This is a genomic window from Lichenibacterium ramalinae, from assembly GCF_004137085.1.
In the GTDB taxonomy this organism is placed as follows: domain Bacteria; phylum Pseudomonadota; class Alphaproteobacteria; order Rhizobiales; family Beijerinckiaceae; genus Lichenihabitans; species Lichenihabitans ramalinae.
Genome location: NZ_QYBC01000004.1, coordinates 1 through 56,104 on the forward strand (window position 1 = coordinate 1; position 56,104 = coordinate 56,104).

The following is a 56,104-nucleotide window of genomic DNA, read 5'->3' on the forward strand; positions in this document are numbered from 1 at the left end:
CTCAAGGGCGACAGGCTTGTCGAGGTCGTCATGGGTCATTGGTCCGTGACGGCGAAGGGCGAGAAGGAGGCCCTGAAATGGTCCTGATGAGCGTTCGGGCACCCCGAACGATCAGCCCAAAACGTTCGGGGCGTTCGGGCCCGAACACAGCCCCGAACGACTCGCCCTTAAATCGTTGAAATTGCAAGCGTTCTGGCCCGAACGCACCCCGAACGAAAGCCCCATATCGTTCGGGTGTTCGGCCTCTCTCCTCTCTTAGGAGAGGGCCGACCCCGAACGGGCCGAACAGATTGCCGAACGGAGAGCCCGAATGACCACGTCCAACATCGCCACTGCCATCAACGCCGCGCACGACAAGGTCGAGACCGCCAAGCGCGAAGGGACCAAGTACGCCATGGAAGCCGGCCGCCTTCTCGTCGAGGCGAAGGCCACGGTCGCCCATGGCGCATGGGATGACTGGCTTAAGGCGAACGTCAGGTTCAGCCCAAGGACGGCGCAGCTCTACATGAAGCTGGCTCGTGTCGCGGAAGGCGATCCGGCAAAAGCGCAACGCGTTGCGGATTTGAGCCTGAGGGAAGCGACTCGGTCCGTCGCGGAAAGCAGGAAACCTAAGCAGGGCCTCACCGCCGACGGGCGGCACAAGGCCAACCTTCTCATCGAGGCGTGGCGCGAGGCTGGAGCCGATACCAAGCGTGAGATCGTCCAAGAGATCCACGACCGTGGCGACATCGATCTCAGTCAGTACAAGGGTCTCATTCAGGCCGTCGATGAAGAGAGCGCGGCTCAGCGGGTTGTCGGTTGGATCCACGATAAGTGCGGGATGGAAGGGATTCGTCGTTTCGACGCGGCACTAAAGGTCGGCTGCACGCCGCGCATGATCGCCTTGGCCATGAAGGCCGAACTGGCGAAGCGCAAGGCTTAGCTGCCCGTGTTCGTTATGTCGTCGCTGCGCGAATTGCGCGTTCTGCGCGTCTTGCGCGCGACCTTCACGCCCTCAACGACCGGGCGCATCGTCCGGGTATGGACACCTCGCTCACCCCCCACAACCCCGGCCCCGCTCTCGCCCGCATCGAGCCAACACGGACCGGCTACGTGATCGACTGCCGCGGCCCGCACGGCGCCCGGCATTACGACCTCGCTTCGGTGGCTGAGGCCGCCGAGTTCGCCAGGATTCTCCGGGACCAGGGCGGCTGGGCACTCCGGTTCGGCCCTCGTGCCGGTGAGGTTCGTGACCTGGTCGAGGAGCTGGACCTTGCCGGCGTGTAGCCCGTCAGAAGGCCCGGGGAAGGCCATGCGTCACGCCTTCGTCGGGATGCCTCTCTCAAAGGAATGCCTGTCAGCGTCCGCTGGAGGGCCAGGATGGGGCGTTCTGCGGGGTGGCTCGACGGGTTCAGGGTCCTTCCCCAGGGGGCCGGCGACTGCGGGTACGAAAGCACGCAATGGGTCACCAGTTGCAGACCGATTTAGGAGCCTTGACCCGGCCCGCTCCTTGACCGCCGAGCCCGTTCGTCAAACCGAACGGGATCCCCTTTCTCCCTCTACGAACCCCCACTCCGAACCCAGTCCGACGAGCCCCCTGCACAGCGCCGACGACTTGACCGAAGCCTTGACTGTAGGCCTTGACCAGGAGGTCGCGTGATCCTCGAAAGCAAAAGCGATTTCGCCCGCCGGCTCGGCGTCTCGAAGCAGTGCGTCAGCGACTACGTTTCCCGCCGGAAGCTCGACGGCGCCGCCCTCGTCACCCAGGGCAAGGCGGTCCTGGTCGACGTCGAAGTCGCCCTCGGCCAGCTCAAGCGCCGCCTCGATCCCGACCAGCGGATCTCCGGGAATGCCAAAGCAAATCTCCGCCCTCCGGCCGCCCCCGCTCCAGTCGCCACCGGCGACCAGCTGTGGGCGGTTCTCTATCAGGTCCCCGGCATCGCGGCCTGGGATGCCGCTGCCGCCGGCGGCGACCTCCAGCGGTGCTTCGACGCCGCCGCCAACCTTCGGCTCAACATCACCGGTGAGCTGCACCTCCGGTTCGGCGCGGTGCTGCCCGGCGACTTCGAGCACATCGACTGGCCCGGTCTCGCCGAAGACTACGAGATGGCCTTCGTCGATCCGCTCGAGATGCTCGCCGACTGGAACCGCCGGCGTCTCGCCCCCTCTGACCTCTGATCCCGGAGCCCACATGCCCAAGCCCGCCGAACAGCCTCCCGAACCCCGCACCTCCTCCACCGTCGCGGCCGAAATCACCGCCCAGGCGGACGCCCGCCGGGCCGCTGAGGCCGAACTCGACCGCCTCACCGCCGCCCGCCCGGCCATGCTCCTCGACCTCTCGGCGAAGGGTGACGCCGCCCTCGACGCCCATGACATCGCGACTGGCCGCCAGCGCCGGGTGATCGAGCGTTCCGACGCCGTCGTGACCGTCCTCGAGACCGAGCTGGCGCAGTTCCGAGTCGACGAGGACCAGGCCGCCCGGGTCGCGCTCTACGCTGAGGGCCAGGCCGCCGCGTCCGAGGTCGCCGACCTCGTGCTGAACGACTATCCCGACGCGGCCCGGGCCGTGGTCGACGTGCTGATGCGGATCGCCGAGGCAGGGTCCACCGTGGCGCAGGCCAACGCCAACCTCCCGGCCGGCGCCGTCCCCCTGAGGCCGGAAAGCTTCCGGAACAACAAGTCATGGGTCGCCGATCTCCCCGCCCTCGCGGCGAGTGTGGTGCTCCCGGCGGCGCGCGCCTCCGAGGCCTCGATCTGGCCCATGGTCAGCCGCTCGGTGCCTTACGACCCGGGTGCGGCTCGACGCCAGCGGGAGTGGGAGCGCGACGAGCGTGAACGGCAGACCAACGCCGTACCGGTCACGGAGCCCGTCCCGAAGATGATCACGACCGTCCTGGCCACCGACGCATTTGACCGCCCGGACATCACCGTCTCCCACCCCGACCTCGACGCCTGGCACCGCGAGCGTGACGCCCGCGAAGAGCGCAAGGAGCGCGAGCGCCGGTCCCGAACCTTTTCCAACGTCTAGAGGCCGCCCCATGAGCAAATTCGCCACTCGCCCCCGCCCCGTCCTGATGATGCCGACGGGTGCCCCGCCCGTCCCGGCCGCCGCCCCCGCAGCGCCCGTCTCCCTCGGCCCGACCGATCTCGACGGCGCCATGGCCTCCCTCGACGCCTTCCATCGCGCCAACGGCCTCCCGCCCATCGCGGCCCGGAACGCGAAGGCACCCCCGATCCGCGTCCCCGCGCCGATGCCGGTCAACGGGTCGACGGTTGGGATCCCCAGCCTGACCTACGAGCAGCAGATGCAGGCCGGCGCCGAAGCCGCTCGCCGCCATCTCCACCCCGAGGCCATGACCATCGAGCAGCAGGCCCTGAGGGCCCAGGCTGTCCGGGCCGAGCGGGTGCAGGAGGAGGACCGGCGCGCCACGAAGGCGAAGGCCGAGCGCCAGGCCGGCGCAGAGGCGGCCCGTAGCCTTCTGGGCAGGTAGCCCAATCGAATTCGGCGGCTTCGGCCGCCGTCCATGATGCGGGGCAACTCCAGAGGGCGACGCCGGCCCGTCCGACAGCAGAAAGGCGACCTCCGTGCCCCGTGATCGCATGTACGGACAAGGTCGTCGCGGCCGGCAACTTCAACTGAGGACTCGATGAAAACTGTCGTTCTCCCCATCACCATCCACGCCCCGAGCGCCGCCTACACGCCCAACCGCTACGGCTTCGGCGGCCTGGAGGAGCGCGGCACCTTGGACGTCACCGAGCACCCCGCCGGCTCGCCCGTCACCCTGGACGACGTCGAGGCCGAGCGCGCCCTGGCCCGGTTCGGCGGCGAGGAGATCGACCCTGACACGGGCGCCATCATTCGCACCGTCCACCCGCCCCAGACCGCCGAGGACGCATCCCGCGCGGCGCACATCCCGAGCCGCTGAAAGGTCTCCAGACAATGCCCGAAGCCGCTACATCCTGTTCGTCATCGGTGCCGGCGCGCTCTTCCACCTGCTCGCCCCGGGCGCCCTCGACGAGCAGGTGCCCCCGAAGCGCTGGGTCAAGATCGGGGCGTGGGTCGGCATCGGCGTGCTGCTGGCGATCACGCTGACCGAGCTGCACGACATCGAGGCTCTCGTGCACCGACTGGCACCGCCCCATGACCGGCAGGCAGCTCCGACGAGGTTCGACGACCTGTGAGGCTGGATGCAGCAGGGCGAGCAGCGACCGATATCGGTGCTGCTCGCTCTCCGTCGCTCACCGTGTTTCTCGTAATCTGAGATTGCGTCCGGTTGATTACGATAGCAAGTTGCTCTGGCTTCACAGGAGCTTCATCGTGGTCATCACCTATCCTCTGCTGCTCATCCTCAGCATGGCGCTCGTATCCATGGTCGCCGCCACCGCTGTCGGAAGTCTTGCCGTTAGGGCGGGCTTCCCATTGCCGATGAGCGATAAGAGGATCGGTTGCGTGGATGGCCTGAGAGGCTATCTCGCCCTCGCCGTCCTAGTCCATCACTTCGTGATCTGGATGCAGGTCACTCGATATGGCGGGGATTGGGCAGCTCCGACAATCAACGTACTCAACAACTTTGGCGCTGGTGGCGTCGCGCTGTTTTTCATGACGACAGGCTTGGTGTTTTATCCGAGAATATTGGCGGGCTTTCGAAGAACGTCTTGGTTTGCGACATATACGACCCGTATATTTCGGATTATCCCACTCGTGATAGTGTCCGTCGCGCTTGTAACCTTCATCATTGTGGGGCGGACTGGATCCCATCCTGGCATAGACTTCATAAAAGATGCTTTTGCTTGGGTTTCCAGCTGGAGGCAGGTCCCCCTATTGGGGTATCAAGATAGTGGTCGGATCGACGCGTACGTTCTCTGGTCGCTGTGGTTCGAGTGGGTCTTCTACATCCTCGTGCTGCCTGCTTGCGCCCTGGTCATGGACATCATCCGAGATCGGGCGCCAAGCTGGATCGTCCCTGTCTCGTTGCTCGTCATCAGTGTATCGATCCGACAGACTCACTTCATGAGGGACTTGCCGCAGTACCTGCCTCTTTTCGCCGTTGCTATGATTGCATATGAAGCTCAGCAACGCGCGTGGTTGAGACGCGCCCTGCAAACCCCGGCTGCTGCAGTGTTCGCCTGTTTCGCCCTCGTCTTGGGGCTGACGACGTCGCCAGCTCCCTACGGCATCCCACAGATGGCCTGCATAGGCTTCTTCTTTACGGTTGTCGCATGCGGAAATGGGTTCGCCGGTATCCTGCGGACCCGAGGCGCCCTTGCACTCGGCGAATGCTCTTACGGGATCTATCTACTCCACGGTATAATGCTGAGTCTTTTGTTCGTGGACGGTTCCTGGTTGATACATAGCGTATCAGTTGAGACCGATTTCTTCCTGATGCCGCTGGCCGCACTAACGATTTCGGTCCTGACACCGTTGACCTTCGTTCTCGTGGAGAGGCCCATGATCCGGATGGGCTCTCGCCTCGCTCGGCTGGCAACCGGACGCTATGTGCGGCCGTCGGCACCACAAGTGGAAGTGGCACCCTAGCATCGATGAGACTGCTCTCGATTCGAGAGCTAACGCGAATATGCCGAAGGCGAAAGCTCTCTACGTCTCGCCCAGCCGTGAGCAACGGTTCCTCCGGGCAAGAATTCAAAAGACCGCAGTCGTGGCAACGACCTTTCGGAAAAACCCTGCGGCCGAGCGCCCATTTATATGGGATCTGTATTTGATCAACATCGTCGCTCGGCCGTTGGGCAGCACTGCTGCCAGCACGAACAGCGTGGCCAGGCCTAGCTTGTTCTTGGCCTTTAGGCGCTCGTCGGTGAGCCGCACGAGGAGCGACACGAGGCAGGACAGCGACGGGCGGCGGCCCGAGACGACGTCGAGGTAGAATTTTCGCTCACGCGTCACGAAGACGTCGTGCGGGTCGAAGAGGTCACCCTCCCAGCCCAGGCGACGCGCGACGACCTTGAGGTGCTCCATACGCTTGATGAAGCGCTCGACGTTGTTGCGGATGCCGACGGCGTCGGACTTATGGACCGTGTTGGCGACATTGCGCCCGTGCACGCGGTAGCAGCCGAGCTCCTCCGACACGCTCACGACGTCGCCTGTGAAGGGCGCGGCATAGAGGAGCACGCCGTCGACGGAACGCTCGTAGTCGATCTCCCGGATAAGGTCGGCGACGTCCCGCCGGAACACGTTGCCGGACGTCGGCGGGCTCCGGTACACCCCGGTCTTGGCGACGCGGTCGGCGAGCGCCTCCCGTTCCCGGTAGTCGTCGAGGGCCGGCACAGCCCCGCTGATCCATTCGCCTCGGGCATCGATGCGGGTCAGGGCGAACTGGAGCTTGGCGACCTCCGGGTCGAGCCGCGACAGGATCGCATCGAGGGCTCCGGGCTTCAGCTTGTCGTCGGCGTCGAGAAACAGCACGTGCGGTGCGGTCGTGAGGTCGAGCCCGGCGACACAGGCGCCGATCGCGCCGCCGTTGGACATCCTCACGGCGCGCACGCCGGCGTCGCTGATGACGCCCCAGGACCCGTCCGTCGAGCCGTCGTCGATGACGATAAGCTCGCAGTCGTCGCGCAGTTGCGAGGTCACGCTGGCTATCGCCTCGCCGACATAGTCCCCATAGTTGTAGCATGGGACAATGATGGCGAGCTTAATGGTTTGGGTCATCAAAATTACTCGGCTCTCGTGAACGCGCTCTCAGACATTAATTATTTTTTGAATTATGCAGCTCGGCCTATGTTTGGCAAGCGTCCCGCTGATCAGCTGAACGACTGGCAGGCGTTCAGAACGCTTCGGGTTGCTGCGGAATGCTGCGGAATGCTGCGGTTTGTTGCGCTCATACTTGTGCACCCGCAGTACGGTTACAGCTTCGATCCCCGTCTTCAGCCCTCGTCGACCTTCTCCCCCCCCAAACGGGGGGGGGTCCCCACCGTTTAGCAAGGGGTCTTTGCGGTGAGGCTGGGATCGAAGGCCGATCGGTTTTTCAGCATGGCGCAACGTCCGACAGCCTGGACGGCCCGTCAATGTGACTGGGCGACCGCACCAGCCTTCCGAGCCCGCCGGCCCCGGGCCGCGCGGGTTTTCGTGGATGCATCTTGACGCTCCGAAGCCCGGCCTGCCTCGCGCAGCGCCGGGCTTTTCGCGTTTCAGCCGACCCGGCCGGCAGTCATGCCCTGTGGCGTCTTCCTTTCGTCACAGGGCTCGCACATAGGGACGACGTGCCTTCGGGCGCACGCCCACATGGGCGTTTCCTCCCAAGACTTGGGCCGCCCTCCGGGCGGCTTTTTTGTTTTAATCGACGCCCGAGAGCGTGACCTACCTCTCCCCCAACCGCCTCGTCACCTGCTCCGGCCGCGTCGCCTTGTCCTCGGCCGTCGCGATGTCCTGCACTGCCCGGGCCGCCATCTGGACGACCTCGCCGACCACCGGGGAGCCGGCGTCGCGCGCCTTCCAGACCAGCCCGCGGAGGGCTACGACGAACTGCTGCCCTGGAACTGGAAGGCCAGCCGACCCGACGCAGCCCTGGCTCAGGCGGCCTGACGGGGCACCCACGAGCTCCTAAAGGCCGACATCACGCGGCAGCCCTGACCTGCGGTGCTGGCCGGATGCTTACGTACTTAGCTTCCTCAATGACGGCGAAAGCCTCAGGACGACCCCCAATCCCAAGCATGTGATGGCCGTCGGATGCGCGCCGCAGAACCGCGACGGAGGTTTGTACGCTATCAGCCAGAAAGGCCAGCGCGCCCAGCGACAATATCAGCAGCATCGACCACGTGACCTCCATGTGATGGATCGGCGCTTCAACGACGCTCAACAGGCCAAATCCAATCATAGACGCGCAGTTTTCATATATGTTGTAGAACATGACCGGTCTCCGGCATTCAGGGCAACCTGTCAGTTGGGCATGCTGTACGACTGGTGCCGGAGTCTGATGGCGGTATATCTTTTCATACAAGTAGGTAGGCGGGCCAGGGCAACGCGACGCGATATGACCCAATCGTCGAACGTGGCCACGAGACACAGGAATTTGAACAGCAGCGCTCCAACGAGAGCTACCATGTACATCGTAGCGAGAAGCGTGAGTGCCGCAGTCACGGAAAGCAGCCCCAAACCTGGTATTGGTCGAGGCGTATCTGTGTCAGTCTGAGGCGATTTCGAAACGAAGCGTTGCATGGTGAACCAAACCTTAAGGAGATCACCGAACCCTGCAACGTGAGTGCCGATGGGTTTGGGGGTCCGCTCTGAACGGTCTGTACGTTCGTCCGGCCCGAGCTTACTCGGCCATCACCGCCATGGTCCGAGATCACGCCGCCGGCTTGACGCGAATCGACGCCGACCCGATCGACCCCGCCCAGATCGACAACCGCCACCATCATAGCGGTCAGACGCGAGTGTCGGCTCGATGTGGCCATAGGACGAAGCTTGGGATCCGGGCGGGGCCATGGCGGTCGCGAGAATGTTCCGACCGTTGATGGCCGGTGTGCTGGAACAGAAAGAGATGCTGGCGCGGTTGTACGATCCGGACGTGCTGCCGATGCCTAAGGTGGATGGGCAGGGGTGAAACAGCCCGCAGGCGCCGCGGGAACGGACAGCAGGGCGGGGAGCGCGGAGGCGGCTTGAGCCGACCTCCATGTTATCACCGCCGATGGCTCGTTTAGCTTTGAAAGGTGCGCTTCGTTATTTCGATAATGGCTCGCCCTCTACCCTTCTGCACCTCTCGCGGCAGTAGCAGAATGTCTCCATAAGCCGCTCTGATAGCGCCGTTCGGATCTGGGAGCTGTAAGAGCCATTGTGGTTCGACGGCCGCCAGCCAAGTAATGAAGATGCCGCAGAAGTCAGAGTCAAAGCTAAGTGTTCTGGCGTTCATGCAGGCTCTAAATAGGAAAAATACGTTCTGATCGTCAGTGAAATAAATGGATTGGTGAGCATTGGACGAATGTTTAAAATGATTGTAAGGCTCTCGGATTTTATTCCTGATCTCTTCCCAGAATTCGGGCTTGATGTGGTTTCTAAATGCCGCCCACATCGACTCCTGACCTGCAGCCGTACAACAGCCATCCAGTGCCTCGCCGGCAGCGTTCGCCAATGTGTGGACTGAAATCGGGTCTTTGTCCTCGAAATACAACCAGATGGCTGTTTCGAGCTGCGCTATGGCAGCATGCTCCTTGGACACCATCATTCCAGAGACTTTCGCTTTGCGTAAGAAAGCCCGGCCAATACCTCAGAGAACCAAGGCCGGTGTGAAGGTACCCTGATTTTCATGTCAGCGAGCGCGCTGTCCTGCAGCCTCGGAGTGAGCCGAAGTATGAGGTTGGAAAAGCGCTCGAACTCTTCTCGCTCGGCCTTGCTGGCCGGATCTTTCCTCTCCTCCGGCGTCTGCCGCTTGTAGTTTACAATAGTCGGAGTTAACGCCCCGATCAGCTCGTCGACGTACCGCTCCGTTCTTCCCCCGAAGAAGGTTTTCAGACGGACCAAGTTGTATCGCGTCATTCCCAGTGGCGCATGGTGGCCGTCATGCTGCTGGATTACCTCGTTGAGGTCATGGAGCACGACATCCAAGATCTTGTCACGCCGCTCATAGAGGTCGAGCTTTAGCTTTTCACTGGCTGTGACCCACTGGCGGCGGGCAAGCCAAAAGGCGCCGATACCCAGGAACACAGTGGCGCCGAACTGTGCGACGGGAAGCCAGACTGCGGGGCCGTGAGCCACTTTCTCGAAATCCTTCTACGTGTCGCCCTGCATGGAGCAGCTTACTAAGTTCTTTTCTTTTTTCCTCTTCCGCCTGATCGCAAGGACTGCTCGACCACGCCAGGAGCTGCTGTCACAAACGTTTCAGCTTTGACGTTAGGTAATTTGTGCAGCAGACTGGTGACGGTTACACCTTTCTCTCTGGCTTCTAACATCAAATTGCTGAGTAGATCTCCTGAGATGGTTGCGCCTTCATCGGCCATGATCATTGTGCTCAGATGGAACGAGGCTTCGTCTTCGTTTTGAACTGGTATCCCGTACTGAATAACTGACGGCAATGCATCATCATTTAGATAATCACCCATGCCTGGAGTAGAGTAGCGCAACTTGACTAAATTCGGATTTGCCCTTGATGCCTCCAGCATGACTATGTCGTGGTCGCTCAGCGTAATATGGAAATCGTTAAACCTTATGAAGGCTTGGTGATTAACTCGCATCTTAAAGTGGTAGTGCGGAAGACGCGAGCTTTCCTCGGCGCTGGGATGTCCCATGTAGTCGCCCTCGCCGCAAGAGAACGACCAATCATATCCTTTGTGGCGGATCGTCACTTCGACGAGCTTGCCCGACCCCTCATCTGATATGTCGTTTACGTTGGCAATGAATACTTCCTGATTTGCTACTGCCCTGAGCCAGGACTGAATATGCAGCATACCAAAACGCTCAGTGATTGCTGGGAAATCCCATTTAGTGAAACCAACAGGTCGAAGAAGCCAATGAATGCAAGGTTCGTCTCGCACGAATGTGGTCAGAGGCGCGCCGCATAAGGAGCAAATACCTTGAGCGTATGCCTCCAGGAAATGCTGGTTCTCTCGATCTGACTCTGCAAATTCCTGTGCATTAGCCTCCGCACGGGTCTCTTCGGACGCCTCGGCCACAAACTTGGCTAGCTCGCGTCCTCGCTCTCGAGCTTCCTCACCTGCCATTGTCAGTTCGCCCCCTCGGGATCTTCTCGATGCGCCAGGTAGCCAAGGCCGGCGAGCCAATTGCGGAACGGCCGATCAAGAAGCGCCCGCACCGCCCCCGCCCCCGCCCCCGCCCCCGCCAGCCGCGCCCCCGTCGACGCCTGCGGTCAAGCCTGAATAACCGCCGGTAGCCAAGCCGGTCGGCCCTCTTACCTCGGTTGGGGTCGGCTCGCCGCTGACGACCGTGGGGGCGTCGCGGAACATCCGCCATGCGAACATGGCGATGCAAACGACGACGAAGGCAACTCCGGTGAGGACGTAGCTCATGGCGCGGTGTTCTCGCTTCAGCCGGTCCCGTCGATGTGGTCGGGCGAGTCGGCGCTGGCTGGGAGGTAGCCCTTGGCGCGGAGGTGGTCGACGAGGGCGAGGCGGATGGCCTCAGGGCGGGAAGGGCTAAGCATCAGGACTGATCCTCGCGGAACCGAGGGCCGTCGGCCACGATCTCGACACCGGCCAGCTCGAGTGCTCGCCGGATCGAAGCTTCTTGTTCGTCAGTCAGCCAAGCCGGACCATCACTGCTCTCGATGGCCGTGACCAAGTCCTCTGTGAGGTGAACATTACGGCTGAATTTCGTCCGGCCCCATCCGAGAACTGTTCGGGCTTTGCGGACCTGGAGGCCGGTGAGCATCAGACCTCACTCCTCCGCAGCCTGACCCCATCCGGCCCGAACTCGACGCCGAGCGCTTCAAGAGTCTCTCGGATCGTTCTCATGTGCGCGTCGGCGATGGGCTGCTTCATGTTCGCAGCTTCCGCTCGTTTGACAGTGGCCGGTCTCAGGATCCCGGTCATCGTCGCTAGTTGGCTGGGCGACAGTCCCAAGAGGCTACGGGCCTCTTTGATCTGGCGACCGGTGAGCATGTCAGGACCTGGCTGCCGGCTGAGTGAAGGATCGGATACCCTCCAGCCTCACATGCTGCTCGAACACGTCATAGGCCTCCTGTGCCGTGGCGAACGTGCTGTCCCAGCACGTCGATCCGCCAAGGTGGTCCTCAATCTCCAGCGTCCAACGCAGATCTTCGGACGGTACGCGATAGATTAGCACCCGAACCGTCACTCCCGTCCGCGTCACCTGCCGGCCGAGCGGCGAGTACTCGATTTCCGGGAGATCTTCGAAGCCGGGCAGGTCCATGTTAGTTCGCCATCACCAGGGCCACAGCGAGGACGCCCAGCACTCCACCGAGCACCATGTAGGCGCCCAGCAACATGGCGATGCGGCTGTCGTCACGCGCGTGCTGCCGGCGTGCGGCCGCTTCAGCCTCGCGGCGTTCGACGTCCTGGGCGCGCCAGGTCTCGTACCAATCGTGGAAGGGCCCCCGCAGTGGAGCGTCCTGATGCGTCATGACGGATCGCTGACAGCCGGCAGATAGCCCTTAGCCCGGAGGTGGTCGGCCAGGGCGCGCCGGACGGCTTCGGGCCTTCGCGGTTCGGGCATGTCTTCCGCCGCCGCCCAGGCATCAAGAGCTTCGATCACGGGCCGCTCGACACGAGCCCGCAGCTGTTCGCTGTCGACCGACGGCCGACCACGCGAAGATTTTTTAGGCTCATGAATTGACATGAGGAAATTATAGGCTCATTTAAAGCGGGCCGCAACGGTGTGTCACCACCGAAACGGCCCTGACCACCCCGGAACGTGAGAATTCCGCAATGGCTATCCACGCCCATAGCACACCCGTGCCCGCGCCACAGCGGGGCTTATTACGGGCCACCCTCGTCGCCCAGCCTTGGCCCCTGGCCGCTCCCGAGAACACCGCCGCCCAGCCCTGCAACTCCAGTGACTTGGCACCGGAAGAGGCCCTGGCGAGCATCGACGTCGCGGCCTTATTACCCGCGCCTCTCCCGTCCCTGACCTCGGCCTTCTCGCGGCGCCGGGCGATCTTCGGGGCTGTGGTCCTCGCGGCGGCTCCGGTGGCTCTCCCGGCGGCTCAGGCTGCATCCATCCTGTCGGCGAATGATCGTCGCCTCGTCGACCTGGCCGATGCCATGTGGGCCATCCACGATGCCGCCGAGGCTCACATTGTCGAACACTTCGAGCGCGAGACGGATAAGAGCGAGGCCGAGTTTTCTGCCCTGACGAGCAGCTACAGCCCTGTGGAGGACGAGCTTGCGGCGACGCCGGCCGCCTCGATGCAGGGCGCACTGGCCAAAGCCAGGGCCTGCCAGGTCCCGACGCTGCGCGACGTCGACGGAGGTCCTGTCGCGCTGTCGCTGGCCGATGACCTATATCGCCTGCACGCTGTGGGGAGGCTCACCCATGGCTGATCGTCGCTCGTTCCTGCGGGGTCTCGTACTCCTGCCGCTGATCGGCGGCTCCATCGCCATCCTCGGCCAGCCCACGGCCGCGGCCGTGCCGGCGGACTTCGACCCGGCGGCCTTCCTCTCCGACCTCAGAGCGGCCGGTTACGACGTCACAGCCTGCCGGGGCGTGCCACGTGGAGGCGGAGCGGCTCCGTCGCCGAGCTACTTCATCACGCCGACGGGGGGCAGTGGGTTCGGTGAGGTCTACCTAGCTGTCATGGTGAAGTGGACCGCCGCCATGAATGCCTGTCCCGACCATGTCGAGCGCGTGGTGGCCCATGTGTTCGAAGACAACCAGGTGGCGGCCGAGAGGAGGCGCTTATGACCGCCCTCCAGCGCCTCACCCACGCGGCCACGTTGATCTGGTGGCTCCCCGCCATCGTCCTCCTGTTCGCCCGGCCCGCGGCGTTCCAGGTGGGCCATACCTATCGCGTCCGTCGGGCCTGTCGGTTGATGGAGGCGGGACGGCTCGACGAGGCCGACCGGCTGATCGCGCGGTTGCGGGAGGATGCGGAGCGGTATCGGCGGCGGGTCGCGGCGAGTCTGTGATGCGGCCGGGGTGCCCGTCGTACCGTTGCGCACCCCAGCCTTGAGACGGGCGTCGAACTCCGGCTCATGGCGAGGATAGCGTGATTCGGCTGTTCCGCCCGGGCGGCGTTGCGGCCTTGAAGCCAGCACCCTGGATCGGGGTTCGACGGTCTTCTGAGCGGGAAAGGGGAGAAAGCGGGTAGGGCCCTGCTGCTTCCCATGTGCTTCCCAAACCGAAAAGGCTGGGAAGCAGAAGCCTTGGCGAATGAGCGCTAAGTGCTTGTTTTCGTGATGGTGGGCGCACAAGGGCTCGAACCTTGGACCCGCTGATTAAGAGTCAGCTGCTCTACCAACTGAGCTATGCGCCCATCACGCTCGGCCGGTGCGTGCCCGGCCGATGGGTGGTGTATAGTCAGGCCGCCCGAGGCTGTAAAGCCCTTTCGTGACGGGAGGCCTGCCGCGCCGGCGGGCCGGTCCGGGCTCAGCCGAGCTTCATGGCACTCTGGGCCGAGCCGCGCTGGGCCCAGGCCTGCAGCTTGTTGAGCGCGCCGAGATAGGCGCGGGCGCAGGCCACCAGCGTGTCGGGGTCGGCGCCGCGGCCGGTGAAGGCGCGGCCCTCCACGCCGAGCCGTACCGTCACCTCCGCCTGCGCGTCGGTGCCCTCCGTCACGGCGTGGATCTGGAACAGCTCCAGTTCGGCCTCGTGCGGCTCGCAGGCCCGGATGGCGTTGAAGATCGCGTCCACGGGGCCGTTACCCGTGGCCTGTGTGGTGCGGTGCGTGCCGTCCACCGCCACCGTCAGGGTCGCCGATTGCGGCCCGGCGGTGCCCGCCACCACGATGAGGGCTTCGAGCATCACGCGCTCGTTGGCGCTGCCGATCTCCTCGTCCACGATGGCGACGATGTCCTCGTCGTAGACGTGCTTCTTGCGGTCCGCGAGGTCCTTGAAGCGCTTGAAGGCGTCCTGCAGGGCGTTGTCGCCCAAGGCGTAGCCGAGCTCGCGCAGCTTGTCCTTGAAGGCGGCACGGCCCGAATGCTTGCCCATCACCAGCGAGGTCTTGGACACGCCGACGCTTCCGGGCGTCATGATCTCGTAGGTCTCGGCATTCTTCAACATGCCGTCCTGGTGGATGCCGCTCTCGTGCGCGAAGGCGTTCCGGCCCACGATCGCCTTGTTGTACTGCACCGGGAACGACGTCACGGCCGACAGGCGCTTGGACGCCCGCGTCAGCATGGTGGCGTCGATGCCGGTCGTGTAGGGCAGCACGTCGCGGCGGGTGCGGATCGCCATGACCACCTCCTCGAGGGCGGCGTTGCCGGCGCGCTCGCCGATGCCGTTAATGGTGCATTCGACCTGGCGGGCGCCGCCTTCGATGCCGGCCAGGGTGTTGGCGACCGCGAGGCCGAGGTCGTCGTGGCAGTGGACCGAGAACACCGCCCTGTCGGCGCCCGGGACCCGCTCGCGGACGTCGCGGAACATCGCCATGTATTCGGCCGGGGTGGCGTAGCCCACCGTGTCGGGCAGGTTGATCGTGGTGGCGCCGGCCTTGATGGCGGCCTCGACGCAGCGGCACAGGTAGTCGAGGGGCGTGCGGGTGGCGTCCATCGCCGACCACTCGACGTCCTCGACGAGGCCGCGCGCCTGCGTGACAGTGCGGGCGATGATCTCCAGCACCTCGTCCTCGGACTTGCGCATCTGGTGCGCCAGGTGGATCGGCGAGGTCGACACGAAGGTGTGGATGCGCGGGCGCTTGGCGTGGCGCACGGCGGCACCGGCGCGGGCGATGTCGCCCTCGATGGCCCGGGCCAAGCCCGCCACGGTGGCGCGCGACACGCGCCGGGCGATCTCCGACACGGCCTCGAAGTCGCCTTCCGACGCGATGGGGAACCCGGCCTCGATGATGTCGACACCCATCTCGTCGAGCAGGCCGGCGACCTCGACCTTGTCCTCGAAGGTCATGGTGGCGCCGGGGCATTGCTCGCCGTCGCGCAACGTCGTGTCGAAGATCAGGACGCGGTCGGCCTGGGACGGAACTTGGGTCATGGGGGGAGTCCTGGATGGGAGGCGCTGGTCGCGCGGCGTCGCCGAGAGGGGAGAGATGAAGCACGATCCCCTGAGCGCCCAGGCCCGAAGCCCGGCCGGCCCTCAGGGGCGGCTAAGGAGAAGCAGGGCGAGCGAAAGGGCGGCAGCGCCGCGCGCACCGTGGGGTCGGGTCAGCTTGTGAGCGGAATCCGCCACGCCGTTCCTCGATCGATCCCGGACCCGCATATCGACAGGGCCCATGGCGCCTGGATAGGCCGCACGGCGGCGAAGATCAAGCCCACGATCGCGACGGTCGAGGCGCGGCCGCCCCTGCGACGGTGGCGGCAACGGAAAAGCCCGGGCGCGAGGCCCGGGCTCTGTCTTCAAGATCGCCGTGGGACGGCGGTGCCGCTCAGGCGGCTTCCTCGACGTCGCCTTCTTCGGCATCCGCCTCGGCATCGGCCTCGGCTTCCGCCTTGGAGCGGCGCGGGCTCTTCTGCAGCTGCGTCTCGATCAGCTTGGCGACTTCGGAATCGGTCAGCTTCTGCACGGCCGCGATCTCGCGGGCCAGCCGGTCCAGCGCCGCCTCGTAGAGCTGCCGCTCGGAGTAGGACTGCTCGGGCTGGGCGTCCGAGCGGTACAGGTCGCGCACCACCTCGGCGACGGCGATGAGGTCGCCCGAGTTGATCTTGGCCTCGTATTCCTGGGCGCGGCGGGACCACATGGTGCGCTTGACGCGCGCCCGGCCGGCGAGCGTGTCGAGGCCCTTCTGCACCGCCTCCGGGTCGCTGAGCTTGCGCATGCCGACGGCCGCCACCTTGGGCAGCGGCACCTTGAGCTTCATCTTGTCCTTGGCGAAGGAGATGACGAAGAGCTCGAGCTTGAAGCCCGCCACCTCTTCCTCCTCGATGGCCACGATCTCGCCGACCCCGTGGGCCGGATAGACGATGAACTCGCCGGCCTTGAAGCCCTGGCGCGAGCCGGGCACCTTGGCCACCGATTTGCCGGAATCAGCTTTCACCTGTTGCCCAGCGGGCGCGGGACGGATCGACTTCGACGGGAACCCCGGGCGCGAACCCGGCGCACCGAAGGAGGACCGCGCACGAGGGGTGACCTTCTCGGCGGAAGCCGGGGCCACGTCCGCTTCGGCGGGGGAAGAAGCTGATTTCTGAGTCACGATGATCCGTTCGCTGTTGCAGGCCTGGTGCCGTCGGGCATGTCGAGATATGCGGGTCGAGCCGGGGCCGTTTTTTGGGGTCGTCAGATCCATGCACGCCAGTCGCCCGAGGTGGGCGGCTCACGCGAGTTCAGCGTTGAAGAAGCGGAAACGACCGGTTAAAGACACCACTCGAAAGCAGCTTGGATCGACGCTGCGAAGCGGATGTGTCCACCGGATCGCAACTGCTCGCGCACATCGCCGATCGCCCGTGACCGTAACAGCACAGTGCTGAAAAATCAATGGTGAAGTGGCGCTCGGCCGCGGAACCAGCGGCGAACCGGGGTTTTCGCGGTCGGCGCCGTGCCCGCCTCAGGGCGACGGCCGGCCGTCCGCGGGTGAGGCGGCCTGCGCCCACAGCACGAGTTGCCGCCGCAGTGCCGCCGGGTCGGTGACGCGGTTCGGGAAGGCGAGGCGCAGGGTCGCGTCGCCGCAGCCGAGGTCGATGCCGTCGGGGTCGAGCGAGACGACGCGCCAGTCCCCGTCCGGCGCGCCGCCGAGCGTCGTGGCGTAGAGCCGCAAGGCGTCGCGGTGGTCGGTGTTCATGTGCTCGGCCGCGCGCGTCTCCGCCGCCACGAGCGCTTCGGCGCCGGACAGGTCCGTCGTCAGGTCGCACGCCGCCAGGGTGTCGATGCGCCCGAAGCCGCCGATGATGCGGGCTTCCCCCATCTCGAGGCGCCAGAAGGCGAAGTCGCCGAAGTCGACGTAGATCTCGGCCCGGGGATGGCGGCGCAGGAACCGCGCCCGCCAGGCGTCGCGTTCGGCCGGCGTCGCCTGCACGGCACGTCCCGTCAGGGTGAGCCGCGGATGGGTCAGCGGGTCGCCCCGGCCGGCGCTGTCGAGCAACAGGGAGCAGCGCGGGTCGGCCAGAAGGTGCCGGGTGTGGACCGCGAGGGTCGAGAGCGGCAGCACGGGGCTGCCGTCCGGCAGGCTCGCCACCGACACGAGGCTGGCATAGGGCGCGCCCTCGGGCGTCAGCGTGGCCAGCGCGCCCGAACGCACCGTCCGCAGCAGCCGTCGCGCGGCGTCCCGCGCGCCGTAGGGGCTTTCGGGGGCCGGCGGCGCGGCCGCCGGGGGAGAGGCTTCGTCGTCGCTCATGCCCTCAGGCGGTAGCATGACGGGCGATGAAAGTCTTGAACCGGTCCGAGCCGCCGGTGCCGAAGACGTCCGCCGGCGGGCCGTCGCAGTCGACGAGGCCGTTCTGCAGGAACACGACCCGGTCCGACACGTCGCGGGCGAAGCCGATCTCGTGCGTCACGACCAGCATGGTGCGCCCTTCGGACGCCAGCGTCCGCATCACCCGCAGCACTTCGCCCACGAGTTCCGGGTCGAGCGCCGAGGTCGGCTCGTCGAAGAGCATCACGTCGGGCCGCATCGCCAGCGCCCGGGCAATGGCGGCGCGCTGCTGCTGGCCGCCCGACAGGTGCGCCGGATATTGGTGGCGCTTGTCGGCGATGCCGACCTTGGCGAGCAGCGCCTCGGCCTCGGCGACGCACTCCGCCTTGGGGCGCCCGAGCACGTGGACCGGCGCCTCGATGACGTTCTGCAGGATGGTCATATGGGACCAGAGGTTGAAGTTCTGGAACACCATGCCGAGGCGGGCGCGGAGGCGGTCGACCTGGCGCCGGTCGGCGGCGCCCGACCGGCCGTCACGGCCCTTGCGCATGCGGATCACCTCGTCGCCGAGCCTCACCTCGCCGCTGTCGGGCGTCTCGAGCAGGTTGATGCAGCGCAGGAAGGTGCTCTTGCCCGAGCCGCTGGCGCCCAGGATGGAGATGACGTCGCCCTGGCGGGCGTCGAGCGAGATGCCCTTGAGCACTTCGAGAGCCCCGAAGGTCTTGCGCAGGTCCTTGACCGAGAGGGCGACGGGAATCATCAGGCGGTACCGAGTTCGAGGGGGGTGTCGAGGCCGGGCAGGGCGTCCGGCGCCCGGCGGAGGTGGGGCGACAGGCGCCATTCGAGCAGCGCGACCGCGCGGGCGATGGCGATGTTCAGCACGAGATAGATGGCGCCGGCGCACAGGAAGACCTCGATGGCCCGGTAGGTCTCCGAGTTCAGCTTGGCGGCGACGAACATGGTCTCCTTCAGCGTGACGATGCTGGCCAGGGCGGTGGCCTTGGTCATCAGGATGATCTCGGTAGCGTAGCTCGGCAAGGCCTGGCGCAGTGCGATCGGCAGCACGACCCGGCGCAGCAGCGTCAGCCGCGGCATGCCGCAGGCGCGTGCCGCCTCGACCTGCCCGGTCGGCACAGCCGCCAGCGCCCCGCGGAAGATCTCGCTCGTATAGGCGCCGGTGTTGAGCGCCAGGGCCAGCACCGCGCACCAGAACGGGTCGCGCAGCACGGGCCAGGCCACACTGTGGCGCACCTCCGGGAACTGGCTGAGCCCGTAGTAGATGAGGAAGAGCTGCACCAGCAGGGGCGTGCCGCGGAACACGAAGACATAGGCGGCGGCGAGGGCCGAAAGGCCCGGCACCCGGCCGGCCCGCATCCAGGCGAGCAGCGCCGCCAGCACGCCGCCGGCCAGCACTGAAGTGACGAAGAGTTCCAGCGTCAGCGGCAGGCCGCTCAGCAGCGCCACCGTGGTCTGCGCCATGAAGCCGAAGTCCATGCCGGCGCGCCTCCGCTACAGGCGCCGCAGCGAGCGCGACATGCGCCACTCGGCCCGGCCGAACAGCAGCGTCGAACCCGTGGTGAGCACCAGGTAGAGCGCCCCCGCCGCGACGTAGAAGGCGAAGGGCTGGTGGGTCGAGCCCGCACCGATCTGGCTCTGGCGCAGCAGTTCGACGAGGCCCGTCACCGACACCAGCGCCGATTCCTTCAATGCCAGCTGCCACACGTTGCCGAGGCCGGGCAGCGCGATGGCGACGATCTGCGGCGCCAGGATGCGCCTGAACCGCAGGCCGCCGTCCATGCCGAGCGCCCGCGCCGCCTCCACCTGCCCGCGCGGAACGGCCAGGGCGGCGCCGCGGAACACCTCGGCCTGGTAGGCGCCGGAAACCAGGCCGCAGGCCAAGGCCCCGGCGAGGAAGGACGGCAGGCCGAGGAAGCCTTCCGCCCCCATGGCCTGGCCGAGCCGGGTCACGATGGCGCTGCCGCCGAAATAGACGAGGTAGATGACGAGGAGGTCCGGCACGCCGCGCAGCACCGTGGTGTAGGCGTCGCCCGCCGCCCGCAGCGCCCGGCTTCCCGAAAGCTTCGTCGCCGCCACCACCGCGCCCAGCACGGCGCCGATGGCGAAGGCCGACACGGCGACCCCCAGCGTCACCAGCGTGGCGCGCAACAGCGCCGCGCCCCAACCGGCCGGGCCGAAGCCGAACAGCGCGAGATCCGTCACCGACGCCGTCCCGGACGGATCAGCTCGGCGGCATCATGTCGAGCTTGAACCACTTGTCCTGCAGCGCCTTCAGGGTGCCGTCGGCCCTCGCGGAGGCGATGGCCTTGTCGAACATGGCCTTGAGGTCGGTGTCGCCCTTGCGCAGGCCGACGCCCACGCCGCGACCGAACACGTCGCCGCCGCGGAACTCGGCTCCCGCCAGCGTCAGGTCCTTGGCGTCTGGCTTCGACAGCGTGGTGAGAAAATAGGCATCGTCGGCGAAAGCGGCGTCGATCCGCCCGGCCATCAGGTCGAGATCGTGCTGCTCGGTCGTCTTGTATTCCTGGATGGTGGCGACGTCCTTGAAGTACTTGTCGACGAAGTTGGCGTGGATCGTCGCCACCTGCACGCCGATCGTCTTGCCCTTCAGCATCGCCCGCATCCTGTCGATGACCTCCTTGTTGTGGGGGTCGTCCTTCGACAGGTTCAGGATCTCGCCGGTGCCGGGCAGCTTGGCGAGGTCGCTGGACTTCGGCACCATGAGGCCGGCCGGCCCGGCCGCGTAGGCGTTGGAGAAGTCGATCACCTCGAGGCGCTTCGGCGTGATGTTCATGCCCGCCATGATGCCGTCGAACTTGCCGGCGTTGAGGGCCGGGATCATGCCGTCCCAGTCGTTCTGCACGACGGCACATTCCACCTTCATGCGCGTGCAGAGGTCGTGGGCGAGGTCGACCTCGAAGCCCGCGAGCTTGCCGTCCGGCAGCACGTAGTTCCAGGGCTCGTAGGCGCCTTCCGTGGCGATCGTGACCTTGGTCCAGTCCTTGGCCTGCACCGGGCCGAGGCCGAGGACGGCGGACAGGGCGACGACGGCGGCGATGGCGTGGCGGTTCATTCCCGGCCTCCCGAGGGTCGGGCGCTCGGGCGCCCGTTCCCCCGCATGGTGTTATGGTTCCATGACGGAAAGCAAGGGTCGGGCCGCGTCAGGGACCCACCTCGATCGGTGCTGCGATTCACCCCCCCCTGCCAAGGGACGGGTCCGGAAGAGCGGAGCACCGATCGCCGTGGGAGCCCTCACTCCCCAGCGGCGAGCGGGAGCTTTCCGGCGCGGCGGGACCGCCGGAACGGCCAGCGCAGCCGCTGCAGCCGCGCCATGCCGAGATATATGATGGGCGTCGTGTAGAGCGTCAGCGCCTGGCTGAGGATCAGGCCGCCCATGATGGTGACGCCGAGCGGCCGTCGAAGCTCGGCACCGACGCCCTCGCCGAAGGCGATCGGCATGGCGCCGAACAGCGCCGCCAGCGTCGTCATCAGGATGGGGCGGAAGCGTTCGAGACAGGCGGCGTAGATGGCGTCGCGCGGGCTCATGCCGTCGTCCCGCTCGGCATGGATGGCGAAATCGACCAGCATGATGCCGTTCTTCTTCACGATGCCGATGAGCAGGATGATGCCGATGAAGGCGATCACCGTCAGCTCCATGCCGACCAGCCGCAGCGCCAGGAGGGCGCCGAGTCCGGCCGAGGGCAGGGTGGAAAGGATCGTCAGCGGATGGGTCAGGCTCTCGTAGAGCACGCCGAGGATGATGTAGATCGAGCCGAGCGCCGCCAGCACGAGCAGGCCCTGGCCGCCAGCGCCCTGCTGGAACACGAGGGCGTCGCCGGCGAATTCGGCATGGAGCCCGTCCGGCAGGTGCATTTCGGCGACCGCCTGCCGGATGGCGTCGCTGGTGGTTTCCAGGCTGGCGCCGTCGACGAGGTTGTAGCTCAGCGTCACGGACGGGAAGGCGCCCTGGTGGTTGACCACGAGGGCGGCGTTGCGGCGCTTGACGGTGGCGAAGGCGGCGAGCGGCACCTGGGTGCCGTTGGCGCCGGGCACGTAGATGCGGGTCAGGTCGGACGGGTCGCGCTGGTCCCGCGGGGCCACTTCCAACACGACGCGGTACTGGTTGCGCTGCGTGTAGATCGTCGAGATCTGACGCTCGCCGAAGGCGTCGCTGAGGGCGTCGTCGATCGACTGGATGGCGACGCCGAGCCGGGACGCGGTCGGGCGATCGATGACGACCTCCGCCTCGAGCCCGCCCTGTTCGCGGTCCGTCGACATGTCGACGACGCCCGGCACCGCCTTCAGCCGGGCGAGCACGCGGGGCTGCCAGGTCTGGAGTTCGTCGAGGTCCGCGTCCCACAGCGAGAACTGGTAGGCGCCCTTGCCGCCCCGCCCGCCGGCCCGCAGGTCCTGCACCGGGATCATGAAGAGGCGGATCCCCGGCGTGTGGGCCAGCTTGCGGCGCAGCCGGTCGATGACCTTGGCGGCCGTCGGGCGCTGTCCCTCCGGCTTGAGTCCGATGAAGAGCGAGCCCGAGTTGACGGCTCCCCCGCCGGGCCCGCCTCCGATGAAGGAGCCCACGCCGTCGACCGCAGGGTCCTTCAGGATGACGTCGGCGAGCCCCTGCTGCAGGGTCGCCATGGCCGGGAAGGACGTGTCGGCGGCGGCCTCGGTCATCCCCATGATGAGGCCGGTGTCGTCCTCCGGCACGAAGCCCTTGGGCGTGGTCTTGAACAGCTCCACGGTGAGGCCGACCGTGAGCACCATGACGAGCACCATGAGCCAGGGATGGCGCAACGCCACCCTGAGGCTCGTCGCATAGCCGCCGACCAGCCGGGAGAGCCCCCCCTCCACCAGCCGGTCGAGGACGCCCGGCGGGCGATGGTCGTGCGGCTTCATGAAATGGGCGCAGAGCATCGGGGTCAGCGTCAGCGACACCAGCGTCGACACCACGACGGCGAAGGTGAGGGTGAGCGAGAACTCCCGGAAGAAGGCGCCGATGATGCCGCTCATGAAGATCAGCGGCACGAAGGCCGCCACCAGCGACAGGCTGATCGACACGACCGTGAAGCCGATCTGCCGCGAGCCCAGGAGGGCGGCGGCGACCGGCTTCATGCCGCGCTCGATGTTGCGCGACACGTTCTCGATCATCACGATGGCGTCGTCGACCACGAAGCCGACCGAGATGGTGATGGCCATCAGGCTGAGGTTGTCGAGGCTGAACCCCGCCACCCACATGCAGGCGACCGTGCCGGCGAGCGACAGCGGCACGGCGACGCCCGCCGCCAGCGTCGGCGTGGCCCGCCGAAGGAAGGCCAGCACCACGCCCATCACCAGCGCCACCGTGATGAGCAGCGTGATCTGGATGTCGTCGACGGCGGCGCGGATCGTCACGGTGCGATCGGTGAAGATGGAGATATCGACGCCCGCCGGCACCCAGCGGCGCAGTTCGGGCAGCAGCGCCTTCACGCGGTCCACCGTGTCGATGACGTTGGCCTTGGGCTGCTTGGTGACGATGAGCAGTACTGAGGGGCGCTTGTTGTACCAGCCGGCGGAGCGGCGGCTCTTGTTGCCGCGCTCGACCGTGGCGACGTCGCCGAGCTTGACCACCGTGCCGTGCTGCGCCCGCACCACGATGGCGGCGAAGTCTTCCGGGGTCGACAGCCGGTCAGAGGTCGCCAGCGTCTCGGTGAGCTCCGGCCCGTCGAAGGAGCCGATGGCCTGTCCGACGTTGGCGTTGCCGATGGCGGTGCGGATCGTGTCGACCGACAGGCCCATGGCGGCCAGGCGCTGCGGGTCGATCCTGACCCGGATGGCGGGCTGCGCGGCGCCGTTGACGGTGACCTCGGCGACGCCGTCCACCTGGCTGATCTTCTGGGCGATGACGGTGTCGGCGGCGTCGTAGAGCGCCGTGACGGGCAGCGTGTCCGAGGTCAGCGCCAGGATGATGACGGGGAAGGCGGCGGAATTGGCCTTGCGGTAGGTCGGCAGGGTGGGCAGATCGCCCGGCAGGTCGGCGGCGGCGGCGTTGAGCGCCGCCTGGACGTCGCGCGCCGCGTCGTCGACGTTGCGGCCGAGGTCGAACTGCAGCGAGATGGAGGAGGAGCCGAGGGTGGAGTTGGACGTGAGTTCGTTCAGCCCCGAGATCTCGCCGAGCCGCCGCTCCAGCGGCGCCGCGACCGTCGCCGCCATGATGGCGGGGTCGGCGCCCGGCCGGGACGCGTTGACCCGGATCGCCGGGAAGTCGACGGCCGGCAGGCTCGCCACGGGCAGTTGGAAGTAGGCGACGGCGCCCACGAGGAACAGGCCCACGGCGAGCAGCGTCGTGCCGATGGGGCGGCGGATGAAGGGGGCCGAGATGTTCACGGGGCGAGCGGCCCGAGGAGGGCGACGCCGCAGGTGCGGGCGGCGGCCGCGAGGGCGCGGTCGAGCGTGGCGAGGGGCACGCCCGCGCCGAGCGCCACATCGAGGTAGGCCGCATCGTAGGCCGTCAAGGCGTGAGTGCGGGCCATTGCGAGTACGACGACATCGCTCGATATGGCGACACTGACCAGGGAAAGCTGTCTCAGCTTGCCCATGGCTGATTCTGCCGCTCCTGGCGCGCTCCGCCCACGTCGCTCGACCTTGAGCAGAATGTTCCGGATCTCGTGCCAGGACAAATCCGGCACCACGCCGCCGTCCTTCTCAACGAAGTCCAGCACGGTATCCGAGGCATCGTTCCTTTCGTCAGGGATCAACCAAGCCGCTGCCATCGATGCGTCCACGACGCAGGTCATCAACGCCGGCCTTCGTCTCGCCAAGCGATGATTTCGTCGATCGTCGTCGGCGCGAAATCCTTGCGGCCCGCCCGGATGGCAGCGACGGCAGCCTCGACGCCTTTCCGATCAGGCTGCTCGGGCTCCCGGGTCAGACGGGCGAGGGGTTTCGCGTCGCGTGCGATGACGAACTCGTGCCCGGCTTCTACCTCGGCGAGCAGTTCCGGCAGCTTCGTGGCGAGATCGCTCACGTCAAAGGTCAAGGTCATCATGCCCTCCAATTCGAGCGCTGTTGTATCATGCGGCGGCGCCGCGGCCTCATTCCGCCGCCCTCCGGATCTCCGGCGCCGCCTCGGCCTCGACGTCCGGGATGGCCGCCGTCCCCATGCCGAAGCGGCGGCCCAGCGCCTCCATCTGCAGGTAGATCACCGGCGTGGTGTAGAGCGTCAGCAATTGGCTGAGCAGCAGCCCGCCGATGATGGTGATGCCGAGCGGCACGCGCAGTTCCGCGCCGGACCCGTGCGCCAGCGCCAGCGGGATGGCGCCGAACAGCGCCGCCAGCGTCGTCATCATGATGGGGCGGAACCGCAGCCGGCAGGCGCGCTCGATGGCGTCGAAGGGCGACAGCCCCTCCTCGCGCTCGGCCGCGGTGGCGAAGTCGATCATCATGATGGCGTTCTTCTTCACGATGCCCATCAGCAGGATGATGCCGATCAGCGCCACGATCGACAGCTCCTGGCCCGTCGCCATCAGGGCCAGCAGCGCGCCGACGCCCGCCGACGGCAGGGTCGACAGGATGGTCAGCGGGTGGATGAAGCTTTCGTAGAGCACGCCCAGCACGAGGTAGATGGTGACGACGGCGGCCAGCACCAGCCAGGGTTCGCCGGCGAGGGACTTCTGGAACTCCGCCGCGTCGGCCCCGAAGGCCCCGACGAGGGAGGCCGGCATGCCGATATCCCGTTCCGCCTCCGCGATGCCCTCCACGGCCTCGCCGAGCGAGGCCCCCGCGGCGAGGTCGAACGAGATGGCGGCGGCGGGGAATTGTTCGAGATGCGCCACCGCCAGCGGTGCCGTGGTGCGCTTCAGCGTGGCAAAGGACACGAGCGGCACCTGCGCGCCCGGGGTCGCCGCCGTGGTGGTGGCGGCCGTGGTGACGCCGCCCGTCGACACCTGGGCCGTGGTGGAGCCGCTGGTCACCCCCACGTAGAGCTTGTCGAGGATGCGGGGGTCGTCGGCCGAGCCCGGTGCCGCCTCCAGGATCACCCGGTATTGGTTCGATTGGCCGTAGATGGTCGAGATCTGCCGCTGGCCGAAGGCGTCGTTCAGCGTGTCGTCGATCATCTGCGCCGTCACGCCGAGGCGGCCGGCCTTCTGCCGGTCGATGTCGACGAAGGCGCGCAGCCCTCCGTCCTGCACCTCGGCGGCGACATGGGCGAAGAGCGCGTCCCCGCGCAGCCGCTCGACCAGCCTGTTCGACCAGAGCGTGACGGCGGCGCCGTCCGTGCCGGTCAACGTATACTGGTATTGCGAGCGGCTCGCCGTCGTGGCGATCTGGATGTCCTGCACGGGTTTGACATAGGCGGTGACGCCCGGGATGCCGGCGAGCTCCGCGCGGACCCGCTCGGCGATGCGCTGCGCGTTCTCCCGGCGGGCGTCGGAGGGCGTCAGCGTCAGCTGCAGGTGGGCGACGTTGGAGGTCGGGTTCAGCGTGCCGACGCCCAGCACCGCCACCACGCCCGTCACGGCCGGGTCGTGCCGCAGCGCTTCCGTGGCCTCCCCCTGCAGCCGGCTCATCTCGGCGAAGGAGGCGGTGGGCGACCCTTCGAGCACCACGTCGACGAGGCCGGTGTCCTGAGCCGGAAGGAAGCCCTTCGGAACAATGACATAGAGGTAGACGGTGAGGCCCAGCGTGAACAGCGTGACAAGCAGCATGAGCCCCTGGCGGCGGAGCGCCCAGCCGAGCGTCGCCTCGTAGCCCCGCGCCATCCAGGCGATCGGCGCCTCGGCCGCCCGCATCAGCCAGGGCTCGCCGGCCCCGTGCCGCGGCGCCCGGAGGAGCCGGCCGCACATCATGGGCGTCAGCGTCAGCGACACGACGGCCGAGACCACGACCGCGAAGGTCAGCGTCAGGGCGAACTCCCGGAACATGCGGCCCACGATGCCGGTCATGAACAGCAGCGGGATGAAGACCGCGATCAGCGACAGCGTCAGCGACACGACGGTGAAGCCGATCTCGCGCGCGCCCTTGAGCGCCGCCTGGAGCGGGGTCTCGCCCTCCTCGATCTGGCGCACGACGTTCTCGATCATCACGATGGCGTCGTCGACCACGAAGCCGGTGCCGATCGTCAGGGCCATCAGCGACAGGTTGTCGAGGCTGAAGCCCGCCGCCCACATGACGGCGAAGGTGGCGATGATGGAGAGCGGCAGCGCCACGGCGGCGATGATGGTGGCGCGCACGGTGCGCAGGAACAGCAGCACGACCAGCACCACCAGGGCGCCGCTGAGCACCAGCGTGAACTCCACGTCGCGGATCGAGGCGCGGATCGTGTCGGTGGAATCGTGCACGACCTTCAGCGTGGCGCCGGCGCTGAGCGAGTGCTGCAGGCGCGGCAGCTCCGCCAGCACCCTGTCGACCGTCTCTACGACGTTGGCGCCGGGCTGGCGCTGCACGTCGATGATGACGGCGGGTTCGCCGCCGTACCAGCCGCCGACGCGGCTGTTCTCGAGCCCCTCCACCACCCGCGCGACGTCGCGCAGCAGCACCGGGGCGTTGTTGCGGTAGGCGACGACCACCGTCTCGTAGGCCTTGGCGGCGTCGATCTGGTCGTTGGCGGCGATCGTATAGGCCTGGCTCGTGCCGTCGAGCGATCCCTTGGAGCCCGCCACATTGGCCGCCACCACGGCGGCGCGCAGGTCTTCGAGCGAGATGGCATAGGCGGCGAGCCGCGGCAGGTCGGCCTGGATGCGCACGGCCGGCCGGATGTTGCCCTCGACCGACACGTGCCCGACGCCCGAAACCTGCGACAGCCGCGGGGCCAGCAGGGTGTCGGCGACGTCCGACAGGTCGCGCAGCGGCACCGTTCGGGAGGTGAGGGCCAGGGTCAGCACCGGCGTGTCGGCCGGGTTCACCTTGGAATAGGTCGGCGGGTAGGGCAGGTTCTTGGGCAGCGTCGAGGCGGCGGCGTTGATGGCCGACTGCACGTCCTGGGCGGCGGCGTCGATGTCGCGGTCGAGGTTGAACTGCAGGGTGATCTGGCTGAGGCCGAAGGCGCTCTGCGACGACATGGCGGCGAGCGACGGGATCTGGCCGAACTGCCGTTCCAGCGACGCCGTGACCAGCGCCGCGATCGTGTCGGGGTTGGCGCCGGGGAGCTGCGTCGTGACCTGGATGGTGGGGAAGTCCACCTGGGGCAGGGACGACACGGCGAGCTGCCGGTACCCCATGATGCCGGCGAGCAGCACCGCCACCGCCAGCAGCGCCGTCGCGATCGGCCGCAGGATGAAAGGGGCGGAGATGTTCACGGTGCGGTCCCGGCGCCGGGCATCAGTTGGTGGCCGCCGGCCGGGCACCGTCGCGCCTGCGGCGGTGGGGCCGGACGGCTTCGGGGCCGCCCGCGGCGGCATCGGCGTCGGCCTCGTGCCGGGCCGTGCCGGCCGTCGTCGCGTCGGGCTTGGCCGGGTCAGGGTTGGCCCCGTCTGGCGTCGTCGCGTCGGGTTTGGCCTCCGCGCCGGTCGCGGCGCCATCGGCCCCGTCCTCCGCCGCCCCGCCGGCCGACGGCGCATTGGCGGCCGTGGCGGTCGAGACCGCGACTTTGGCGCCGTCGGTCAGGCGGGTGAAGCCCGTCGTGATGACCAGCGCGGGCGGCGCGAGGCCGGCGGTCACCACCGTCTCGGCCTCGGTCTGGCGACCGGTCGTCACCTTGGTCATCACCGCCTTGCCGTCCTTGACGGCATAGACGAAGGCGCCGTCGGGTCCGCGCTGCACGGCGGGGGTCGGCACCACGACGACGTGGCTCAGCTTGTCGACGTAGAGGCGCAGGTTGACGAACTGCCCGGGCCAGAGCTGGTCCTCGGCGTTGGGGAAGCTGCCCTTCATCTTCACCGTGCCGGTCGTCTGGTCGACGGTGTTGTCGACGACCTGCAGCGTGCCGGTGTCGACCAGCGCCCCGCTGTCGCCGTCGTGGGCCTCGAGGCGCAGCGTGCCGCGCGCCGTCGCGGCATTCACCTGGCGCAGCCACTGCTGGGGCAGGTTGAACACGGCCGCGATGGGCTTCACCTGGGCGACGGTGACGATGCCGGTGGAGTCGCTGGCATGCACCAGGTTGCCCTGGTCGACGATGCGGATGCCGGTGCGCCCGTCGATCGGCGAACGGATCGTCGCATAGTCCAGCGTCGTCTTGGTGTTGTCGATCGACGCCTGGTCCTGGGCGAGCTGCGCATTGTACTGGGCCACCAGCGACTTCTGGGTGTCGGCCTGCTGGTGCGAGCCGTATTGCGTTTCGGCCAGCTTGTTGTAGCGGACGAGGTCGACCTGGGCGTTGGCGAGCAACGCCTCGTCCTGCGCCTTCTTGGCGACCGCGCTGTCGTAGAGGGCCTTGTAGGTGGCGGGGTCGATGCGGGCGAGGACGTCGCCCTTCTTCACGTCCTGGCCTTCCTTGAAGGCGATCTCGACGAGCTTGCCGTCCACCTGGCTGCGCACCAGCACGCTGTTGGTGGCCTGGACGGTGCCGAGCACCTCGGCGGTGACCGGCACGTCGGCGTAGCGGGCTTCGGCGGCCAGGACCGGTGTGGGACCATCGGCCGAGAAGCGCCGCCGCTTCCTGTCCGGCGCCTCGCCCCCGGCGGCGTTGCCGCCGGCGCCCGTCGGCTTCATCGAGGCGGCCTGGCCGAGGCCGGGCACGTCGGGGAGCCAGGGCACGCGGGCATGGATGGCGGGAAAGCGCTCGGCCAGCACGACCGCGCCGACGAGCAGGATGACGGCGAGGGTGAGGAAGCGCTTCATGACCGTCCCGCCGTTTTGGGCCCGTCGGCCGTGTAGCCGGCCCCGTCGGTCGCCAGCCCCTGCGCCGGCGTCGGCGTGGGCCGGACGGCCTCGGCCGGGACCGGCGCCAAGCCGTCGAGGGGCGGCAGCTCGAGCAGGTCCGGCCGCGTCCAGCCGCCGCCGATCGCCTGGGCGAGGCTGGACAGCGCCGTGAAGCGGGCCAGCCGCACCACGGCCTGCGCGTCGAGCGCCGAGAACAGCGTCTGTTCGGTGTTGATCACGGTCAGGATGTCGACGGTCCCCTCCCGCAACCGGGCCCGGGTGATATCATAGGCGAGACGCGACGAGGCCACGACTGCGGCCAATCGCTTCTCGTGCTCGGTGTTCTGCTGCACGGCGATGAGCGCGTTCTCGACGTCGACGAGCGACTGCACGATCGTCCCGCGGTAGTCCTGCAGGTCTTCGAGGTCCCGGCCGCGCTGCAGGTCGAGCGTGCCCTTGAGCGCGCCGCCGTCGAGCAGCGGCGAGGCGAGCCCGGCCCCGAGGCTGCCGAAGCCCGCCGCCGGCGACAGCAGCGTGCGCAGCGCCGTGCTCTCGATGCCGCCCGAGGCCGTCAGGCTCACGGTGGGGAACAGGGCGGCGCGCGCCGACAGCACCGCGGCATCCGCCGAGGCCAGGATGGCGGCCGCCTCGGCGACGTCCGGCCGGCGGCGGATCACCTGGGCGGGCAGGCCGGCGGGGATCACCGGAGGCTTGAGGCCTTCGAGGCTGCCGCCCCGGACGGCGAGGCTTTCGGGCGTGCGTCCGGCGAGCAGCGCGATGGCGGTCTTGGCCTGCTGGAGTTGCTGCTGGAGGGGCGGGAAGGCGGCCAGCTGCTGGTCGACGACGCTCTGCTGCTGGGCCACCTCCAGCGCCGTGATGGTGCCGACCGCCAGGCGCCCCTTGATGGCTTCGAGGCCGAAGCGCGCCTCCTTGAGGTTGTCGGCGGCGATCTTCAGCCGGTCCTGCGCGGACAGGAGCGAGAAGTAGCTGTTGGCGAGGGCCGCCACCTGCGTCAGCACCAGCGTGTCGCGGGCATAGCGGGCCGCCACGGCGTTCTGGGTGGCGGCGAGGCTGGCGAAGCGGTTGCGGCCCCAAAGGTCGAGCTCGTAGCTCGCCGTGAGGCCGAGGCTGAAGCTGTTGGTGGCGATCGTGCCGCGGGAGCCCGAGGCCGCGCTCACGGCGCGGGTGGTGGTGGGGGTGAAGCTGCGGCCGGAGCTGTTGGACGAGGTCGCCTGCGGGAACAGCGCCGCGCTCGACACCGCCGTCTGGGCGTCGGCCTGGAGGATGCGGGCCGACGCCGCCGCGACGTCGAAATTGTCGTGGGCCGTCATGGCGGCGAGGCGCGACAGTTCGGCCGAACCGAAGACGACCGTCCAGTTGCCCGGCAGCGGCCGGGCGGCGGCGGGCGAGTCGCCGGTGCCGTGGCCGGCGTGGGAGAAGGTGCCCGGCACCAGGAGGTCGGGGCCGGGACGGGTCTCGTCGAAGGAGCAGCCCGCGACGGCGGTGGCGAGCGCAGCCGCCGTCGCCACGGCGGCGCCGTGCCGCGCCCGGCCCGTCCCGATCCAGAGGGCCGCCCGCCCGGCAAAACCAGCCACCTTGTCGTCTCCCCCGAACCCGGCCGCGACCCCGGCGGGTCCGTCCCGCCCGGCCCGTCCGTTTACGGGGGTTTTACAGGCGAAAGGAAGGCCGCCCCATCGCACCGGCGTTTCATCCCTGTGGCAATCGCGCCGCGGGCGCGGGATGATGGGCCGGCGCGGCCGGCGCCGCGAGGGAGACGCGTCATGACGGATGTGCCGATGCCGGGCTTCGGCCCGATCCATCCCGGGGCCACGATCGGCCACGTCCACCTCAAGGTGGCGGACCTCGAGCGCGCGCTCGGCTTCTACTGCGGGGTGCTGGGCTTCGACCTCATGCAGCGGTTCGGCGCGCAGGCCGCCTTCGTGTCGGCCGGCGGCTACCACCACCAGATCGGCCTCAACACCTGGGAAAGCCTCGGCGGGCGGCCGCCCGCGCCCGGCACGACGGGGCTCTACCACACCGCCGTGCTCTACCCGACCCGCGCCGCGCTCGCCGACGCCCTGCGGCGCCTCATCGCCGCCGGCATCGCGCTCGACGGCGCCAGCGACCACGGGGTCAGCGAGGCGCTCTACCTCCGCGACCCCGACGAGAACGGCGTCGAACTCTACTGGGACCGGCCCCGCGACGTCTGGCCCCGCGATGCCGCCGGGGGTCTCGCCATGCACACGCGGCGCCTCGACCTCGAAGACCTGCTGCGGGCCGGGTAGGCGCTCCGCCGGTCCTTGCCGCCTCCCGCCGGCACCCGGCCGGTGCCGGTCGTGGCAGGACTGCGGACGAGGCCGTTGCGCCGGACCGCGCGATTGGGCAGGAGGGGGCCGAACTTCGGGGAATGCAGGGCATGACGGCCAACGACAACAGACCGCCGGGCGGGCGGCAGCCGGGCGGGCGCGGCAACGTCGCCGCCCTGGTCGCCGTCGTGCTGATCGGCTTCGCGCTGTTCTGGGCCGTGTCGGCGATCCGCCAGCACAATGCCGTGCAGGACTGCATCGACTCCGGCCGCCACGACTGCACGGCCGAGCCGTGAGGGACCGGCGCCCTGCGGCGGGGTCCCGGCCCGAGCCCGGCGTCGCGTCGGCGCTTCCCCGACCGTCCGGCCTCGTCTATGGACGGCGATGGACAATCGGAGGCGCGGGCCCTTGCGTGACGGGATGATGGTGCGGTCCGCCGCGGCGGGCTTCCGAGGCGCGGCCCGCGCCGCCGTCGTGCTGGTCTCGGCCCTGTCGCTGTCGGCCTGCGCGTCGGCCGTGGCCGACGTCGGCGACCTCGTCTCGGGCGCGCCCGCCCGGCCGGCGCGCGACGTGCAGATCTTCGTCGACTCGACCCGACCCCTCAAGGCCGATGGCGTGGCGGACGGCTCGGCGCATTTCTCGCTCGCCACGATCGGCGTGCCGCCCGCGCACCAGCCCGGCAGCCTGGAGATGGCGAGCTTCGGGGCGCCCAACCGGCGCAGCGACTTCGCCGTGGTGGGGCGTCGCTCCCTCGATGCCGAAACCTTCCGCAACGAGGTCGCCACCCATCTGTCGGGCCGTATCGGCTCGAACCGCGACGTCCTCGTCTTCGTGCACGGCTTCAACACGGGGCTCGACGAGGCCCGGTTCCGCCTCGCCCAGATCGTGACGGACGGCGACTTCAACGGCGTGCCGGTGCTGTTCACCTGGCCGTCGAAGGGGAGCCTCTTCGGCTACGGGTCGGACCGCGAGGCCGCGACGGCGTCGCGCGACGCGCTGGAGCACCTCCTGCTCGACCTCGCGGCGCTGCCCGACGTCGGCAAGGTCCACGTGCTGGCCCATTCCATGGGCGCCTGGCTCGCCATGGAGGCCCTGCGCGAGGTCGCCATCGGGGGGCACGCCGACCTCGACGGCCACCTCGGCGACATCATCCTGGCGGCGCCGGACATCGACCAGGGCGTGTTCCGCCAGCAGGTCGAGCGGCTCGGGCCGGGGGCCCGCGTGTCGGTCTTCGCCGCCACCAACGACCGGGCCCTGACGCTGTCGGGCATCCTGGCGGACCGCCCGCGGCTCGGCGCCATCGACGCTTCGAGCCCCGAGGGCCGGCGCGCGCTCGAAGGGCTCGGCGTGCATGTCATCGACATCACCCGCGACAGCGTCGGCCTCATCGGCCACGCCACCTATGCCAGCGCCCCCGAGGTGATCCGCGGCATCGGGGCGGAGATCGGCGCGCCCCGCGACGCCGATCGGACTCACCAGGCCGTGCTCGGCGGCGAGCCTGCCGCGCCCGTCTTCGACGGGGCGCCGGCCGCCGTGGTGGCGACGCCCCTGCCGGCGCCGCAGCCGCCCGCCATCGCGGTGCCGTGATCCCCGGGACACGCTGACCTACAATCTCCGGGCGAACGACGCCGGGGACCGGGCAGCGTCTTGCGGGCCCGCCCGGCGCGGGACCAAACTCCGATGTCGATCAGATCGGAGCCGGCCGTGGCCAGAACACCATCCATGTCGCTTCTCCAGGCGGCCGCCGCGGCCGTGGCCCGGTCCCACGGGGTGGCCGAAGTTGCCGATTTGGCCGACCAGCCGCGCCGGCGGCTGCTCAAGGGCGCGGCGGGCTTCGGCGCGGCCGCGGCGCTGGGGCTCCGGCCTTCTGCCGGCGCGGCCGCCGGGACGCCTGCCGGGACCGGCGCCAGGGTCGCCGTGGTGGGGGCGGGCCTGGCGGGCCTCACGGCGGCCTACCGTCTCAAGCAGGCGGGGTTCGATCCCGTGGTGTTCGAAGGCAATACGCGGCTCGGCGGCCGCTGCTACACGGCCCGCGACGCGTTCCGCGGCGGCCAGATCGCCGAACACGGCGGCGAGTTCATCGACACCGACCATTACCCGATCCGCCAGCTGGCGAAGGACCTCGGGCTGACGCTCTACGATGTGCTGGCGGCGCAGCCGCCGGGCGCCATCCCGGTCTACCGGTTCAACGGCGAGCGCTACACGCTGGCCGACGCGACCCGCGACTTCGGCCCCCTCTACCAGAGCCTCAAGGGGCAGAGCGCCGCCATCGGCAGCGGCTACAATTACCGGTATTCGACGGCCGCCGCCAAGCGCTTCGACGCCATGACGCTGCGCCAGTGGATCGCCGCCACCGTGCCGGGCGGCCTCACCTCCAAGCTCGGCCAACTCATCGACAATGCCTTCACGGAGGAGAACGGCGCCGACACCGACCGGCAGAGCGCGCTCAACGCCATCGGGACGCTCGCCGACGACCCCCGCGACGGCTTCGACCTCTACTACACCGATTCGGACCAGCGGTTCCGCGTGCTCGGCGGCAACGACCAGATCCCGACGCTGCTCGGCCGGGCGCTCGGCGCGGCCGTCAGGACCGGGACGGCGCTGACGGCGGTCCGGCAGAGGGGCGACGGCAAGGTTTGGCTGACACTGGCGCGCGACGGCGCCGTCACCGACGCGGCGTTCGACCGGATCGTGCTGGCGCTGCCCTTCTCGGTCATGCGCGCCGCCGTGGACCTGTCGGGTGCGGGGTTCAGCGACCTCAAGCGGCGGTCGATCGAGACGCTCGGCATGGGCGCCAGCGTCAAGTTCCAGCTCCAGTTCGAGCGGCGCCTGTGGAACGACCTCGGCTGCAACGGCGAGATCCGGCGCGTGTCACCGGCGTTCCAGACCACCTGGGACGCGACGCGCGGGCAGGGCGGCCAACAGGGCGTGATGAACTTCTGGTCGGGCGGATCCCAGGCGGCCTTCGACGCCGGCGTCCCGGACCGGCATGCGCTGGCCCGGCTGTGCCTCGCCGGCGCGGACGAGATCCTGCCCGGGCTGCCCCGGCTGTGGAACGGCCTGTCGACCCTCGACGTCTGGAGCCGCAACCCGTGGTCGCTCGGCTCCTATTCGTTCTATCCGCCGGGCTACCAGACGAGCCTTCTCGGCGTCGAAGGGATCCCCGAGGGCAACGTCTTCTTCGCCGGCGAACACACCTGGGCGCAGGCCGGCTACCTCAACGCCGGCGTGGCGTCGGGCGACAGGGCCGCCAACCAGATCAGGGCGTCGCTGGCGGCCTGACGGTCCCTCACATCACGTGTTCGAGCTCCGGGATGGCGGCCGCGACGGCATTTACCGGGCCGTCGCCGGCCAGGCGGCGCAGCCCCTCGAACATGGCCCGGCCGAGCGACTGCATGGACCCCATGCCGATGCCCTCGGCCATCAGGCGGTCGGCGAGGCCCATGAGGCCGGGCGTCGCGCTGCCGCCGCCTTCGGCCTCGTCCTCGGCGGCCGAGGCCGCCGCCATGCGGGCGCCGGGGATCGGGTCGATCAGGGCGGCGCTGGTCTCGGGAGGGACGTTCTTCTGGACGAAGTCGAGCACGATCCCGACGGCCTTGCGGGCCGTCTCGGGCTCGATGCCGGTGGCGGCACTGATGTGGTCGACGAGGTCCTGCATGGCGGCGGGTGCTCCGGTGGGGTCGGGACGGCAACGCCGTCGGGACCGCGCCGGTTCGCGTGACAGCCGCGCCCGCGCCCCCCTATGATGGGGGCTCGTTCGCAGAGGTCGCGCCGCCATGACAGATGCCCATCCCGAGCCCGGCCGCATCCTGGTCGGCCTCACGGCCGGCGCGCCGGGGGAGGCGGGCCGCTACGACTACCTGTCGCTGCCCATGGCCAATCGCCACGGCCTCGTCACCGGCGCGACCGGCACCGGCAAGACCGTGACGCTGCAGACGCTGGCCGAGGGCTTCAGCCGCGCCGGCGTGCCGGTCTTCGCCGCTGACGTGAAGGGGGACCTCGCCGGGCTCGCCCTGGCCGGCGCGGGGCGCAGGGCGGTGGCGGAGCGCGCCAAGGCCATCGGCCTGCCCTACTCGCCCGAGGCCGTGCCGGTCGCCTTCTGGGATCTGTTCGGCGAGCAGGGCTCGCCGATCCGCGCCACCGTGGCGGAGATGGGGCCGCTGCTGATGGCCCGCCTGCTGGAGCTCAACGACACCCAGGCGGGCGTGCTCAACATCCTGTTCCGGGTCGCCGACGAGCAGGGACTGCTGTTGCTCGACCTCAAGGACCTGCGGGCGCTGCTCGGCTACGTGGCCGAGCACGCCGCCGACCTGACGACGCAATACGGCAACGTCGCGGCCGCGACGGTCGGCACCATCCAGCGGCAGCTGCTCGTGCTGGAGAACCAGGGCGCCGCCAACCTCTTCGGCGAGCCCGCCCTCGAGATCTCGGACTTCCTGCAGACCGCGCCGGACGGCCGCGGCATCGTCAACATCCTGGCCGCCGACCGCCTGATGCGCTCGCCGCGCCTCTACGCGACCTTTCTGCTGTGGCTCCTATCGGAGCTGTTCGAGCGCCTGCCCGAGGTCGGCGACGCCGACAAGCCCAAGCTCGTCTTCTTCTTCGACGAGGCCCACCTGCTGTTCGACCACGCGCCGCGGAGCCTGATGGGAGCCGTCGAACAGGTGGTCCGGCTGATCCGCTCCAAGGGCGTCGGCGTGTATTTCGTGACGCAGAACCCCCTCGACGTGCCCGACACGGTGCTGGGGCAGCTCGGCAATCGCGTGCAGCACGCGCTCCGGGCCTTCACGCCGCGCGACGCCAAGGCCGTGAAGGCGGCGGCCGACACGTTCCGCCAGAACCCCGCCTTCGACGCCGCGACGGCCATCCGGGAACTCGGCGTCGGCGAGGCCCTGGTCTCCATGCTGGCCGAGGACGGCAGCCCGCGCGTCGTCGAGCGCTGCTGGATCGCCCCGCCCATGTCGCGCGTCGGGCCCATCACGCCCGAGGAGCGTCGCGGCGTCATCGAGGCCGGCGCGATCTTCGGCAAATACGACACCGCCATCGACCGCGATTCCGCCTTCGAGATGCTGGCCCGGCGCGGCGACAAGGCCGCGGGCGCCCCGGTGCCGCCGGCCATGCCGCCCCGCAGCGCCAAGGCGAAACCGTTGCCGACGCCATCGCCGACACCGCCGCGCCCCGCCGCCTCGCCGGGCGGGCCCGGTGCGCCGTCCTTCCTGCCGCAGCGGACCCGGGCTTCCGTGCCGCCCGCCGGGCCCGCCGCGGCGCCGCGTTCGCCGGCCTGGGGGCAGGCGGCGCAGGCCGCCCCGGTCCCCGAAGCCGAGAGCGGGGGGTTCCTCGGCGGCGTCGAGGATCTCATCGGCGATTGGTGGAACGGCGGCGGCTCGAGCCGGGGCCGGATGACCAACGGTCAGCTCGTGGTGCGCTCCGCCATCCAATCGGCGTCCCGTTCCGTCGGCACCCAGGTGGCGCGCCAGATCATGCGCGGCGTGCTCGGCGGCCTGCAGCGCTGACGGCGGTCCCGTGCCGTCCCGTTTCCTGTGCATCGGCGGCGCCACGGTCGACCGCACCTACCGGCTGGCCGGCCCGCTCGTCCCGGAAACCTCCAACCCCGCCGCGGGATCCACCGGCTTCGGCGGAGTCGCCCGCAACGTCGCCGAGAACCTGGCAGGGCTCGGCGTCCCGGTCGACCTGCTGTCCCGCGTGGGCGAGGACGAGGCCGGGCGGGCGCTGCTGCGCCACCTCGACGGCGTCGGGGTGGGGCGCCGGGCCACGGCGGCGGTGAGCCGGGCCGCGACGGCCGAATATGTCGCCGTGCTGACGCCCGGCGGCGACCTCGCGCTGGGCCTCGCCGCCATGGCGATCTTCGACGGCCTCACGCCGGACGTCCTCGGCCAAGCGGCGGAGCTGGTCGGGGCCGCCGACTGGCTCTTCGCCGACTGCAACCTCCCGGCGGCGTCGCTGCTGGCGCTGGCGCGGCGGCGGTGGGGCGGCGCCTACCGCCTGGCCGTCGATGCCGTGTCGGTGGCGAAGTCCGCCCGCCTGCCGGACAGCCTCGCCGGCATCGACCTCCTCTTCGTCAACCGCGACGAGGCGGCGGCCGTCATGGCACGGCAGGGGCGGCCCGCGCGCGACCCCGCCGCCATGGCGGCGGCGCTGCGCGCGGCCGGCGCGGGTGCGGCCGTGGTCACGCTGGGGGACGCGGGGGCGCTCGCGGCCGCGCCGGAGGGCACGGTCGCGGTGCCGGCCGAACGGGCCGACGTCGTCGACGTGACGGGGGCGGGCGACGCCCTCATCGCCGCGACCCTCGCGGCATCGGCCTCCGGCGCCACGCTGGAGGAGGCGCTGCGCCTCGGCTGCGCCGCCGCCGCACGGGCGGTCGCGGCCCCGTCGGCGACCGGAGGGACGGCCCGGTCGTCCACAGGGCCGTCGCCATTGCAGAGCTCAGGGTCACAAAAGCGTTAACGCCAGCCGCTAGCCGTCGTCCACACACTGACGGAGCGCGACCCATGTCCAGCATATCCGCCGTACCCGGCGCCACGCCGAACCCCAGCCGACCCGCCATCGACCATCCGAGCGACAAGGCGACGCGCTACGGCGTGCTCGCCGTCGGGGCCGTGGGGCTGCTGTTCGCGGCCTTCAGTGTGTGGCGCGACGTCGACGTCAGCGGCGGCCAGGCCCACTCGATCCTGGTCTACCTGCTGCTCGCCGTGGCGCTTGTCATCGCGCTCGGCTTCGAGTTCGTGAACGGCTTCCACGACACCGCCAACGCCGTCGCGACCGTCATCTACACCCATTCGCTCATCCCCAACTACGCGGTGGTCTGGTCGGGGTTCTGGAACTTCCTCGGCGTGCTCACCTCGACGGGCGCGGTGGCCTTCGGCGTGATCTCGCTTCTGCCGGTCGAACTGATCCTCCAGGTCAGCTCCAGCGCCGGTTTCGCCATGGTCTTCTCGCTGCTCATCGCCGCCATCATCTGGAACCTCGGCACCTGGTGGTTCGGCCTGCCGGCCTCCTCGTCCCACACGCTGATCGGCTCCATCATCGGGGTCGGCGTCGCCAACGCCATGCTCAACGGCCGCAACGGCACCTCGGGCGTCGACTGGGACCAGGCCTACAGCATCGGCAAGGCGCTGCTGATCTCGCCGATCGTGGGCTTCGTCTTCTCGGGCCTGCTGCTCCTGGTGATGAGGTTCGTCGTGCGCAAGCCGGAACTCTATGCCGAGCCGAAGCCCGGCACCACGCCGCCGCTGTGGATCCGCGGGCTGCTGATCTTCACCTGCACGGGCGTGTCCTTCGCCCACGGCTCCAACGACGGCCAGAAGGGCATGGGCCTCATCATGCTGATCCTGATCGGCACGGTGCCCACCACCTATGCGCTGAACCGCGCCGTGCCGGACGGCTTCATCCCGCAGTTCGAGCAGAGCTCCGAGGCCGCCTCCAAGATCATCGACGCCAAGGCGTCGGGCTACGCCATCACGGGCGACCCCCGCCCCGTGGTCGTGAGCTTCGTGCGGGACAAGAAGCTCGACGACGGCGTCTATCCGTCGTTGGCCGCACTGGTGCGGGACATCTCGGCCCAGGTGAAGGGCTACGGCACGCTCGCCAACGTCCCGGCGAACCGCGTCAACAACACCCGCAACGACATGTACCTCGCCTCCGAGGCGCTGCGCACCCTGCCCAAGGTCCAGGACAACCAGCTCGCCGGCGACGACGCCAAGACGCTGGCCAAGTACAAGTCCAGCCTCGACACCTCGACCAAGTTCATCCCCACCTGGGTCAAGATCGTGGTGGCGCTGGCGCTCGGCCTCGGCACCATGATCGGTTGGAAGCGCATCGTCGTGACGGTCGGCGAGAAGATCGGCAAGACGCACCTCAACTACGGGCAGGGCGCCTCGGCCGAACTCGTCGCCATGGCGACGATCGCGGCGGCGGACCAGTACGGACTTCCGGTCTCCACCACCCACGTCCTGTCGTCGGGCGTCGCCGGCACCATGGCGGCCAACGGGTCGGGGGTGCAGATGGAGACGATCCGCAACATCGTCCTCGCCTGGGTGCTGACGCTGCCCTGCGCCATGCTCCTGTCGGGCTGCCTCTACTTCGTCTTCAGCCACATCTTCTGACACCGCCACGGCACGCACGCGGCCCGGCTCATCGAGGTGAGCCGGGCTTTTTTGCGCCTGTTCGATGGCGTTGCGGGCTGGTAATCCTGGCGCCGACGGGCCGCCGCGGCGGCCACCCCGAAGGTGCGAGACACGCCATGGCTTCGATCGACGCCGTCCTCCAGAAAATCGACGACAACCAGCCGGCCGCCCTCCAGCGCCTCTTCGCCCTGCTGGAGATCCCGTCCATCTCGACCGATGCCGCCTATGCGCCGCAATGCGCGCGGGCCGCGGCCTGGCTCGCCGCCGAGCTCACCGGTCTCGGTTTCGAGGCTTCGGTGCGTGAGACGGCGGGGCGCCCCATGGTGGTGGGACGGGCCAAGGCGTCGCATCGCGACGCGCCGCACGTGCTGTTCTACGGCCATTACGACGTGCAGCCCGTCGATCCGCTCTCGCTCTGGAACACCGACCCGTTCAAGCCCGAGATCCAGGACGGGCGGCGGATCGTCGGCCGCGGCGCGTCGGACGACAAGGGCCAGCTCATGACCTTCGTCGAGGCCTGCCGGGCCTTCCGCGAGACGGGCGGCCTGCCCTGCGACGTCACGGTGCTGTTCGAGGGCGAGGAGGAGACGGGGTCCCCCTCGCTGCCGGATTTCATCGCCGCCAACAGGGACGAGCTGCGGGCCGACCTCGCCCTCGTCTGCGACACCGGCATGTGGGACGCCGAGACGCCCTCCATCACCACCATGCTGCGCGGCCTCGTGCTCGAGGAGATCGTGGTGCGGGCCGCCGACCGCGACCTGCATTCCGGTGCCTACGGCGGCGCGGCCGTGAACCCCATCCACGTCGTGTCGCGCATCGTCGCCGACCTGCACGACGCCGACGGCCGCGTGACGCTGCCGGGCTTCTACGACGGGGTGGACGAACTCCCGGCCGCCGTGGCCGAGCAGTGGCGGGCGCTGCCCTTCGACGAGGGCGACTTCCTCCGCGGCGTCGGCCTTTCGGTGCCGGCGGGCGAGCGAGGCCGCAGCGTGCTGGAGAAGATCTGGGCGCGGCCGACCTGCGACGTCAACGGCATCACGGGCGGCTACGCGGGCGTCGGCTCCAAGACCGTGCTGCCGGCCGTGGCCAGCGCCAAGGTGTCGTTCCGGCTCGTCGGGCGCCAGGACCCCGCCAAGGTCGCGGCAGCCTTCCGGGCCTTCGTGCGGGCGCGCCTGCCGGCGGATTGCGCGGTGGAGTTCATCCCCCACGGCGCCAGCCCGGCCCTGCAGCTGCCCTTCTCCTCCGAGGCCCTCACGCGGGCCCGCCGGGCGCTGCATGCCGAATGGGGCCGGGAACCCGTGATGGGGGGCTCCGGCGGCTCGATCCCGATCGTCGGGACGTTCAAGCAGGACCTCAAGATGGACAGCCTGATGATCGGCTTCGCGCTCGACGACGACCGGGTCCATTCGCCGAACGAGAAATACGAGGTCACGTCGTTCCACAAGGGCGCCCGCTCCTGGGCGCGCGTGCTCGACGCGCTCGCCAAATAGCGCTCAGGCGCCATAGCGCTCAGGCGCGCCCGCGGCGGCGCAGCGGCAGGCCGACGCCGCCGGCCCGCAGCGCCGCCGCCAGGGCGACGCCGTAGACCAGGGCGCCGCCCGCCGCCGTCGCGCCGAGGTGGGCGAGGTCCGGAGCCCGCAGCCCCGCCGTCGCCGCCGCGATGCGGCCGTCGAGGGCGAAGACGTAGAGGCCGAGCGCGAAGGCGGCGACATCCACCGCCACGGCGACCCGGACCAGCGTGTCGTCGGGGCGCACCACCTTCTGCAGCCAGCCGATGCCGCACAGGATGAGCAGGTTGATCCAGAAGCCCACCGCCGTCGCGGTGGCGAGCCCGGCGGCGCCATAGGGCCGGTAGAGGGCGATCTTGAGCATGAGGTTGAACGCCACCGCGATGAGCGAGGCCAGCATCGGCACGGTAGTGTTGCCCCGGGCCTGGAACCCCGAGCGCGCCGACGAGATGAGCAGGATCGGCAGCAGGCCGAACCCGTAGGCCGACAGCACGGCGGCCGAGGCCGCCGCCGCCTCGGCGGTGAACTGCCCGCGCAGGAAGACGCCGCGCATGATCTCCTGCGGGATCAGCACGAAGGCCAGGAAGAAGGGCGCGGCGATCGCCAGCGTGATCGCCATGGTGCGGTTCTGCGCCCGCAGGGCGCCGGCCGGGTCCCCGGCCGAGAAGTAGCGGCTCATCTCCGGCAGCAGGACGGTGCCGGCCGCGACGCCGATGACGCCGATCGGCAGCTGGTAGATGCGCTCGGCGTAATACAGCGACGACTGGCCGCCGGTCGGCAGCATCGACCCGATGATCGTGTCGGCGAAGACCGCGATCTGCGGGCCGGCGGAGCCGATCACGGCCGGGCCCAGGGCCCGGAAGAACTGCCGCACGTCGGGCCCGAGGCGCGGCCGCACCAGGCGCTCCAGCACCCCCGCGCGGCGCGCCGCCGCCATCATGAGGGCGAGCTGCGCCACGCCCGACACCGTGACGCCGACGGAAGCGGCGGTGCCGGCATCGGGGAAGGCCCAGCCGGCCAAAAGGAACAACACCATGAACAGGTTGAGCAGCACCGGTGCGAAGGCGGCCGCGGCGAAGCGCCGGTGGGCGTTCAGCGTGCCGGACTGCAGCGTCACCAGCACCATGCAGAACAGGTACGGAAAGGTCAGGCGCGTCATCGCCACGGCATGGGCGAACTTCACCGGATCGGCGTCGAAGCCCGGGGCGAGGAGGCTCACGAGGGTCGGGGTGAAGAGTTCGGCCAGCAGCAGGACGGCCAACTGCGTCAGCAGCAGGATGCTGAAGATCTGGCTGGCGAGGCTGCCCGCCGCCGCCGCGCCCTGCCGTTCGAGCACGCGCGAATAGGTCGGCACATAGGCCGAATTGAACGCGCCCTCGCCGAAGATGGCGCGGAACTGGTTCGGCAGCTTGAAGGCGACGAAGAAGGCGTCGGCCAGCCCGCCGGCGCCGAGCGTGGCGCCGAGGACGATCTCGCGCACCAGGCCCGTGGCGCGCGACACCAGCGTGATGCCGCTGACGGAAAGCAGGTGTCTGTACATCCGGGCCTGTGATCCGCGCGCCGACGTCGAGGAGCCGGGGCGGGAGCCGCCCGGCCTTGAAGATCCGCGGCGCGCCGGTCCCCCTCTTCCATCACGTCAGGCTTGCGCCGGCCCTTCGCCGGCCCTGCGGGGTCGGGCGCGGCCGTGCCGGATGCCGCCCGGGCCCGGGGACCGGGTCGAGGGGGCGGGCCGGGCGGGCCCGGGGGCTCCGCCCGGTCCCGGCACCGCGTCGGTCCGCTGCCTCGGGCGGCGGCGGACCGCTGTCTCACGTGGCGGCGAACCGAACCCTTACTTGGCGGCAGCCTGGTAGAGTTCGTCGACGTGGTCCCAGTTCACGAGGTTCTCGAGGAAGGCCTTGAGGTAGTCGGGACGGCGGTTGCGGTAGTCGATGTAGTAGGAATGCTCCCACACGTCGACGCCGAGGATCGGCGACGCGCCGTGCACCAGCGGGTTCTCGCCGTTGGGGGTCTTCATCACCTCGACCTTGCCGTCCTTCACGGCGAACCAGGCCCAGCCCGAGCCGAACTGCGTCGTGCCGGCGTCGATGAAGGCCTTGTGGGCGGCTTCGAGCGAGCCGAAGCTGTCGGTCAGCGCCTTCTCGACCGCGCCCGAGGGCTTGCCGCCGCCGTTGGGCTTCATCCACTGCCAGAAGTGCAGGTGGTTGTAGTGCTGGCCGGCGTTGTTGAAGAGGCCCTGGTTCTTGCCGAAGGAGCCCTTGACGACCTCCTCGACCGACTGGCCTTCGAATTCCGTGCCCTTCAGCAGGTTGTTGCCGTTGGTGACATAGGCCTGATGGTGCTTGTCGTGGTGGAACTCGAGCGTCTCCTTCGACATGTAGGGGGACAGCGCGTCGTAGCTGTAGGGCAGCTCGGGAAGCGTGAAGGCCATGGTGCTGGCTCCTTGATCTCGGTCCGGTCGGGCGGAATCGGTCGCGTCTGGCCGTCGCCCCGGGGGGAACCTAGTGGCCGGGGCTTCTCGGGGCAACGGCGCAGCGCGGGTTCCCGGTCGCTGATCGGCATGCGGACCGGCGCGGCGCCGTTCTTTGCGTCCCCCGTCGTTCCTGTGTATCGCTGCGGGCGGGGCGGATCAGCGGAGAATGGCGATGGCTTGGTTGGTTTCCCTCCTGGGCGCAGCCCTGGCGCTGGCCGGGGCCGCGTCATTGGGAAACGGCGTCTCCTACATCCGCCTGGACTGGGGACAGACCGAGACCGTGGCGGGCACCGTCGCGCTGTCGGCCGGCATCGTGACGCTCGGCCTCGGCGCCGTGCTCTTCGCACTGCGCGACGTCGTCGGTCGCATGGCGACGCGACCGACCGGCGTCGGCATGGAGGCGCTGACCTGGAGCGAGGACGACGCGCCGGAACCGCAGCCGATGCTGAGCCGCGTCAGGTCGCGGCTCGCCACCGTGGGCACGTCGAGGGTCGCGGACATCGAGCCGTCCCCGATGCCGGCCGACCCGGACCCCGAGCCCGCCCCGGTCGACAGCCGGCCGCTGCCGGCCCCGACCGCCAGGGCGGCGACGCCGGCCGTGCCGCAGCCTCCCCTAGCCGTCCCCGAGGAAGCGCCGCCCCCGCCGGTCCTCGCCGAAGCCCCCACCGTCGTGGGCCGCTACGAGTCGAACGGGGCCTCCTACGTGCTCTTCTCGGACGGCACCATCGAGGTCGAGACCGAGAACGGCACCCACCGCTTCGCTTCGATGGCGGACCTGAAGGCCCATATCGAGCGGCAGGACGTCGGCTGACCGGTCCCGCAGCGGGGGCCGGGATCAGTCCTCGTCGTCCTCATCGTCCTCGTCCTCGTCCTCCGTGGGCGCGACGGCGTCCCGGCCCGTGCAGGCCAGCGCGAAGGCATATTGCAGCGCCACCTCGTCGAGCTGGTCGTAGCGCCCCGAAGCGCCGCCATGGCCGGCGTCCATGTTGGTCTTGAGGAGCACCAGCGCGGGAGACAGGGCCTTCTCGCGCAGCCGCGCCACCCATTTGGCCGGCTCCCAATAGGTCACGCGCGGGTCCGTGAGCCCGCCGAGCGCCAGGATGGGCGGGTAGGCCTGGGCCGCCACGTTGTCGTAGGGCGAATAGCCGAGGATCGTGTCGAAGGCGCCCCGGTCCCGGATCGGGTTTCCCCATTCCAGCCATTCCGGGGGCGTCAGCGGCAGGCCGTCGTCCAGCATCGTGTTGAGGACGTCGACGAAGGGCACGTCGGCCACGATGGCGGCGAAGAGCTCGGGCGCCATGTTGGCGACGGCTCCCATCAGCATGCCGCCCGCGCTGCCGCCGTGGGCCACGATCCGTCCCTCGGCCGTGAAGCCGGCCGCCGCCAGGGCGCGGCCGGCCGCGATGAAGTCCCGGAACGTGTTGGCCTTGTCGGCGAGCTTGCCGTCCGTGTACCAGGCCCATCCCTTGTCGGTGCCGCCGCGGACGTGGGCGATGGCGTAGACTAAGCCGCGGTCGACCAGCGACAGGCGCTTCGTGCCGAAGGACGCCGGGATGGAATAGCCGTAGGCGCCGTAGCCGTAGAGCAGCAGGGGCGCCGAGCCGTCGAGCGGCGTGCCCCGCCGGTACAGGACCGAGACCGGCACGCTGGCGCCGTCCGGCGCCGTGGCCAGGATGCGCCGCGTCACGTAGTCGGCGGGATCGTGGCCCGACGGCACCTCCTGGCGCTTGCGCAGCCGGCGCTCGCCGGTGGCCATGTCGTAATCGTAGGTTTCGGTCGGCGTCGTCATGGACGAGTAGGTGAAGCGCATCACCGCCGTGTCCTGTTCGGCGACCTCGCCGAGCCCCAGGGCATAGGCTTCCTCGGGGAAGCTGATGGCGGTCTCGGCGCCGTCCCGGAGGGCGCGGATCACGATCTCGGGCAGGGCGTTGCGCCGTTCGAGCCGCACGAGATGGTCGGCGAAGGCGGCGGCCGCGACGATGAGGCGGCCGGGCTCGTGGGCCACGAGGTCGCGCCAGCTTTCGCGCCCGGGGTTCGCCACCGGGGCCGACACGATCTTGAAGTCGACGGCGCCGTCGGCATTGGTGAGGATGATGAAATCGTCGCCCCGGTGGTCGAGCTCGTACCGCAGCCCGGGCTCCCGCGGCGCGATGAGCCGGGGCGCCGCGAGCGGGTCGCCGCGCTCGATCACCCAGGCCTCGGACGCATCGTGGCCGTGGATCGAGATCACGGCGAAGCGACCCGAGCGGGTGCGCTCGACGCCGACGAACCAGGTCGGGTCCGCCTCGTCATAGACCAGTCGGTCCTCGGACGGGTCCGTGCCGAGCCGGTGCAACCAGACGCTGCTGGCCCGGTGGTCCTGGTCGAGCTTGACGTAGAAGAAGGCCGCGTCGTCGGCGGTCCACACCGCCGTCCCCTCGGTGTGGGTGACGGTGTCGGGCCGGTCCTCGCCGGTCGCGAGGTCGCGCACCTTGATGGCGTGGAGTTCGGACCCCTTGTCGTCGACGCTCCAGGCGAGGAGCGAATGGTCGCTCGACGGGACCGCATCGCCGAGCTCGAAAAAGTCGAGCCCCGCCGCGAGGGCGTCGCCGTCGAGCATGATCTGCTCGGCCCCGCCTTCGCGCGGGGTGCGGCACACGAGTTCGTGCTGCCCGCCCTCGCGGTAGCGCGCGTAATAGCTGAAAGGGCCGTCCGGCACCGGGACGTCGGCCTCCTCCTCCTCCATGCGGCCGCGCATCTCGGCGACGAGCCGGCGCTGCAGGGCTTTCGTCGACGCCATCACGGCGGCGGCATGGGCGTTCTCCCGATCGAGCAGCGCGCGGATCTCGTCGGGCAGGCGCGCCGGGTCCTGCAGCACGTCGCGCCAGTTGTCGGCCCGGATCCAGCCGTAGTCGTCCGTGACGGCGATGCCGTGGACGGTGCGCGTCAGGGGCCGCTTGTCGATCGGCGCCGGAGCCGGGGCTGCGGCGGCGAAGGCGGGGAGATCGGGCATGGCGGCTCTCGTCGGGGCATGGGGATCGGGAATGCGGAGCCGGATCGGCCCCGCGCCGCGCCGCGGCCCCGCCCTTATCGGCTCGCGGCCCCGCGGCGGCAAGGTCACGGGCGACCGCCGTCGCCACCGGCCTCAACGGAAACGGTCGGCGCCGGTCGAGCGCAATGGCGCATCGCCGGCCTTGTCAGGCAAATCGCTTCGGGCAATAAATCGACTGTACATCGATCGGGATTCGCTCGTCCCGGCGGCGTCCGGACGGCACGATGTTTTCAACAGCGAGGCGCATGATGTCGGTGCAACAGGCTCCATTTGATACGTTGGAACTGACTGTAGAAATTGCCGCTGCCTATATCAGCAACAACTCCGTGCCGAGCCTCGAGGTTTCCAAGCTTATCTACGACGTCCATGCCGCATTGGAGCGCTTGGTGCGTAACGATAGGCCAGCTGTCGTCGAGCCCCTGAAGCCGGCTGTCTCTGCGAGAAGGTCGGTCACGAACGAGTTCATCACTTGCCTCGAGGACGGCAAGAAATTCAAATCGCTCAAACGGCACTTGCGGACGCACTACAATCTGTCGCCCGAGCAATATCGCGAGAAGTGGAGCCTTCCGGCCGATTACCCCATGGTGGCGCCCGCCTACGCCAAGGCCCGGTCGCAACTCGCCAAGGAGATGGGGCTGGGCCAGCAGCGCCGACGCTTCTGAAGCCTGCCGGGCCGGCGCCGGTCGACGTCGCCGGCCCCGCCGCGGGCCAGGCCGCTCCGCGCCCGTCGCCGCAGCCGTTCAGTGCAGGGCGGCCGGTGCCTCGGGCGGGTCGCCGGCGAGGGCGCGGCGTGCATCGGCGCGGATCCGGTCCACCATGGCGGCGAAGCCGTTCGAGCGCTGGCGGGTGAGGTGGCCGCCGAGGCCCAGCCGTCCGAACAGCGGGGTGGCGTCGGTCGTGGCGATCTCGGAGGCGGGCCGGCCGTCGTAGAGGGCGAGGGCGAGGGCGATGAGCCCCTTGACCAGATGGGCGTCGCTGTCGCCGCGGAAATGCAGCAGCGGGTCGTCGCCCTGGCCGCCCGCCACCTTCGTCTCGAGCCAGACCTGGCTGGCGCAGCCGCGGACCCGGTTGGCCTCGGCGTGGGCTTCCGGGGGCAGGGGGGTGAGGTCGCGGCCGAGCTCGATCAGGTAGCGGTAGCGGTCGTCGAGATCGTCGAGGATCTCGAAATTGGCGATGATGTCGTCGACGGTGGGCATGGCGCGGCGGGTTCCTGTGTCGTGTCCCATATCGCCTTCCTGCCGCGGGACTGCCAGTGCCGGCCGGCCTCAGGCCGCAGTCATGCCCATGGAGGGGCGGTTCGGGGCGAGGCGGCTCGGGGCGAGGCTTTGTGGTGCCGCGCCGCGCCGTTGCGGCCGGGTCCGACGGCAACCGGGGCGGACGGCGCCGCCGCCGCTTCGGGGCGCTCCGTGGACGGCGCGTTCCCGTCCGGCAGCGGCAGTGCGCCGGCGGCCAGGGGCAGCGCGCCTGCGGCCAGTGGCAGGGCTTCGGCCGCCACCCCGGCACCGGCGCGCAGGCATCGCTGCGACGCCACGCAGGCCCGGCCGAGCCGCGCCGCGGCGTCGCGGGCGTCGTGGTCCAGCGTCGTGGCGAGTCCGCCCCCGCCCGCCGCGGAGGCGGCGGCCGCCACGAGGCCGATGCAGATTGCAGCCCTGGTCAGAAAGAACATGTCCACCTCGCCCCGGAGCGCTTTCGCCTTCGGCGAATCCGCTCCAACTTCGGATCGGGAGCAGTTTGATCGGCCTGGAGCCGCCGAAGCGCCTCGGAGAAAGCTGATACTGCTCCGGCGCGCCACGCCGCCTCGACGTCCCGGAGCTTACGGCCGATGTCTTGCGAGGCGCCCAGGCGAGTGCGGAGGATTCGATGCGAGGCGTTCGGTCTTCGTTCAGTATCTCCGGCCCGAAACCTGCAGCCGACCCTCGAAGGCGAGAGAACAAGGCCGGCCGCCGCGTGTCGACGCGGGCTTTCGCCGAGAACCGGCCCTGCACTTAGGGTTCGTTTAAGGCCGGGCTGCGAGGCTGCGCGGGCCCAGGGCGACGCCCGGCGGCACCGGGTGCGGAGTATCGCGTGAAGCTTTTGGCCAACATCGGCGATGCCGTCGGGCGGCACGTCCACCCGGATGTCCGGGCCGAGCCGATCGACGCGGCCGTGCACCGCCACTTCCTGACGAGCCGCGTCCTGCTGTCGCTGGGCTCGCTGGCGCTGGCGCCGCTGTGCCTCGTCGGCGCGGCCCCGGCGGCCTGGGAGGCGGCCGCGTTGGCCTGGCTGGTCGTGCCCTTCGGCGCCGCGCTGCTGGTGTCGCGCACGGGGAACCTGCGCGCCGGCGAAGCGCTGAGCCTGCTGGTCTGGCTGGGGCTCGGCGCCACCCTGACGCTGGGGGCCGGGTCGGCCTTCGGCCTCGCCCTGCTTCTGATGGTGCCGGTCGAGGCTGCGGCGGCGTCGTCGGCCGCGGTCGGCGCCGTCGCCATCGTGGCGGCAGCCCTCCTGGCCCTCGGCGCGGCCCTGCTGTCGCGCTTCGGCCAGGCCGGGGCGGCACCGGGCCTGTCGGCCCTGGGCGTCGCGGCGCTGCTCGCCGCCCTGGCCTACGGCGGCGCCCTCGCCACCGCGGCCGCCCGCACCGCGCAACGCCGCCGCGCCGAGGAGCGGGGCGCGCGCCTTCGCCACAGCGACCTCGCCGACGCCATCGACGACGTCGTGCTGCAGTTCGACAGGTCCGGCGCCGCCGCCGCGGTCGGGGGTGCGGCGTCGGTCGGGGGGGCGTCGCAGCGGCTGTTCTGCCTTCCGCCGCAGGCCCTGCTGGGGCGGGGATTCTTCGAGCGGCTCCACGTCGCCGACCGGCCGGTCTTCCTGAAGCTCGTGGCCGACACCGTGTCGGAAGGCCGCGGCGGGACCGCCACGATGCGGCTGCGCACGGGCCGGACGCTGCCGAGCCGGCGCGGGGACTTCGACGAGCCCGTCTTCGCGGTGGTCGACCTCAGCCTGCGCCGCCGCGACGTCGACGCTGTGGACGGGGCGGGCGCCCGGCCCGTCGCGCTGGGGCTGCTGCGCGACGTTTCGGCCCGCGCCGAGCAGGAGCGGCTCGCCGCCGCCGCGCAGGACACCCAAGACCGCACCCATGCCGGCCGGGACATCTTCCTCGCCAACGTGAGCCACGAGCTGCGGACGCCGCTCAACGCCATCATCGGCTTCGCCGAGATGCTGTCGAACGAGGCTCTGGTGCCGGCCGACCCCGCCAAGCGGCGGGACTATGCCGCCATCATCCACGAATCCGGGCTCCACCTCCTCGCCGTGGTGAACGGCATCCTGGACGCGTCCAAGATCGAGTCGGGCGCCTTCGACATCCGTCCCGAAGCCTTCGGCCTCGACGAGCTCGTGGCGCATTGCTGCGACATGGTGGGGCTCAAGGCCGACCAGACCGGCGTCCGGCTCGACCAATCCGTGACGCCGGGCGCGCTGGCGCTCGTCGGCGACAAGCGGGCCTGCAAGCAGATCATCCTCAACCTGCTGTCCAACGCGCTGAAGTTCACGCCGGCGGGCGGACGGGTGGCGATCGAGGCCCGGCCGGAGGGCAATTCGGTGCTGATCGCGGTGTCGGACACCGGCGTCGGCATCGCGGCGCGCGACCTGCCGCGCCTCGGCGACCCCTTCTTCCAGGCCAGGGCCAATTACGACCGTCCCAACGATGGGACGGGACTCGGCCTGTCCGTCGTGCGCGGCCTCGTCGGGCTGCACGGCGGCAGCATCGCCATCGAGAGTGCGCCGGGACAGGGCACGCGGGTCTCCGTCCGGCTGCCGTCGGACTGCCGGCGCGCGGCGCCGAACGCCGCCGGCGTGACCAAAATAGAAACCATTTCCAGCTATTCTTCCGGGACTGGGCACGATGGTGTGCCGAGCGGCGGCAGGATGCAGAAATTTGCGTGAAGCAGCCATCGATCCTCTCCGTCATCCCGGTCGCGGCCCGGCCCGGCCCCGTACCGCCGGTGCCCCGCCGCTCGACGGCCTCCTCGACGAGGGCGTGACGGCGCGCGGCGCCAAGGGCTCCGGCCGGCAGGGCAAGGCGAGCAGCGCCGCCATTGCGGCCCAGCGGCTCGGCGGCGGGCGCAACGTCGCCCTGTCGGTGGCCCAGGCGCGTCGGCGGGCCGAACCGGGGCTGCTGGCGCGGATGCGCGGCCGCATGCCCCGCGTGCGGCCGTTGCGCGCCGTGACCATCTCGGTCTTCTCGCTCGCGCTAGTGGGGATCGTGGCCAACGCCATGGTGTTCCAGCACGGCCGACACCCCGCGCCGCTGTTCGGCCTCGGCCGGTCCATCGACGGCCAGCCCGAGGTGGGGCAGCAGGCCGCCGCGCCGGCGCCGGCCCCGCTGCCGGCCGAGCGCACCGGCTCGCTCGCACCTCCGCCGGCGCCGGCGCCGGCCGTCGTCGAGCCGCGGCCCGAGGCCGTCGCGCCGAAGCCGGTCGCGCCCGTGCACCGCGCGGCCGTGCCCAAGCCCCGCCACGAAGACGGCATCGGCAGCCTGCTGGCCCCCGGCTCGGCCGCGCCGGTCGCCCACCCCCGTCCCGGCTCGGCGACGGCCCACAAGGCCCCGGTGCGCAGGAGCGAGCCGAAGCCCGAACCCAAGGCCGCCGAAGCCCCGGGGGCGCAGCGCGCCGCCGACCACCGCGCCGCGTCCGAAGCCGCCGGCATCCTGGAGCCCGGCCGGACCCATCCCGCCAAGGTGCCGGCCTCGACGGCTCACCCGCGCCCCCACGCCAAGCCGGTGGGCGCCGCCGCCCGGACCGAACCCGCGCCGAAGAGCACGGCGCCGGCCGCGGCGACGACCGCGCAGAAGACCGTGACGAAGGCCTCGCCCCGGTCCAAGACCGCGGCGGAGGCGGAGTAGGGGAGGGCGCGCCATGACGGCCCGCGTCACATCGGACTTCTGGGTCTCGGCCTATCTGCGCCGCTGCGCCGTCGCCGGTGTCGTGGCGGTGCTGCGCCGGCGGGGCGCCGCCGAGGCCGGCGCCGTGATGATCAAGGTCGACCGCCTCGACGGGACGTCGTCGCTGCTCGGGCCGGCCCCGCAGAGCGAGGCGGGCGAGGACGGGGAGCGCAGGTTCGCCCCGCTCCATCGCGAGGACGCCATCGACTCAGCGGCGGCCGAGGCGCGGCTGAAGCGCGAAACCGCCTTCGACCCGGACCTTTGGATCGTCGAGGTCGAGGACCGCGCCGGCCGCGCCTTCCTGTGAGGCCGGCGCCCGCCGGCGTCACATCGGGAGATCGAGCCCGGTCCTGACGGCACCGGTCCGCTCGGCCCGGGCCATGGTGGCGCGGATCGTCGGGATGATCTCCGCCACGGTGTCGGCGACACGGTACCGCACGTCGGCGTCGGCGCGGATGAATCCCTGCTCGCGCATGTGGTCGATCAGCGACAGCAGCGGTCCCCAGAAGCCGCCGATGTCGGCGATGACGACCGGCTTCGAATGCCGGTCGAGCTGGACCCAGGTCATCTGCTCGACGAGTTCCTCCAGCGTGCCGACGCCGCCGGGCAGGGCCACGAAGGCGTCGGCCCTTTCGAACATGAGCCGCTTGCGCGTGTGCATGTCGTCGACGACGACCATCTCGAGCTGGTCGGGGTCGCGGGCCGCCTCGAGCATGCGCTCCTTGCTGCGCAGGAAATCCGGGATGATGCCGGTGACCCGTCCGCCCCCGGCCAGCACCGCGCGCGCGACCGCGCCCATGAGGCCGTTGTTGCCGCCCCCGTAGACGAGCCCGATGCCGGCCTCCGCCATGGTGCGGCCGAGCGCTTCGGCCGCGGCGAGCATGGCGGGGTCGGTGCCGTCGCTCGAGCCGCAATAGACGCAGATGGCGGAGAGTTTTGTCATGGGGTGAACCTAGCATGGCGCCGCGCGCGACGGTCAACCGGCCGTAGGACGCGGGTCCCATGCCGCCAGAGCATCGCGCCGGCCCCCGTCGCGGCGCGTCCCGACCTTCGCCCGGGCCGCCGACGGCCTATATGAAGGCGCGACGCCCCGAACGCCCGCCCCGAAAGGCCCGACGCCCTCTCCATGTCTCAATACAAACCCGCCGCCGCGGCGGTCGATCCCCGCGCCCGCACGTCGCTGCTCGCCACCCTGCGCCACCTTTGGCCCTACATCTGGCCGGACGACAGGGCGGACCTCCGGTGGCGCATCTACGCCGCCCTGGTGCTGATGGTGGTGGCGAAGCTCGTCACGGTGGCGATCCCCTATGCGTTCAAATGGGCCACCGACGCCCTCGTGGGGCGCGAGGACACCGCCGTCCACCACCTGCCGGCCCTGTTGGCCGGTCCCCTGGCCCTGACGATGCTCTACGGGCTCCTGCGCATGGTGATGGCCGTGCTGACGCAGGTGCGAGACGCGCTCTTCGCGTCCGTGGCCATGCATGCGGTGCGCCGCATGGCCAACGACGTCTTCGTCCACCTGCACGACCTGTCGCTGCGCTTCCACCTCGAGCGCAAGACCGGGGGGCTGACCCGGGTGCTGGAGCGCGGCCGGGGTGCCATCGAGACCATCGTGCGGATGACGATGCTGACCGGCGTGCCGACCATCATCGAATTCGTGCTGGTGATGGGCGTCTTCCTCCTGCAGTTCGACTGGCGCTACGCCTTGGCGGTCGCCGTGATGATCGCCGCCTACACGCTGTTCACCGGCCTCGCCACCAACTGGCGCATCTCCATCCGCCAGGTGATGAACGAGAGCGACCAGGACGCCAACACCAAGGCCATCGACAGCCTGCTCAACTTCGAGACCGTGAAGTATTTCGGCGCCGAGGCGCGCGAGGCGAGCCGCTACGACGTCTCGATGCGCCGCTACGAGCAGATGAGCGTGAAGACTTACGTGTCGCTGGCGGTGCTGAACGCCGGCCAGGCGATCATCTTCTCGGCCGGCCTCGCCGTCGTGATGGCGATGAGCATCGCGGGCATCCGGGCCGGGCGCAACACGATCGGCGACTTCGTGCTCATCAACGCCATGATGGTGCAGCTCTACCAGCCGCTGAACTTCATGGGCCTCGTGTACCGCGAGGTGAAGCAGGCCGTGATCGACATCGACATGATGTCGGCGATCCTCGGCCAGACGCCCGAGGTCAGCGACCGGCCGGACGCCCTGCCGCTGCGGGTGACGGAGGGCCACCTGCGCTTCGAGGACGTGTGGTTCCGCTACGACGAGAAGCGCGAGATCCTCAAGGGCGTGAGCTTCGACGTGCCGCCCGGCAAGACCGTGGCGGTGGTGGGCCCCTCCGGGGCCGGCAAGTCCACCCTGTCGCGCCTGCTGTTCCGGTTCTACGAGCCCTATCGCGGCCGCATCACGGTGGACGGCCAGGACATCGCCGCCGTCACCCAGGCCTCGCTGCGCGACGCTATCGGCATGGTGCCGCAGGACACGGTGCTGTTCAACGACACGCTGGGCTACAACATCCGCTATGGGCGCTGGGGCGCCAGCGAGGCGGAGATCGCCGAAGCGGCGCGCCTCGCCCAGATCGACGGCTTCGTGGCGGGCGTGCCGGACGGCTATGCCGCGCAGGTCGGCGAGCGCGGGCTCAAGCTGTCGGGTGGCGAGAAGCAGCGCGTCGCCATCGCCCGCACCATCCTCAAGGCTCCCGCCATCCTGGTGCTCGACGAAGCGACCTCGGCCCTCGACACCTTCACCGAACGCGAGATACAAGACGCGCTCGACCGCGTTTCGCGGGGCCGCACGACCGTGGTGATCGCGCATCGCCTGTCGACCGTGGTCAATGCCGACGAGATCCTGGTCCTCGACAAGGGCGTCATCGTCGAGCGCGGCACCCATGACGGCCTACTCGGGCGCCGGGGCATCTACAGCGCGATGTGGAACCAGCAGCGCGAGGCGGAGGCCGCCGAGGACCTGCTGCGCGGCATCGCGTCGGTCGACGGGGGGCGCGAGCCCGTCGACGCCTGACCGGGACGCCGGGGGGCGGGGCCGGGGAGACCGGGGCGGGCGGGTTCGGGCGCGGTCTCGGGCGCGGTCTCGGATCTGAAAATTGGGCGGGGACGGGCCTGCCGAACTGGCCTATGCCATCGGGCGAGGCCCGGCAGAGGCGAAGGGTAGGATGGCCAGGATGGGGATGATGGTGTCGAAGGCTCGCGCGGGGGCATCTCCATGTCGGTGATCGCGAGCCTCAGGCGGCAGGTCGTGCCCGTCCACCCGGAAGGCTACGTGTTCATCGCGGGCTTCTTCGTGGCGGCCCTCGTGCTCGATTGGCTGTGGAGCCCGCTCGGCTGGCTCGGCTTCATCGTCACGGCCTGGTGCGTGTACTTCTTCCGCGACCCGAAGCGCGTGACGCCGATGCGGGACGGGCTGGTGGTGTCGCCGGCGGACGGCACGGTCTCGTCGGTGGGCTTCTTCGTGCCGCCGCCCGAGCTCGGCCTCGGCGACCGGCCCATGCAGCGCATCTCGGTCTTCATGAGCGTGTTCGACTGCCACGTGAACCGCGCCCCGCTGTCGGGCCGCATCCTCAAGCTGGCCTACAAGCCCGGCCTGTTCCTGAACGCCGACCTCGACAAGGCGTCGGAGGACAACGAGCGGTCCTCCATGCTGATCGAGACCAGCCTCGGCCGCGTGGGCGTGGTGCAGATCGCCGGACTCGTGGCCCGCCGCATCGTGTCTTTCGTGCGCGAGGGCGAGACCGTCGGCGTCGGAGACCGGTTCGGCCTCATCCGCTTCGGCTCGCGCGTCGACGTCTACCTGCCCGACACCATCCGGGTGATGGTGGGCATCGGCGCCACGGCGATCGCCGGCGAGACCGTGCTGGCCGACGCCCGCGCCGTCGAGGCTCCCCGCTCCTTCAAGGCCGGGTGAGCTTTGGACGACCCCGCCACCACCGCCCCGACGGCCCACCTCGCGACCGACGCCGCCGCGGACGCGCTGCTGCCCGCCGCCGACATCGTCGAACTGCCGGCCGAGCGCCTCGACCGCCTGATGGGCTGGGACCTCGCCTACGGCGTCGTGC

Annotated in this window: 55 protein-coding genes and 1 tRNA gene (1 of these 56 cut by a window edge); 27 read left to right on the forward strand and 29 right to left on the reverse strand. The window is 69.6% G+C overall.

Annotation, left to right across the window (positions count from 1 at the left end):
• Nucleotides 1–310 precede the first annotated feature (310 nt).
• The 8 genes from D3272_RS05550 (at nt 311) to D3272_RS05580 (ending at nt 5,515) form a co-directional block, all read left to right on the forward strand.
• Nucleotides 311–922: a DUF3102 domain-containing protein gene (locus D3272_RS05550; protein ID WP_129218168.1), complete on the forward strand. Its 612-nt coding sequence runs from the start codon at nt 311–313 to the stop codon at nt 920–922.
• A gap of 98 nt (nt 923–1,020) precedes the next feature.
• The gene (locus D3272_RS05555; RefSeq protein WP_129218169.1) at nt 1,021–1,266 is read left to right on the forward strand and encodes a hypothetical protein; all 246 of its coding nucleotides are present in this window, start codon (nt 1,021–1,023) and stop codon (nt 1,264–1,266) included.
• Nucleotides 1,267–1,635: 369 nt separating this feature from the next.
• A complete protein-coding gene (locus D3272_RS05560) occupies nt 1,636–2,157 on the forward strand; it encodes a hypothetical protein (RefSeq protein ID WP_129218170.1) in 522 nt (173 codons plus the stop codon).
• Between the two features lie 13 nt (nt 2,158–2,170).
• Complete coding sequence (locus D3272_RS05565; protein WP_129218171.1) at nt 2,171–3,007, forward strand: hypothetical protein; 837 nt, start codon at nt 2,171–2,173, stop codon at nt 3,005–3,007.
• Nucleotides 3,008–3,017: 10 nt separating this feature from the next.
• A complete protein-coding gene (locus D3272_RS05570) occupies nt 3,018–3,470 on the forward strand; it encodes a hypothetical protein (protein ID WP_129218172.1) in 453 nt (150 codons plus the stop codon).
• Between the two features lie 156 nt (nt 3,471–3,626).
• Nucleotides 3,627–3,905 carry a hypothetical protein gene (locus D3272_RS05575; protein WP_129218173.1) on the forward strand — a complete coding sequence of 93 codons (279 nt, stop codon included), beginning with the start codon at nt 3,627–3,629 and terminating at the stop codon, nt 3,903–3,905.
• A gap of 97 nt (nt 3,906–4,002) precedes the next feature.
• Nucleotides 4,003–4,161: a hypothetical protein gene (locus tag D3272_RS27195; RefSeq protein ID WP_165361239.1), complete on the forward strand. Its 159-nt coding sequence runs from the start codon at nt 4,003–4,005 to the stop codon at nt 4,159–4,161.
• A 136-nt stretch (nt 4,162–4,297) separates the two neighbouring features.
• Nucleotides 4,298–5,515 (forward strand): acyltransferase family protein, encoded by a 1,218-nt coding sequence (locus D3272_RS05580; RefSeq protein WP_165361240.1) that lies wholly within the window; start codon nt 4,298–4,300, stop codon nt 5,513–5,515.
• A 105-nt stretch (nt 5,516–5,620) separates the two neighbouring features.
• Here D3272_RS05580 and D3272_RS05585 read toward each other — a convergent pair whose 3' ends face one another.
• The 8 genes from D3272_RS05585 to D3272_RS05620 form a co-directional block, all read right to left on the reverse strand.
• On the reverse strand, nt 5,621–6,646 hold the full coding sequence (locus tag D3272_RS05585) for a glycosyltransferase family 2 protein (protein ID WP_129218175.1): 1,026 nt from the start codon (nt 6,644–6,646) through the stop codon (nt 5,621–5,623).
• Nucleotides 6,647–7,550: 904 nt separating this feature from the next.
• Nucleotides 7,551–7,844 (reverse strand): hypothetical protein, encoded by a 294-nt coding sequence (locus D3272_RS05590; protein WP_129218176.1) that lies wholly within the window; start codon nt 7,842–7,844, stop codon nt 7,551–7,553.
• Nucleotides 7,845–8,633: 789 nt separating this feature from the next.
• Entirely contained in the window at nt 8,634–9,158 is a 525-nt protein-coding gene (locus D3272_RS05595; RefSeq protein WP_129218177.1) for a hypothetical protein, read from the reverse strand.
• On the reverse strand, nt 9,155–9,688 hold the full coding sequence (locus tag D3272_RS05600; RefSeq protein ID WP_129218178.1) for a hypothetical protein: 534 nt from the start codon (nt 9,686–9,688) through the stop codon (nt 9,155–9,157). The genes D3272_RS05595 and D3272_RS05600 overlap by 4 nt, the downstream gene beginning before the upstream one ends.
• Nucleotides 9,689–9,732: 44 nt before the next feature.
• Nucleotides 9,733–10,650 (reverse strand): hypothetical protein, encoded by a 918-nt coding sequence (locus D3272_RS05605; RefSeq protein WP_129218179.1) that lies wholly within the window; start codon nt 10,648–10,650, stop codon nt 9,733–9,735.
• Between the two features lie 439 nt (nt 10,651–11,089).
• Nucleotides 11,090–11,317, reverse strand: coding sequence for a hypothetical protein (locus D3272_RS05610; protein ID WP_129218180.1), 228 nt, complete (start codon nt 11,315–11,317; stop codon nt 11,090–11,092).
• 231 nt (nt 11,318–11,548) lie between these two features.
• Nucleotides 11,549–11,818 carry a hypothetical protein gene (locus tag D3272_RS05615; protein ID WP_207210131.1) on the reverse strand — a complete coding sequence of 90 codons (270 nt, stop codon included), beginning with the start codon at nt 11,816–11,818 and terminating at the stop codon, nt 11,549–11,551.
• Nucleotide 11,819: 1 nt separating this feature from the next.
• Complete coding sequence (locus D3272_RS05620; RefSeq protein WP_129218181.1) at nt 11,820–12,029, reverse strand: hypothetical protein; 210 nt, start codon at nt 12,027–12,029, stop codon at nt 11,820–11,822.
• A 304-nt stretch (nt 12,030–12,333) separates the two neighbouring features.
• On the opposite strand from D3272_RS05620, the gene D3272_RS05630 reads away from it, so the two are divergent.
• From D3272_RS05630 to D3272_RS05640, 3 genes are read left to right on the forward strand one after another with little or no spacing between them, the layout of a single operon-like run.
• Nucleotides 12,334–12,948 (forward strand): hypothetical protein, encoded by a 615-nt coding sequence (locus tag D3272_RS05630; RefSeq protein ID WP_129218183.1) that lies wholly within the window; start codon nt 12,334–12,336, stop codon nt 12,946–12,948.
• Nucleotides 12,941–13,309, forward strand: a complete 369-nt coding sequence (locus D3272_RS05635; protein ID WP_129218184.1) for a hypothetical protein — start codon at nt 12,941–12,943, stop codon at nt 13,307–13,309. Before D3272_RS05630 ends, D3272_RS05635 begins: the two co-directional genes overlap by 8 nt.
• Complete coding sequence (locus tag D3272_RS05640; RefSeq protein WP_129218185.1) at nt 13,306–13,533, forward strand: hypothetical protein; 228 nt, start codon at nt 13,306–13,308, stop codon at nt 13,531–13,533. The genes D3272_RS05635 and D3272_RS05640 overlap by 4 nt, the downstream gene beginning before the upstream one ends.
• A 271-nt stretch (nt 13,534–13,804) precedes the next feature.
• Here D3272_RS05640 and D3272_RS05645 read toward each other — a convergent pair.
• The 14 genes from D3272_RS05645 to D3272_RS05710 form a co-directional block, all read right to left on the reverse strand.
• Nucleotides 13,805–13,880, reverse strand: a tRNA-Lys gene (locus D3272_RS05645).
• A 113-nt stretch (nt 13,881–13,993) separates the two neighbouring features.
• Nucleotides 13,994–15,556, reverse strand: coding sequence for a 2-isopropylmalate synthase (locus D3272_RS05650; RefSeq protein ID WP_129218186.1), 1,563 nt, complete (start codon nt 15,554–15,556; stop codon nt 13,994–13,996).
• 391 nt (nt 15,557–15,947) lie between these two features.
• Entirely contained in the window at nt 15,948–16,763 is an 816-nt protein-coding gene (locus tag D3272_RS05655) for a CarD family transcriptional regulator (protein ID WP_245496424.1), read from the reverse strand.
• A 300-nt stretch (nt 16,764–17,063) separates the two neighbouring features.
• A complete protein-coding gene (locus D3272_RS05660) occupies nt 17,064–17,849 on the reverse strand; it encodes a HugZ family pyridoxamine 5'-phosphate oxidase (protein WP_129218188.1) in 786 nt (261 codons plus the stop codon).
• A 4-nt stretch (nt 17,850–17,853) separates the two neighbouring features.
• Nucleotides 17,854–18,627 carry an ABC transporter ATP-binding protein gene (locus tag D3272_RS05665; RefSeq protein WP_129218189.1) on the reverse strand — a complete coding sequence of 258 codons (774 nt, stop codon included), beginning with the start codon at nt 18,625–18,627 and terminating at the stop codon, nt 17,854–17,856.
• On the reverse strand, nt 18,627–19,361 hold the full coding sequence (locus D3272_RS05670) for an ABC transporter permease (RefSeq protein ID WP_129218190.1): 735 nt from the start codon (nt 19,359–19,361) through the stop codon (nt 18,627–18,629). Before D3272_RS05670 ends, D3272_RS05665 begins: the two co-directional genes overlap by 1 nt.
• Before the next feature lie 15 nt (nt 19,362–19,376).
• Entirely contained in the window at nt 19,377–20,087 is a 711-nt protein-coding gene (locus D3272_RS05675) for an ABC transporter permease (RefSeq protein WP_129218191.1), read from the reverse strand.
• A 19-nt stretch (nt 20,088–20,106) separates the two neighbouring features.
• Nucleotides 20,107–20,958, reverse strand: a complete 852-nt coding sequence (locus D3272_RS05680; protein ID WP_129218192.1) for a transporter substrate-binding domain-containing protein — start codon at nt 20,956–20,958, stop codon at nt 20,107–20,109.
• A gap of 179 nt (nt 20,959–21,137) precedes the next feature.
• Nucleotides 21,138–24,251, reverse strand: a complete 3,114-nt coding sequence (locus tag D3272_RS05685; protein ID WP_129218193.1) for an efflux RND transporter permease subunit — start codon at nt 24,249–24,251, stop codon at nt 21,138–21,140.
• On the reverse strand, nt 24,248–24,661 hold the full coding sequence (locus tag D3272_RS05690) for a type II toxin-antitoxin system VapC family toxin (protein ID WP_129218194.1): 414 nt from the start codon (nt 24,659–24,661) through the stop codon (nt 24,248–24,250). The genes D3272_RS05685 and D3272_RS05690 overlap by 4 nt, the downstream gene beginning before the upstream one ends.
• Nucleotides 24,661–24,912, reverse strand: coding sequence for a type II toxin-antitoxin system Phd/YefM family antitoxin (locus tag D3272_RS05695; protein WP_245496409.1), 252 nt, complete (start codon nt 24,910–24,912; stop codon nt 24,661–24,663). The genes D3272_RS05690 and D3272_RS05695 overlap by 1 nt, the downstream gene beginning before the upstream one ends.
• 46 nt (nt 24,913–24,958) lie before the next feature.
• The gene (locus tag D3272_RS05700) at nt 24,959–28,162 is read right to left on the reverse strand and encodes an efflux RND transporter permease subunit (RefSeq protein WP_129218195.1); all 3,204 of its coding nucleotides are present in this window, start codon (nt 28,160–28,162) and stop codon (nt 24,959–24,961) included.
• A 22-nt stretch (nt 28,163–28,184) separates the two neighbouring features.
• Entirely contained in the window at nt 28,185–29,642 is a 1,458-nt protein-coding gene (locus D3272_RS05705) for an efflux RND transporter periplasmic adaptor subunit (RefSeq protein WP_129218196.1), read from the reverse strand.
• Nucleotides 29,639–31,258, reverse strand: a complete 1,620-nt coding sequence (locus D3272_RS05710) for an efflux transporter outer membrane subunit (RefSeq protein ID WP_165361241.1) — start codon at nt 31,256–31,258, stop codon at nt 29,639–29,641. The genes D3272_RS05705 and D3272_RS05710 overlap by 4 nt, the downstream gene beginning before the upstream one ends.
• Nucleotides 31,259–31,459: 201 nt before the next feature.
• On the opposite strand from D3272_RS05710, the gene D3272_RS05715 reads away from it, so the two are divergent.
• From D3272_RS05715 to D3272_RS05730, 4 genes are all read left to right on the forward strand, one after another.
• Complete coding sequence (locus D3272_RS05715) at nt 31,460–31,948, forward strand: VOC family protein (protein WP_129218398.1); 489 nt, start codon at nt 31,460–31,462, stop codon at nt 31,946–31,948.
• 131 nt (nt 31,949–32,079) lie between these two features.
• Entirely contained in the window at nt 32,080–32,265 is a 186-nt protein-coding gene (locus D3272_RS05720) for a hypothetical protein (RefSeq protein ID WP_129218198.1), read from the forward strand.
• A gap of 112 nt (nt 32,266–32,377) precedes the next feature.
• Entirely contained in the window at nt 32,378–33,556 is a 1,179-nt protein-coding gene (locus D3272_RS05725) for an alpha/beta hydrolase (RefSeq protein ID WP_165361242.1), read from the forward strand.
• A 135-nt stretch (nt 33,557–33,691) separates the two neighbouring features.
• Entirely contained in the window at nt 33,692–35,251 is a 1,560-nt protein-coding gene (locus tag D3272_RS05730) for a flavin monoamine oxidase family protein (RefSeq protein ID WP_165361243.1), read from the forward strand.
• A gap of 7 nt (nt 35,252–35,258) precedes the next feature.
• On the opposite strand, the gene D3272_RS05735 is transcribed toward D3272_RS05730, so the two are convergent.
• The gene (locus tag D3272_RS05735) at nt 35,259–35,627 is read right to left on the reverse strand and encodes a DUF2267 domain-containing protein (protein ID WP_165361244.1); all 369 of its coding nucleotides are present in this window, start codon (nt 35,625–35,627) and stop codon (nt 35,259–35,261) included.
• A gap of 118 nt (nt 35,628–35,745) precedes the next feature.
• On the opposite strand from D3272_RS05735, the gene D3272_RS05740 reads away from it, so the two are divergent.
• The 4 genes from D3272_RS05740 (at nt 35,746) to D3272_RS05755 (ending at nt 41,603) form a co-directional block, all read left to right on the forward strand.
• Nucleotides 35,746–37,482: a helicase HerA-like domain-containing protein gene (locus D3272_RS05740; protein WP_129218202.1), complete on the forward strand. Its 1,737-nt coding sequence runs from the start codon at nt 35,746–35,748 to the stop codon at nt 37,480–37,482.
• A 10-nt stretch (nt 37,483–37,492) separates the two neighbouring features.
• Complete coding sequence (locus tag D3272_RS05745) at nt 37,493–38,434, forward strand: PfkB family carbohydrate kinase (RefSeq protein ID WP_129218203.1); 942 nt, start codon at nt 37,493–37,495, stop codon at nt 38,432–38,434.
• A 44-nt stretch (nt 38,435–38,478) separates the two neighbouring features.
• Nucleotides 38,479–40,092: an inorganic phosphate transporter gene (locus D3272_RS05750; protein ID WP_129218204.1), complete on the forward strand. Its 1,614-nt coding sequence runs from the start codon at nt 38,479–38,481 to the stop codon at nt 40,090–40,092.
• Nucleotides 40,093–40,229: 137 nt separating this feature from the next.
• Entirely contained in the window at nt 40,230–41,603 is a 1,374-nt protein-coding gene (locus D3272_RS05755; RefSeq protein WP_129218205.1) for a M20/M25/M40 family metallo-hydrolase, read from the forward strand.
• 19 nt (nt 41,604–41,622) lie between these two features.
• On the opposite strand, the gene murJ is transcribed toward D3272_RS05755, so the two are convergent.
• Complete coding sequence (gene murJ, locus D3272_RS05760) at nt 41,623–43,161, reverse strand: murein biosynthesis integral membrane protein MurJ (protein ID WP_129218206.1); 1,539 nt, start codon at nt 43,159–43,161, stop codon at nt 41,623–41,625.
• 288 nt (nt 43,162–43,449) lie between these two features.
• The gene (locus tag D3272_RS05765; RefSeq protein ID WP_129218207.1) at nt 43,450–44,049 is read right to left on the reverse strand and encodes a superoxide dismutase; all 600 of its coding nucleotides are present in this window, start codon (nt 44,047–44,049) and stop codon (nt 43,450–43,452) included.
• A gap of 214 nt (nt 44,050–44,263) precedes the next feature.
• Here D3272_RS05765 and D3272_RS05770 point away from each other — a divergent pair, with 214 nt between their 5' ends.
• Nucleotides 44,264–44,902 (forward strand): hypothetical protein, encoded by a 639-nt coding sequence (locus D3272_RS05770; RefSeq protein ID WP_129218208.1) that lies wholly within the window; start codon nt 44,264–44,266, stop codon nt 44,900–44,902.
• A 24-nt stretch (nt 44,903–44,926) separates the two neighbouring features.
• Here the strand turns inward: D3272_RS05770 and D3272_RS05775 are convergent, their stop codons facing one another.
• Nucleotides 44,927–47,083 carry a S9 family peptidase gene (locus D3272_RS05775; protein ID WP_129218209.1) on the reverse strand — a complete coding sequence of 719 codons (2,157 nt, stop codon included), beginning with the start codon at nt 47,081–47,083 and terminating at the stop codon, nt 44,927–44,929.
• 287 nt (nt 47,084–47,370) lie between these two features.
• Here D3272_RS05775 and D3272_RS05780 point away from each other — a divergent pair, with 287 nt between their 5' ends.
• The gene (locus tag D3272_RS05780; protein WP_129218399.1) at nt 47,371–47,784 is read left to right on the forward strand and encodes a Ros/MucR family transcriptional regulator; all 414 of its coding nucleotides are present in this window, start codon (nt 47,371–47,373) and stop codon (nt 47,782–47,784) included.
• 78 nt (nt 47,785–47,862) lie between these two features.
• Here the strand turns inward: D3272_RS05780 and D3272_RS05785 are convergent, their stop codons facing one another.
• Complete coding sequence (locus D3272_RS05785) at nt 47,863–48,348, reverse strand: SufE family protein (RefSeq protein WP_245496411.1); 486 nt, start codon at nt 48,346–48,348, stop codon at nt 47,863–47,865.
• Nucleotides 48,349–48,398: 50 nt separating this feature from the next.
• A complete protein-coding gene (locus D3272_RS05790; RefSeq protein WP_129218210.1) occupies nt 48,399–48,788 on the reverse strand; it encodes a hypothetical protein in 390 nt (129 codons plus the stop codon).
• A gap of 398 nt (nt 48,789–49,186) precedes the next feature.
• On the opposite strand from D3272_RS05790, the gene D3272_RS05795 reads away from it, so the two are divergent.
• From D3272_RS05795 to D3272_RS05805, 3 genes are read left to right on the forward strand one after another with little or no spacing between them, the layout of a single operon-like run.
• Nucleotides 49,187–51,040 (forward strand): sensor histidine kinase, encoded by a 1,854-nt coding sequence (locus D3272_RS05795; protein WP_129218211.1) that lies wholly within the window; start codon nt 49,187–49,189, stop codon nt 51,038–51,040.
• Nucleotides 51,033–51,998: a hypothetical protein gene (locus D3272_RS05800; protein ID WP_129218212.1), complete on the forward strand. Its 966-nt coding sequence runs from the start codon at nt 51,033–51,035 to the stop codon at nt 51,996–51,998. Before D3272_RS05795 ends, D3272_RS05800 begins: the two co-directional genes overlap by 8 nt.
• 13 nt (nt 51,999–52,011) lie before the next feature.
• Complete coding sequence (locus D3272_RS05805; protein WP_129218213.1) at nt 52,012–52,344, forward strand: DUF1491 family protein; 333 nt, start codon at nt 52,012–52,014, stop codon at nt 52,342–52,344.
• An 18-nt stretch (nt 52,345–52,362) separates the two neighbouring features.
• Here D3272_RS05805 and D3272_RS05810 read toward each other — a convergent pair whose 3' ends face one another.
• Nucleotides 52,363–52,980, reverse strand: coding sequence for an LOG family protein (locus tag D3272_RS05810; RefSeq protein ID WP_129218214.1), 618 nt, complete (start codon nt 52,978–52,980; stop codon nt 52,363–52,365).
• Between the two features lie 183 nt (nt 52,981–53,163).
• On the opposite strand from D3272_RS05810, the gene D3272_RS05815 reads away from it, so the two are divergent.
• The 3 genes from D3272_RS05815 to D3272_RS05825 all read left to right on the forward strand — a co-directional run.
• Complete coding sequence (locus D3272_RS05815; RefSeq protein WP_129218215.1) at nt 53,164–55,053, forward strand: ABCB family ABC transporter ATP-binding protein/permease; 1,890 nt, start codon at nt 53,164–53,166, stop codon at nt 55,051–55,053.
• A gap of 201 nt (nt 55,054–55,254) precedes the next feature.
• The gene (locus tag D3272_RS05820; RefSeq protein ID WP_129218216.1) at nt 55,255–55,953 is read left to right on the forward strand and encodes a phosphatidylserine decarboxylase; all 699 of its coding nucleotides are present in this window, start codon (nt 55,255–55,257) and stop codon (nt 55,951–55,953) included.
• 3 nt (nt 55,954–55,956) lie between these two features.
• Nucleotides 55,957–56,104: the start of an adenylate/guanylate cyclase domain-containing protein gene (locus D3272_RS05825; protein ID WP_129218217.1), read on the forward strand. Its footprint extends 1,175 nt past the window's final position; 148 of the gene's 1,323 nt are visible here — the first part of the coding sequence; it begins with the start codon at nt 55,957–55,959; the stop codon falls past the right edge of the window.

Excerpts from the sequence above, each read along its gene's own strand:
- D3272_RS05750 (WP_129218204.1), top strand. The coding sequence starts at position 38,479 with ATGTCCAGCATATCCGCCGTACCCGGCGCCACGCCGAACCCCAGCCGA.
- D3272_RS05780 (WP_129218399.1), top strand. The coding sequence starts at position 47,371 with ATGTCGGTGCAACAGGCTCCATTTGATACGTTGGAACTGACTGTAGAA.
- D3272_RS05775 (WP_129218209.1), bottom strand. The coding sequence starts at position 47,083 with ATGCCCGATCTCCCCGCCTTCGCCGCCGCAGCCCCGGCTCCGGCGCCG.
- D3272_RS05615 (WP_207210131.1), bottom strand. The coding sequence starts at position 11,818 with ATGGACCTGCCCGGCTTCGAAGATCTCCCGGAAATCGAGTACTCGCCG.
- D3272_RS05605 (WP_129218179.1), bottom strand. The coding sequence starts at position 10,650 with ATGGCAGGTGAGGAAGCTCGAGAGCGAGGACGCGAGCTAGCCAAGTTT.
- D3272_RS05820 (WP_129218216.1), top strand. The coding sequence starts at position 55,255 with ATGTCGGTGATCGCGAGCCTCAGGCGGCAGGTCGTGCCCGTCCACCCG.
- D3272_RS05695 (WP_245496409.1), bottom strand. The coding sequence starts at position 24,912 with ATGATGACCTTGACCTTTGACGTGAGCGATCTCGCCACGAAGCTGCCG.
- D3272_RS05765 (WP_129218207.1), bottom strand. The coding sequence starts at position 44,049 with ATGGCCTTCACGCTTCCCGAGCTGCCCTACAGCTACGACGCGCTGTCC.
- D3272_RS05730 (WP_165361243.1), top strand. The coding sequence starts at position 33,692 with ATGTCGCTTCTCCAGGCGGCCGCCGCGGCCGTGGCCCGGTCCCACGGG.
- D3272_RS05705 (WP_129218196.1), bottom strand. The coding sequence starts at position 29,642 with ATGAAGCGCTTCCTCACCCTCGCCGTCATCCTGCTCGTCGGCGCGGTC.
- D3272_RS05550 (WP_129218168.1), top strand. The coding sequence starts at position 311 with ATGACCACGTCCAACATCGCCACTGCCATCAACGCCGCGCACGACAAG.
- D3272_RS05815 (WP_129218215.1), top strand. The coding sequence starts at position 53,164 with ATGTCTCAATACAAACCCGCCGCCGCGGCGGTCGATCCCCGCGCCCGC.
- D3272_RS05755 (WP_129218205.1), top strand. The coding sequence starts at position 40,230 with ATGGCTTCGATCGACGCCGTCCTCCAGAAAATCGACGACAACCAGCCG.
- D3272_RS05595 (WP_129218177.1), bottom strand. The coding sequence starts at position 9,158 with ATGATGGTGTCCAAGGAGCATGCTGCCATAGCGCAGCTCGAAACAGCC.
- D3272_RS05590 (WP_129218176.1), bottom strand. The coding sequence starts at position 7,844 with ATGTTCTACAACATATATGAAAACTGCGCGTCTATGATTGGATTTGGC.
- D3272_RS05650 (WP_129218186.1), bottom strand. The coding sequence starts at position 15,556 with ATGACCCAAGTTCCGTCCCAGGCCGACCGCGTCCTGATCTTCGACACG.
- D3272_RS05610 (WP_129218180.1), bottom strand. The coding sequence starts at position 11,317 with ATGCTCACCGGCCTCCAGGTCCGCAAAGCCCGAACAGTTCTCGGATGG.
- D3272_RS05715 (WP_129218398.1), top strand. The coding sequence starts at position 31,460 with ATGCCGGGCTTCGGCCCGATCCATCCCGGGGCCACGATCGGCCACGTC.
- D3272_RS05635 (WP_129218184.1), top strand. The coding sequence starts at position 12,941 with ATGGCTGATCGTCGCTCGTTCCTGCGGGGTCTCGTACTCCTGCCGCTG.
- D3272_RS05665 (WP_129218189.1), bottom strand. The coding sequence starts at position 18,627 with ATGATTCCCGTCGCCCTCTCGGTCAAGGACCTGCGCAAGACCTTCGGG.
- D3272_RS05555 (WP_129218169.1), top strand. The coding sequence starts at position 1,021 with ATGGACACCTCGCTCACCCCCCACAACCCCGGCCCCGCTCTCGCCCGC.
- D3272_RS05735 (WP_165361244.1), bottom strand. The coding sequence starts at position 35,627 with ATGCAGGACCTCGTCGACCACATCAGTGCCGCCACCGGCATCGAGCCC.
- D3272_RS05785 (WP_245496411.1), bottom strand. The coding sequence starts at position 48,348 with ATGGGACACGACACAGGAACCCGCCGCGCCATGCCCACCGTCGACGAC.
- D3272_RS05805 (WP_129218213.1), top strand. The coding sequence starts at position 52,012 with ATGACGGCCCGCGTCACATCGGACTTCTGGGTCTCGGCCTATCTGCGC.
- D3272_RS05740 (WP_129218202.1), top strand. The coding sequence starts at position 35,746 with ATGACAGATGCCCATCCCGAGCCCGGCCGCATCCTGGTCGGCCTCACG.
- D3272_RS05620 (WP_129218181.1), bottom strand. The coding sequence starts at position 12,029 with ATGACGCATCAGGACGCTCCACTGCGGGGGCCCTTCCACGATTGGTAC.
- D3272_RS05790 (WP_129218210.1), bottom strand. The coding sequence starts at position 48,788 with ATGTTCTTTCTGACCAGGGCTGCAATCTGCATCGGCCTCGTGGCGGCC.
- D3272_RS05630 (WP_129218183.1), top strand. The coding sequence starts at position 12,334 with ATGGCTATCCACGCCCATAGCACACCCGTGCCCGCGCCACAGCGGGGC.
- murJ (WP_129218206.1), bottom strand. The coding sequence starts at position 43,161 with ATGTACAGACACCTGCTTTCCGTCAGCGGCATCACGCTGGTGTCGCGC.
- D3272_RS05770 (WP_129218208.1), top strand. The coding sequence starts at position 44,264 with ATGGCTTGGTTGGTTTCCCTCCTGGGCGCAGCCCTGGCGCTGGCCGGG.
- D3272_RS05810 (WP_129218214.1), bottom strand. The coding sequence starts at position 52,980 with ATGACAAAACTCTCCGCCATCTGCGTCTATTGCGGCTCGAGCGACGGC.
- D3272_RS05640 (WP_129218185.1), top strand. The coding sequence starts at position 13,306 with ATGACCGCCCTCCAGCGCCTCACCCACGCGGCCACGTTGATCTGGTGG.
- D3272_RS05575 (WP_129218173.1), top strand. The coding sequence starts at position 3,627 with ATGAAAACTGTCGTTCTCCCCATCACCATCCACGCCCCGAGCGCCGCC.
- D3272_RS05570 (WP_129218172.1), top strand. The coding sequence starts at position 3,018 with ATGAGCAAATTCGCCACTCGCCCCCGCCCCGTCCTGATGATGCCGACG.
- D3272_RS05585 (WP_129218175.1), bottom strand. The coding sequence starts at position 6,646 with ATGACCCAAACCATTAAGCTCGCCATCATTGTCCCATGCTACAACTAT.
- D3272_RS05660 (WP_129218188.1), bottom strand. The coding sequence starts at position 17,849 with ATGAGCGACGACGAAGCCTCTCCCCCGGCGGCCGCGCCGCCGGCCCCC.
- D3272_RS05670 (WP_129218190.1), bottom strand. The coding sequence starts at position 19,361 with ATGGACTTCGGCTTCATGGCGCAGACCACGGTGGCGCTGCTGAGCGGC.
- D3272_RS05720 (WP_129218198.1), top strand. The coding sequence starts at position 32,080 with ATGACGGCCAACGACAACAGACCGCCGGGCGGGCGGCAGCCGGGCGGG.
- D3272_RS05690 (WP_129218194.1), bottom strand. The coding sequence starts at position 24,661 with ATGACCTGCGTCGTGGACGCATCGATGGCAGCGGCTTGGTTGATCCCT.
- D3272_RS05565 (WP_129218171.1), top strand. The coding sequence starts at position 2,171 with ATGCCCAAGCCCGCCGAACAGCCTCCCGAACCCCGCACCTCCTCCACC.
- D3272_RS05680 (WP_129218192.1), bottom strand. The coding sequence starts at position 20,958 with ATGAACCGCCACGCCATCGCCGCCGTCGTCGCCCTGTCCGCCGTCCTC.